Source organism: Natribaculum luteum, from assembly GCF_023008545.1.
Classification (GTDB): domain Archaea; phylum Halobacteriota; class Halobacteria; order Halobacteriales; family Natrialbaceae; genus Natribaculum; species Natribaculum luteum.
In genome coordinates this window covers 2353740-2408691 of record NZ_CP095397.1, presented here as the reverse complement: position 1 = coordinate 2408691, position 54952 = coordinate 2353740, and the positions used below count along the sequence as shown (strand labels likewise).

The window sequence follows — 54952 nt, the reverse complement described above, 5'->3', positions numbered from 1 at the left end:
CCCTGCTGGGAGATCCACGGGTGGAAGTGATCCGAGATCGATACGAAGTCGAATCCGACCGCTTCGGCGCGGCGAGCGTTGTCGACGAGGTCGTTCGGGCCGTGTTCTTCACTCGAGAGCGTGTAACCGAGCTTCGCCATGTTCGCAAGCGTACCACGATCGACGGTCTAACGGTTGGCCCTGCGAGGGCAACGGAACGAGAGGTCGACACGAACTGGGCCCCTCTCCGGGACGAAGCGGCGACCGAATCGAACATCTTACCCGCGACGGGTGGATACCCGCAGACATGGAAGCCGTAGTCGGCGCAGAGGACGTACGCAAGACCTACGGCGACGTCGTCGCGCTCTCGAGCGTGTCGCTGTCGGTCGGCCGCGGTGAAGTGTTCGCGCTCATCGGCCCGAACGGGGCCGGCAAGACGACGCTCGTCCGCGCGCTCACCGGGACGACGGAACCGGACTCGGGGACGACGCAGATCCTGGGCGAGCATCCGACGACCGTCGATCGCGGTCGCCTCGGCGTGTTGCCCCAGAACTTTACGCCCCCGGACCGGTTGACCGCCCGCGAACTGCTCGCCTACTACGCCGGCCTCTACGACGAGGCGCGCGACCCCGAGACGGTGCTCGCTGACGTCGGCCTCGCCGACGCCGGCGAGACGTGGTACGAGAACCTCTCGGGCGGACAACAGCGCCGCGTCTGCGTCGGGAGCGCACTGGTCAACGACCCCGACGTGCTCTTTCTCGACGAGCCGACGACCGGCATCGACCCCGCCGGTCGGCGAACCGTCTGGCGGCTGATCGAGGACCTCGCCGCCACCGGGACGACCGTCTTCCTGACCACCCACGACATGGCCGAGGCCGAACGCCTCGCAGACCGCGTCGGCCTGCTCGCTGGCGGCGAACTCGTGGCCGTCGGCACGTCCGAGGCGCTCGTCGCCGAACACGGCGGGTCGAGCCACCTCACCGTCGACACCGAGGCAGACCCGACCGCGTTCGCCGACCTCGAGTATCCGACAGAGGTGCGAAACGGTAGCACCGTCGTCGACGACGTCTCGCCAGCCGAGATCGGGACCGTGGTCGCCTACCTCGAGGAGCGCGACCTCGAGTACACCGGCCTGACGTGGGCCGAACCCGACCTCGAGGACGTCTACCTGGAACTCGCAGACGACGCGGAGATCGCGCGGACGACGCGGGATGAGGGGACGGTACTCGCCACGGCAGGGGGTGAGCCGGGTCGATGACCCGTCTCGCACGGATCCACGCGGAGGCAGACGCCGACTGGCGGTCGTTCGTCCGCCGGCGAACGGCGGTCTTCTTTACGTTCCTGTTTCCAGTCATCCTGATCGTCATCTTCGGTGCGCTCGTCCGCACGGACCCGACGGGTGGCGGTCTCTTCGCCGAACCGCCGGCCTACTACGTGCCGGGCTATCTCGCCACCGTCGTCCTCTTTACGCCGCTGTCGCGGCTGGGCAGCGAAGTCGCGCGCCACCGCGAGGGGAGCCGCTTCGAGAAGCTCGTGACGACGCCGCTGACCCGGGGCGAGTGGCTGCTCGCCCAGACGGTCGTCAACGCCGCGATCATCGGGCTGGCGGCACTGCTCATCCTCGGGCTGGTGATCGCGCTGACGGGCGCGAATATCGTCTTCTCCCCGCTGCTCGTCCCGTACGTCCTGGTCGGCGTCGTCTGTTTCTGTGGCATCGGCGCGATGCTCGGCAGCTACACCGACTCGCGAGACGGGGCGGTCGCCGCCAGCAACACCATCGGGCTGCCGTTGCTCTTTCTCTCCGATACGTTCGTCACGCTCGAGCAGCTACCCGGCTGGTTCGAACCGCTGGTGAACCTCTCGCCACTGACGTACTTCGCCCGCGGCGTCCGAGCGGTCACCTTCCCGCAGGCAGAGGTCGCCACCGTCGGCAGCCTCGAGCCCGCGATCGCGAACCTCGCCGTCCTCGCCGTCCTCGCCGTCCTCGCGTTCGGCCTGGGTGCGCGATCGATCCCGCAGACCGACTGATCGCGTCGTCCGGGACGGAGAACGGGCGCAGTCGCCGCCCCGAGCGTTAATCCCCCTGCCGTCGTTCGTTCGATCGCGATGGCGCGACACCCCCACTCGGGACAGTTGCTGGCCCGACTCGAGCGACCGACGGCGACGGAGCCGACGCGACTCGCCGTCCTCGCGGACGTCCACCTCTCGGCAGAGGAGACCGGCACGTGGAAGGTCTTCCACCGGACCGAGGCCCACCTCCGGGCGGCCGTCGACTGCGTGAACGACCGGGACGTCGACGGTGTGGTCGTCGCCGGCGACCTGACGCGAAACGGCGTTCCTGCGGAGTTCGACCGATTCGACGAACTCTCGGCGTTCGACCCGCCAGCCGTCGCGATTCCTGGCAACCACGACCTGCCGACGTCGTTCGACGAACGCGAGTCACTCTCCGTTCCCGAGTTCGAGCGGCGATACACGCCGGGCGGTCTGCCGTTTCGAACCCGACTGGGCGACCTCGAGGTGATCGGCCTCAACAGCCACGCGGCGACGCCGGAACGGCCGGCAGAGACCTGGGACGGCCGGATCACGTCGGAGCAACTGATGTGGCTCGACGAGACGCTTTCGGAGACCGACGTCGACTCGTCGCTCGTGGTCGTCCACCACAACCTCCCCGCGACGGGCGATCGCTACGACCGCTACAGCGCCGAGTTGCCGATGGCAGGAGAGGTCCCCGGATTCTCGAATCCCGGGCCGCTCGTCGACGTGCTCGACGCCGCCGACGTGCCGCTGGTCGTCACCGGCCACCTCCACTTTCCGGCGATCGCCCGAACGAAAGGCGTTCGCGAGCTGACCGTCCCGGCCGTCTCGTCGTTTCCGCACGCCTTGCTCTTGCTCGAGATCGACGATCGGGGAACGACCGTGCGACTGCTCCCGCTGACCGACGCCGACGGAATGGTCGAGTCGCTCGCCCACGGCTACGAGAAAGACCGCGTGTTACTCTCGGCGGCACAGCTCGCGACGTTCCCGCTGGTCGACGAAGGTGGAACCGAGCGCGAGGGTTGATCACTACCGGAACGAAACCGACTGGCCGACCGGTTCGCTAGAAACCGACGCCGTCGAGAGTGTCGAAGACGACCACGAGGTAGTACGCCGAGACGGCGAGGACGATCACCCCGGTGAGGCGATTGATCGGACCGCTGTAACGAGCGAGCGTCCGCGTCGCGCGACGACCAAGCGATTCGGAGACGAGCGCGAACGCGAGCAGCGGCGCGCCCATCCCGAGTCCGAACGCCAGAAATCCCAGCAGACTCCCGAGTTGCGAATCGAACAGGATCGGAACGCGGGCGAAAAACAGCGCGATGAAGCCAGGATTACACGGCAGGACGATCGCACCGAAAAAGAAGCCGTACCCGAACGCCGTCGCTGTCGGATACTGCGACTGTGGCGGTTCGACCGTCGGCAGGCGAGCGAAGACGTCGAGATCCACGAGCAGTGCGAGACCGACGCCGGCGAGCACGACGAACGCCACCGGCGACACGGCCTCGACGACTCGGGTCAGCGACGTCTCGAGTAGCGTCGTAAACACGAGTCCCACGATCGCCATAAACGAGAGAACGCCGGCAACGACCAGCACGCCGAGAACGGCTGGCGACGGACTGGATTCGTCCCGGTCGGTCGACTCGCTCGTCGCCAGGTACGAGACGAACGCCGGATACAGTGGCAGGACACAGACGGCGGTAAGCGGGGTCGCGACGCCGATGAAGAACAACTCGAGGAGGCGTGGAGCGAGCGCCATCTCAGCAGCCGGCGTCGACCTCGGCCGCGAGCGTGTCCGCGGACTTGACACCGCCCTCGAGCCGACGAGCGCCGCCGTCGGTACATCGCAGGACGACCGGCGCAGACGGGGGGTTCGCCATCGTCTGGCCGAACTGGTCGGTGAGACTACGGGTCACGGCTGGTGGCAAGACGGCCCAGTACCAGTCGAAGCCGTGTTCCTCGGCGTGGGTGCGAACCGCCTCGGCGTCCTCGTTCTGGTCGACGTTCAACGCCACAGTGACGACGTCGTCACCGACGCGCTCGTGAAGTTCGTTCGCGGCTCGCTGCTGGGCGAGACAGGTCGAACACCAGACTGCGAACGTCTCGAGCAGCACTGGACGATCGAAGTCTTCGACCACGAACGTCTCGCCGGTCACGACGTCCTCGAGTGGTGTGGTCGCCCAGGCGGCAGCGTCGGCGTCGGTTTCGTCGCCGCCGTCTGTCGCGCCGACGGAATCGGCGGACGGACCATCGCCGTCCCCGTCGTCACCGAGACAGCCCGCGACGCTGACGCTTCCGAGAGCGAGAGCACCGAGCAGTGCCCGGCGCGTTGGCGGAGTCATAGCCACAACAGAAGCGTCAAGCAAGTATGTAGTGTAGGGCGGTCGTGTGTCGCTTACGCACGAGCGACGGGGCCGCGTCGAAGTACGCACGCACGACGGAACTGCATCGAAGCGACGAGGTGCCCGGTAGACGTGTCCCCTACGGAACGAGCATCGTCGCGAATTCGTAGCTGTAGACGTGGTTGAGCATCACGTACGTGATCACGCCGAGGGCGAGACTCAGGATCCACGCACTGGCGGCGATCCGACCGACCCTGGCGTGTGGCGTCGCTCGCAGTTCGGCCGGCGTGTGGGTCAGCCCGAGGATCAGCGCGTAGAGGACGACCGGCACGGAGACGACCGACAGCACGATGTGGATGGCGAGCATCAGGAGGTAGGCGTAGTAGATCGGCCCGGAGACGCCCACGATGTGTTTCTCGCCACCGCCGCCGACTTTCAACAGATAGATGACGAGAAAGACGAGGATGAGGGCGAACGCGCCGGTCATCGCGAACCGATGTCTGTCGACCTCGTCGTTGCGAATCCAGTACCAGCCGAGGACGAGCAACACCGTCGCCGTCGTGTTGATGACGGCGATGGCGTGGCTGATCAGGTTCACCTGCGCGTTCGTCAGGTCCGGGTAGATGGGCAACTCGAGGAAGAACGTCCCGGCGACGAGGGCGTATCCGACGACAGTCAGGAGGACGGTTACCTGAAGCGGGTTCTCGCGGAGCCGTCGTCTCGCGTTCGAAGTCGCCATTGGCGGACGTTAGGAAGGGAATCGTATCTGTCTTGCTCTTCAGGTCCGAACAGCCACGGGCGAGTCGGTCGACTGGTGGTCCGAGGGCCACGAGCACGTCCGGTGTGTCTCACTCGAGGGTGACCGTTCCGTCGTCGTCGACTGTCACATCGTAGCCACAGAACGTAAACGAGACCGTGCCCGAACTCCGCGGACTCCCGTCGGCTTTCGGTTCGAAGAGTGCGTCGAGCGCCTGCGGATCGATGACGACGTGTAACGGTTCGTACTCTGGGGGGCACAGCTCTTCTGGTGGAACGTCCTCTGCATCAGCGACGGCCTCTACGACTGCCTGGCTCAGCGCCGTCCGATACGACGAGTCGACACTATCGCCCCCCTCTTCCATCGTATCGTGAACGTTTCGTGGCAAGTTGAATAAACTTGTCCCTCCGATTCTGGTTCATTCATCGAAAATGGGGTCGGGATCCTTCGAAGTCGAAGGTGGGATCGAGAGAGTGGGCGTTCGTTCAATTGAGTGTCGACGCAGCCACGACCCGTCGTGGGGGCACGTCGGACCCCACTCACGCCCGATAGTATCAGCTGATGCGAATCGCAGGCTTTCCGGGGCTAGCCTTCCGTGCGAGGTCGTCGTCGTCCGTCGCCCTTCGAACCGTCACGTCGGCGCCGAACTCGTCGTCGAAGAGCCAACTCGCCCGTTCCAGGACGGCCAGTTCGCGCTCGGCGTCGAGGAGCGGGTCGAGTTCTGCCCGACGATCGGCCAGTTCCGCGGTGAACGCCGCGACGTCGTCGTCGGCCGCGTCGATCGTGCCGTCGTCCAGTACTCGGTCGACGACGTCGGCGTCGCGCTCGGTGTTTCGGACGCGATCGTAGACGCGGTGTTTCCACGTCTCTGCGGCGACCAGTTCGATTCGTTCCGGATCGTCGATGTCGACGACGTCGACGATGTCCCGGACGTCCTCGAGGGTCGTCTCGACGAGGCGGCGCTCGAGCCGGTACGCCGACGCGTCACGACGCGGCTCCGGCCACGCCGCCTCGACAACGAGGCCGTCGCCCCGGAGCCTGTTCCACAGTTCCTCGCCGAGGTGGGGTGCCATCGGCGAGACGAGCGCCGCGAGGGTCAACAGTCCACGACGGTAGACGTCTCCGTGTGGCGTCCCGTGCTCCCGGTACCGACGGAGCAACTGCGCGAGGCCTCGAATCTCGGCGACGGCCCGGTGGAACCGGAACCGCTCGTACTCCTCGGTCACGGCGGCGATCGTTCGGTCGATCTCACCGTCGACGTACGCGTCCCGGGGCGCACGTTCGCTCCGGCTGACGCCCTCGTCGACGAACGACATGACCATCGCGTAGAGCGTCTGCTGGAGGTCGTAGGCACCGCGGACGTTGTTCGCCGTCCACTCGAAGTCCTGTTCGGGGTGGGCCGCCGAGAGGACGAACAGCCGTGTCGTCTCCGCGCCGTACTCCTGTGGAGCGACGACGTTGCCCTTCGAGGCCGACATCTTCTCGCCGTCGTACAGCACCGTCCCCTGACTGACGAGTCGCTCGACCGGTTCGCGGACCTCGAGCAGACCGAGATCCGCGAGCGCCTTCGTGAAAAAGCGGACGTACAGCAGGTGCAACGTGGCGTGTTCGTCGCCGCCGACGTAGACGTCGACCGGCAGCCAGTCGTCGGCGAGACCGGCGTCGAACGGCGCGTCCTCGAGGTCCGGCGAGAGGTATCGCAGGAAGTACCACGAGGAGTCGACGAACGTGTCCATCGTGTCCGTCTCCCGGCGCGCGGGGCCGCCACACTCGGGACAGGTCGTCTCGACGAACGACTCCTGTTCCGCGAGCGGATTCCCCGTCGTGTGGACGAACTCCGGCAGTTCGACCGGGAGGTCGTCGTCGGGAACCGGAACGTGGCCACAGTCCTCGCAGTGGACGATCGGGATCGGCGTCCCCCAGTAGCGCTGCCGGGAGATGAGCCAGTCGCGCAGGCGATAGGTCGTCGCGGGTTCGATCGCGTCGACCTCCTCGAGCATGCGCCGTCCGGCGACGGCACTCTCGAGGCCGTCGTACTCGCCGCTTCCCTCGAGGATGCCCTCACCGGTGTAGGGTTCGTCCGGCAGGTCCGTCTCGCCGTCGTCGGGGACGATCACGCCACTGATCGGGAGGTCGTGCTCGCGTGCGAACGCGTGGTCGCGCTCGTTGTGTGCCGGAACGCCCATCACGGCACCGGTGCCGACGTCCTCCAGGACGTAGGGGGCGACGTAGACCGGCAGCTCGTCACCGGTCAGAGGATGGGTCGCCCGGATACCAGTGTCGACGCCGTCGTAGCCAGCCTCGCCCGGCGTCTGCTCGCGGACGGCGTCGACGGCGTCGGCGAGGTCGTCGTCGGTAGCGACGAGGTCGGAGACCAGGTCGTGGCCGGGCGAGAGCGCGAGGAAGGTCGCGCCGTAGACGGTCTCCGGGCGGGTGCTGAACACGTTGACCTCGTCGCCGTCGGGGAGCGAGAACGTAATCTCGGCACCCTCGCGACGACCGATCCAGTTGCGCTGGATCTCCCGGACGCCCTCGGGCCACTCCTCGAGGTCCTCGAGCCCCTCGTACAGTTCGTCGGCGTAGTCGGTGATCGTGAAGAACCACTGGTCGAGTTCGCGCCGCTCGACGGGCGTCTCACACCGCCAGCAGACCTGCTGGGTGTCGTCGGTCTCGACCTGCGCGTCGGCCAGCACCGTCTCGCAGTCGGGACACCAGTTGACCATCGCCGCCTCGTACTCGACGAGCCCCGCCTCGTAGAACCGGGTGAACAGCCACTGGTTCCAGCGGTAGTACTCCGGTTCGCAGGTCGTAATCTCGCGAGACCAGTCGTAGCCGAAGCCGAGTTCCTCGAGCTGTTCGCGCATCCGAGAGATACACGCCTGGGTCCAGGACTCGGGGTCTGTGTACCGCTCGAGGGCGGCGTTCTCCGCCGGGAGGCCGAACGCGTCCCACCCCATCGGGTGGAGGACGTCGTCGCCCTGCATCCGTCGATACCGGGCGTATGCGTCCGTGATCGCGTAGTTTCTGACGTGGCCCATGTGCACGTCACCCGACGTGTACGGGAACATTCCCAGCACGTACGTCGGATCGTCGGCGTCTTCCGGCAGCGCGAAGACGTCGTCACGATCCCAGACGTACTGCCAGAACTCTCTCACTTCCTCGTGGTCGTAGTGTCTCGTCATCGTTCGGTACGCTCGTGGCTGACCCTGCGGGTGGAGGCTATATCATTGTTCGCCAGCGACTCCGTCTCGAGTCCCACCTCGAGGTGCTCGAGCCGCGCGTTTCCGACCGAGACCGTCACTCGTTCTGCTCGGGGAACTCGCCAGCCGGGACGACCGTACACTCCGGCATCTCCGCCAGCACGTCCTCTGGTCCCGGCGGTGCGTAGACCGCGAGCAGTTTCAGCGTCTCCCAGCCGGTGTTTTGCGTCCCGTGTTCGACGTCCGCGGGGATGTAGATCATCTCGCCCGCAGCGACCTCGCGCGTCTCGCCCGCGACCGTCTGCTCGCCCTCGCCGGAGACGACGTAGAGGACCTCGTCGCTGTCGGGATGAGTGTGCAGTTCGTGGCCTCTCCCGGGCTCGAGCTGGACGACCCCGGCGCTCAACCGCTCGGAGTCGTTCACGTCGGGCGTCGCCATCCACTTGAGCGTCCCCCAGTCGAACACCTGCGTCGATACGTCCTCGCTGCCGACGAAGTAGTCGTCCGAATTGTCTGACATTCTCACACATATTGTCACCCCACGGGCAATAAACGTACCGTCCAGTGACCTGGCGTCTCTCACAGCGATCCGCGCCGACCGTGGGATCGGTCGCGATGGGCACTGTGCGACGGCTCCACCGAACGTGCACGCGGCCGATATCTTCAAGAATCCACGTGATGCGATAGCAGTTGACTATGGAGTTTACCAGAGACGAGTCACTGTCACGACTCGAGGCGACGGTCGAGGATGGCGAACCGATCATCGGCGCGGGTGCGGGGACCGGTATCTCGGCGAAGTTCGCCGAACGCGGCGGCGTCGACCTGCTTATCATCTACAACTCCGGGCGGTACCGGATGAACGGCCGGGGATCGCTCGCCGGCCTGCTGCCCTACGGTGACGCGAACGAGATCGTCCTCGAGATGGGCCGGGAGGTGCTCCCCGTCGTCGAGGACACCCCGGTACTCGCGGGCGTCAACGGCACCGACCCGTTCCGGCAGATGGACGTCTTCGTCGAGGACCTCAGACGGCGCGGCTTCTCGGGCGTGCAGAACTTCCCGACCGTCGGGCTCATCGACGAGGACAGCGGGTTCCGGCAGAACCTGGAGGAGACCGGCATGGGCTACGACAGGGAGGTCGACATGATCCAGGAGGCCAGCGAGCAGGGGATGCTGACCTGCCCCTACGTCTTCTCCGAGGAGCAGGCCCGCGAAATGACCGAGGCCGGTGCCGACGTCGTCGTCTCGCACATGGGGCTTACGACCTCCGGCGACATCGGCGCCGAGACGGCCCTGGACCTCGAGGCGGCGGCCGAACGGGTCCAGTCCCACCACGACGCCGCGAAGGAGGTCGACGAGGACGTGCTGGTCATCTGCCACGGCGGGCCGATCGCCTGGCCGGACGACGCCGAGTACGTCCTGCAAAACACCGAGGGCGTGGTCGGCTTCTTCGGTGCCTCGAGCGTCGAACGGCTCCCGACCGAGGAGGCCATCGAGAACCAGACGCGGGAGTTCAAGGAGATCGACTACTGACATGGCGGTCGTCATCGTCGGCACGTTCGACACGAAAGGTGAAGAGATCGGGTTCGCCCGGGACGTGATCGAAGCCGCGGGCGTGGACGTCCACGTCGTCGACGTCGGGGTGATGGGCGACCCCGAGGCCGAGTTCGAACCCGACACCGCCGCCGCCGAGGTCGCCCAGGTTGCCGGCACCAGCCTCGAGCACCTCCGCGAGGAGGCCGACCGCGGCGAGGCGATGGAAGCGATGGGTGAGGGTGCCGCCGCCGTCGCCGACCGTCTCCACGAGGAGGGCGTCCTCGAGGGTATTCTCGGTCTCGGCGGATCGGGCAACACCTCGATCGCCACGACCGCGATGCGGGCGCTTCCAGTCGGCGTCCCGAAGCTGATGGTCTCGACGATGGCCTCCGGCGACGTCGAGCCCTACGTCGGTGCCAAAGACGTCGCCATGATGTACTCGGTCGCCGACGTCGAGGGGCTCAACCAGCTCTCGCGGGAGGTCATCTCGAACGCCGCACTCGCGACCGTCGGCATGGTCTCGAGCGAACCCGACGTCGAGGTCGAAGAACGGCCGACGATCGGGATCACGATGTTCGGCGTCACGACGCCGTGCGTCCAGACCGCCCGCGAGTACCTCGAGGACCGTGGCTACGAGACGATCGTCTTCCACGCGACGGGTACCGGCGGTCGCGCGATGGAGAACCTGATCGAACAGGGCGTCATCGACGGCGTCCTCGACGTGACGACCACCGAGTGGGCCGACGAACTCGTCGGCGGCGTCCTGAGTGCCGGACCCGAGCGTCTCGAGGCGGCAGCACAGGCAGGGATTCCACAGGTCGTCTCTACTGGCGCACTCGACATGGTCAACTTCGGTCCCGAAGACTCGGTACCAGAGGAGTTTCGCGACCGGAACCTCCACGTCCACAACCCGCAGGTGACGCTGATGCGGACGACGCCCGAGGAGTGTGCCGAACTCGGCTCGATCGTCGCCGAGAAACTCTCGGCCGCGACGGGTGAGACGGCGCTCGCCTTGCCGCTCGAGGGCGTCTCGATGCTCTCGGTGGAAGGCGAGGAGTTCTACGATCCCGAGGCCGACGCGGCGCTGTTCGAGGCCCTGCGCGAGGGCGTCGACGAGAACGTGGAACTGCTCGAACTCGAGACCGACGTCAACGACGAGACCTTCGCACGGACGATCGCAGAAAAACTCGACGACTACATGCACGAGGCGGGGCTCGTCTGATCGGTCACCGTTCGTCGAACCTCGGCTACGGACTCGACGCCGGTCAGGAACGCGCCTCCTCCGACACCCGGCGGTCCCGGTCGGCCGTCACCGCGGCGACGGCCCCACCGCCGCCGGCGAAGATCGCGGGGAAGACGAGTCCCGCGAGGACGACCGCCGGCACCGCGTCGGGGGCACCGCTCGCACCGCCGACGGTGACCTCGAAGAGGAACGCACCGGCGGCCGACAGCAGGAGGTACCCCGGGACGGTCGCCAGACCCGCGAGCGCGCCGTCGCTCACCGACGCGACGCCCCGGTAGGTGGCGAGAGCCAGCCCCGCGACGAAGAGCAGCCCGGCGGGTACTGCGTGCAACAGCAGCGTGAATCCCTCTTCGCCGCCGACGTACGTGGTCGTGATGCTCCCGACCAGCGGGACGTTCCGGAACACGGTGTCGACGAAGTGGGCGTTGTAGAAGACCCACCCCACCATCTCGTAGGTGGCCGGTTCGCCGTCGAACGCTTCGACAGCACGATGGAGTCCCGACTCGCGAACGTCGGGTGCGACGATCACGTAGGTGAACGCATATCCCAGCAGCCACGTCACGATGCCGGCGACGGCGCCCGCGACGAACGGAATCGCCCGGCCGTCACTCGAGTGCGACCTCGCGCTCATCGGGTCGATCCCTCCGTGGTGGAATCGTCGTCCGCGTTCGATCTCTCCGCCGTAGAAGCGGTGGTGGCGTCGTCGGCCGCACTCGAGCCCGCGATCCGATCTGCGAACAGGTCGGCGGCCGGATCGAGCGACGCGTAGAGCTGACTCGCGACGACCGCGAGCAGCGGCAGCGAGATCAACAGGAACGTCACGTCGTAGGCCCACGTAGCGTCCTCGAGGAAGGGCGTCACGGCCGGAGCCAGCCCCCGGTGTGCGACCAGCACCGCGGCGAGGACGACGAGCAGGTGGACGACTGACGCGACGTCGTCGACGATCTCGTCGGGCCCGCCGAGAGTCGCTCGAGTGAGTCTCGCGAGTCCCGGCGCGACGTAGAGTAGCAATCCGACGACTGCGAGCGTTACGATCGCACTCGCGAGTGCGTACAGCGTGATCGGCGTGTTCGGAACGAACAGGCCGATACCCGGAAGGAGTGATACGACAGAGAGGAGAAACAGCAACGACAGCGTCGCGAACAGGAGCTTCCCGATCGACCGAACCCGCTGGTAGTCGATCGCGTCTCGCATTTCGCTTTGATTGTACGTCATGACAGCGTCGGACTCGAGTGCCGGACGTCCCAAATAACGTGACGACAGTGTCGATCGGATTTTAACGCTTCACGGACTGTTCAGTATCGTTCGATCCCGTTCACACCGACCCGTACGGCGGAGTGAAGCGACGTTCCGGACGGTCGACCGCCAGGCGATCGTTGCAGGAGTTCAACAGTGCTCCGGGACAATGCGCAGACGCGGTCCTGCTCGAGTCCCATCCAGCCACTCGACGTCGTATCTGCCGTGGTCTCGAGGCAAAGCGTCGACACGAAATACGACACTGCGTGTGGATGGTGTCGACTGCTGCAGACTTTATTTTCCACCCTAGTAAATTTTGATACAAAACTCAAACTGAGAGAACTCGAGCCGCTCGTCCGCTAGGCCCAGATCTGCACACATTCCCGCTCCCGGCGCTACACCCGCTTCTACAGTGGACTGGCCAACAAGTGGGTATGCACCTACACCAATCGAGTGATACTTCCAAAAACACTTATCAGCTGATATGAAATCCGCATGCGATGTCTATCGAGAGACGAACGTTCATCGGCGGGTTCTCGCTTGCGTTACTCGGTTTGTCCGGGTGTTCAGGTGTAAACTCTGGTGGGACGACAGACATTACTATTGCAAACGAGACGTCGAATACGGTAACAGCTGGTATTCAGGTTACACAACTGTCCGACGACGCGAAGTTGCTCGACGAAACAGTTACTATTGACGCCGGTGACACCGAGGAGTACGAGGAAGTCGTCAGTGGCACCCAGGTCGAAGTCCACCTTCGTGTAGAAGACGGTCCTGAGAATACGTATGAATGGTCTGATGGAGAGAGCGATGCGCAAGGACTTCACATCGATATCAACGACGACTCGATAACGTTCTCGTCGTTCGTTGACTAGCGTGCGAGGGTGTCGTAACGGCATATACGAGGGCGTCGTAGAACGCGTCCCACGGTGTTTTCCACCTGTGACCAGTCCTCCAGCAACGATGAGAACACCATCCGGTCGCCAGCCCCAGTATCGAGCCAGCACGACCACCGCAACGACGGTTGGAACGAGCAGGATAACGAGTGAGAATTCCTGCTGTACCTGTTTCCGAAAGCCGCCGGACTGCTCGCGGTTGCTCCGGTAGTGACGTACAGCGGTCCGTATCAGACGCAGACGACCCTCGAGGATCGGTCAGTCGCGTAACTTCGGATCGACTGCGGGATCTCTCCCCTGTTTCTTTGCCCGCCTCTTGGCCTCTCCGATCGACGACGTCCTGTTTTCTTTCTCCGTAACGGGTTCGTCGCCGATGAGATCTGTAGCGATCCGGTGTAACTCGTTTAGTTTTTCCGTCCGTTCGCGCGATTTCGTCCGCGTAGCGCTTTTGCTTCGCCTGCTGGCGTTCACCGTGGTGTGTTTCTTCCCACGTGACCGTCCTCTCGAATCGGTGGCCGAATTCGATCGGGCAGACCGAGTGGTTTCCCCGCCGTTCTGACTGTTCGCCGACAGGAAGATGGTCTCCAGGGAACCCGAGGTCGAATAGATACACGTAGTCACGGTGGCGGTGATCGATTTTGTCTCTCCGGATTCGATTTCTCCCGCCCGATCGAGGTGAACCGCCACTTCCCGGTTCGAGTCGTCGATTCGCAGGTCTCCGTCGTCGTTCGTCAGCCTGACGGTGACCTCATCACCCGAACACACACCCGTTAGATCTCCCATATGTATTCTTTAACGTCATATTTGATAGTGGTTTTGGCGACGACGTACGCGGAAGTACACGCCTGCCCTGCGCGAGCCGATTATCAGCGGTCGAGACGAACGCTCCGGGGTCGCCCGAAAATCGGAGAACCTCGAACCACTCGACCTCGAAGCGCATCACTCCGCGAGACTACCGAAGAGCGAGACAATGGCCGTCGTTGTACTCGGGGTAATAGTCCCGAGCGGATTCGAACCGCGTCGAGACCCGCTTCGCTCGTCTCGCCTGGTTCGAACCGCCGGGGATACCTGCTGCTCACGAGTTTGTTCGCAGCAGGATAGTCCCGGGCGGATTCGAACCGCCGTCAGCGGCTCCAAAGGCCGCTATGATTGGCCACTACACCACGGGACTCCGTACGTCCGGCTTGGTCCAGGGAACACAATAGTGTTACTTTTCGGACCGAGGGCGAACGGAGACCTGCCCCGCTTTGGAACGTCGACGACAGCACCTGTACAGCGTGACGCCGCCACTCGGCCAGGACGGACGACACTGTCTCACCTCACCCTCCGTTCGTCTGGCCACCAGTGTCTCGACGACCCGATCGCGACAGACGTTCGTCTGACTGACTTTCATTACCCACGACGATGTGTCTCGAGACATGCCACGGACGCCTCTCGAGCGACACCTCGGCGCGTCACCGTCGGCGTCACCGATCACCGCCGCGTTGTTCGTCGCGGGTGTACTCATGTTCGCAAGCGGGGTCGCCGCTGCACTCGTGACGGCGTCGCAGGCAGTGACGGCGCTGTACTACGCCTCGACAGCCGTTGTCGTCGCCGTGACGTGGGCGCGTGGCCTCCTCACGCTCGCCAGGCGTTCCGACGAGCGAGCGAAACTGCAACGTCGCCACGCACTCGAGTCGAGTACCCGCCGAAGCCGCTGGCGAGCACGGCTCGCGCGATTCGTCGAGCGGGCGACGGCGCCGTTCACTCGAGAGCGAGAACGGCTGTAGGTTCGGTCGTCACCTCGAGGCCCCGCTGGGTCGTCAGGAGCGTTACGCACTGAATACCGGGTGACGGGGCCGTCGTGCGGTGTTATCGCCTGTCGTGCCGAGACGACCGGTACGTACTCGATAACTATAGTTACACCACCGTATTGGCCAGGTAGAACGTGCCAATGACGATCACTCGTCGCTTACAGCGGTTGTTCGGAGGCCATACTACCGGCGAGCTCTACGAGTGTCGAAACTGTGGGAAAGGGCACGAACTGAACAGGCAGGCGTGTGTGCACTGTGGCTCCTTCCGGATCGAGCGCTCGAGCTACGACGACCTCGTGTCGGTCGATCAGTCGGCCTGATTGCCGACCTCGAGTTCGAGGTACTCACAGCAGTCGGCGTCGGCGTCGAAACAGTCCGGACACTCTGCCCGGCGGTCGATGATCGTATCGAGGCGCTCGGCGACGGTGTCGTCGATGACGCTCTCGAGTGCGCGTGCTTCCTCCCGGAACCGTTCGACCTCGAGGACGTTCGCGAGGAACCGTTCGATGATACAGTACGTCTGAAGGGCGTTGTGGGCCCGCTCGAGGCCCTCGTCGGTCAGCGTCGCGCCTTTGTACTTCTCGTGTTCGACGAGGCCGCGTTCCTCGAGTTTGCCGACCATCTCGTTGACGCTCGCCGGGCTCACCTCGAGCATGTCCGCGAGCGTGCCCGTCGACGCCGGTCCGTCTTCGATCCGCTGTGCGAGGTAGACCGCCTTGAGGTATTGATCTGCCGTATTCACGCCTGACCACCCGTACGTGTCGTCACGTCGCCGTTCGCTGCCTCGTTCATGCTCGACGCTCCATGATCTCGGTCACGTCTTCGACGCCCTCTTTTTCTTCCTCGCGGATCGCTCGAAGCGTCTCGAGGACCCGATCGCGGTCGACGGCAAACTTCCCGTCGGAGGCTTCGATCGCCTCGATCAGGTCGTCGTAGAACTTGTAGGCCGTCTCCTCGTTACAGAGCTGGTCGTAGAGGACGCCATCGGTGTCCTCCGGCGCGCCGTAGCGGGCGTCGACCAGTTCGTTGATATCCTCGTAGGAAACCGTCTCGGCGTCGAGTTCGTCGATCAGCGCCTCGAGACGCTCGCGGTGGTCGGCCGACTCGTCGGCGGCCTCGGCGAGCAGCTCTCGCACCTCCTCGTCGATCGCCTCCCGTTCGGCTGCGGGCAACGACTCGAGGTGGTGGGCGGCGCGTGACTCGACGACCTCTTCCAGCACGACTCCGATCTGGAGGAGTCGGGTGAGCTGGTGGTCGCTCGAGACGCGCTGTCCCAGACTCATATCACGTTCTCTGGGGCGACGATACTTAACGGTCCCTACTCTGTAGCCAGTCTGTGGCCACCACGGTAGTTCGGACCGACGGTCGACGACTCGTAACGGCAGGTGCGAGTCGATTCCGGGGCACCCGTGAACCGTCCTGCGGTTGTCCCGGTAACCAGCCGCAGCTATCAGTCTCACCCCTTACTCGTCGAACGTCCAGACGCGAGCGCCGTCGCCGCCGTCGATGGCGTCGACCTGCCGGAGCGCTGCTTTGATACAGCGCCACCAGCTGTCAGTGGTGTCGTACCCCGCTGGATACTCCTCGTAGAGCGCGTCGACGACCTGGGACTTGCGGGCCCGCCCGCAGTCGCGAAGGTACGCAATCGCGTGTCCGGCGGCCTCTCGGCGCCGCTCGACGACGTCTTTCGAGCGGCCGGGGATCGACAGCGAATCGAGGTCGACAACGTCCTCACCGAGGCGAACGTCGGAGGCCGCGAGATCCGTCGCAGAGCTGTACTCGAGGCCCGTCTGGACGTCGCGGTCGAGCCGTTTTCGCGTCTTCGCGACGGCACGTCGGGACAGCTCGTCGAGGCGGTCGACCTCGACGGTTCCGAGGACGCCGGCGTCCTCGGCGATGGGGTCGTTCTGGATACGCGCGATGCGCTCCGGAGAGAGGTTCGATTCGATCTCTTCAGTGGGCCGGTCGCTCGCTGGCTCGTCCTGGTCGGTTCGGCCGCTCGCTGGCTCGTTCTGGTTGCGTCGGTCACCTGCTGACTCCGCTCCGTCGTCCGGGGACTCCGCTCCGTCGTCCGGGTTCGTTCGATCGCTCTCGCTGTGCTCGTCGGCGGTCGAACGGGCCGTCGGACCCTGTCGGACCGTCGTCTGGGGTGAGCCGCGGACCTGGACAGTCGGGTCGCTTCGAGACTGCCGCCAGCCGCCATCCGAATTCGCCACGACACCGGAGCCGGTCACACCGCGGCCCGATGGCGAGCACGGATCCGCGTGAGTCTCCGTCGGCGAATCGTCCGACCGATCCAGTTCGGACGCCGCCGACGGAGGGGCGTCTTCGTCTTCCGTCTGGGCCTCGTCGTCGAATTCGCCGACCGCCGCGAGGCGAGCCTCGAGTTGCGCGATCCGCTCGCGGTAGGCGGCGAGAAGACCGTCCAGGTCACTGCCTTCGTCGATCGATGCGCGGTGCTCGACGATCCAGCTGACGTAGGCGGACCGACTCTCGAAGCCGAGCAGCGCGCGCTCGCGTTCTAACTCCTCGACCGTCTCGTCGTCAAGTTCGACGGGGAACGCCCGCATCGATACGTCGTACCGCGTCCCCCTACAAAAAACGACAGCAGACGCGCGGCAGACGAGACGTGGGCGAAGTGCTCGTCGCTCGAGTCGCAGTCGAAGAGAAACGAAGAGAAGAACCGAGTTCCGAAACGGTCCGGAAGGGCGAAGTCGTTACTCGCGCAGCCGGGCCTGGATCAGCTCCTCGAGGTCGTCGCGGAGTTCCTCGACTTCGATCTCCTCCAGGACGGGAACGAAGAAGCCTTCGACGAGCATGTTTTGCGCCAGTTCGGGCGTGAGACCGCGGGAGGTCATATACAGCAGGTCCTCCTGGTCGATCTGCCCGACGGTCGCCGAGTGACTGGCCTCGGTGTCGTGGTTGTTGATGATGAGCTTCGGCGAGGCGTCGGCTTCAGACTCGTCGGAGAGCATCAGCGTGTTCTCGCGCTGGTAGGAGCTCGTGTCCCAGGCGTCTTGCCCGACGTCCTGGACGCCCTCGTAGACCGAGCGGGCGGTGTCGTCGGTGACGCCGCGAGTGACGAGGTCGGCCGTCGTGTGCTCGGCGCGATGCCAGACCTTCACGTCGAGGTCGAAGTGCTGGTCGTCGTGACCGAAGAACGCACCGACGATCTGGGTCTCCGAGCCGTCGCCGGCGAGTTCGGTCGAGGTCTCGGTCTTCGTCAGACGCGAGCCGATGTTGCCCTCGACGAAGTTGACGGTCGCGTACGTGTCGGCGACGCCGCGTTTGACGGTGAAGTCGTAGGTCTCCTCCGAGAGGTTCTGGAGGCTCCCGTACTGGACGTAGCTGTTCTCTCCGGCGACGATCTCGACGACGCCGCTGTAGTAGCGTTCGCCTTCCACGTCTTCGGAGCCGGTCGCCTGGCGCTCCAGGATCGTCACCGAACTCGACTCCTCGGTGACGACGAGCGTGTAGTTGAACAGCGACCGGGAGTTCATCTCCGTACGAATCGTCACGTCCTCGGCGTCGACGCCCTCGGGGACGTAGATCACGGTCCCGGTGCTAAACAGCGCCGTCGAGAGCGCCGTGAGGTAGTTCTCCTGGGGGTCGACCGTCGAGCCGAAGTGCTCGCGAACGAGGTCTTCGTGTTCGGCGATCGCCTCGCTCCACGGGAGGACCTCGACCTCGTCGGGACCGACCTGGTCTTTCTCTTCGGCGGCGTCGAGCGGGTCGACCAGCGTCTCGAAGTCGAGGTCGTGAAGGTTCGTCCAGTCGCGACCCGGCGTCCGGATGACGTCGGGCATGTCGAGCTCGGCGAGCGCCTCGAGCGCCTCGAGACGGGTCTCTAGGAGCCACTCGGGCTCGTCGAGACCACTGCTGATCTCGCGTACCTGTTCGTCCGTCAGATTTGCGTGTACCTGCGTGCTCATGTGTCGTCTCGGGATTATCCGAGGCTTCCCTCCATCTCGAGTTCGATGAGGCGGTTGAGTTCGACCGCGTACTCGATGGGCAGTTCCTCCGTGATCGGCTCGATGAAGCCGGCGACGATCATCTTCTTGGCGTCGTCGTCGTCCAGTCCACGCGACTGGAGGTAGAAGATGTCCTCGTCGCCGATCTTGCCGACGGTCGCCTCGTGGGCGACGTCGACTTTCGACTCCTCGATCTCCATGTACGGCATGGTGTCCGACGTGGATTCGTTGTCGAACATCAGCGCGTCACACTCGACGGCAGTCGAGGAGTCCTCGGCACCGTCGGCGATGTGGACGAGGCCGCGGTAGTTGGTGCGGCCGCCGTCTTTGGAGATCGACTTGGACTCGATCGTCGACTTCGTGTTCGGCGCGTTGTGGTAGACCTTCGCACCGGTGTCGATGTCCTGACCTTCGCCAGCGAAGGCGATCGTGATGTGGGTGTCGGTCGCGCCGCGACCCTTGAGGATCGAGCACGGGTAGAGCATGGTCGCCTTCGAGCCCATCGAGCCCGAGACCCACTCCATCGTCCCGTTCTCCTCGACGATGGCGCGTTTGGTGTTGAGGTTGAACGTGTTCTTCGACCAGTTTTGCACCGTCGAGTACTGGACGTGAGCGTCTTCCTTGACGAAGACCTCGACGCCACCGCTGTGGAGGTTGTGGGTTCCGTACCGGGGCGCAGAACAGCCCTCGATGTAGTGAACCTCGGAGCCAGGTTCGGCGACGATGAGCGTGTGCTCGAACTGGCCCATCCCCTCGGAGTTCATCCGGAAGTACGCCTGGACCGGCATCTCGACGGTCACGTCCTCGGGGACGTAGACGAACGAACCGCCGGACCAGACCGCGCCGTGGAGCGCCGCGAACTTGTTGTCGCTCGGGGGGACGCAGGTCGTCATGAAGTGTTCCTTGACGATCTCGGGGTGCTCCTTGACCGCCTGGTCCATGTTCATGAAGATGACGCCCTTCTCCTCCCACTGTTCTTGCATGTTCTGGTAGACGATCTCGGACTCGTACTGGGCGCCAACGCCCGAGAGCGCGTTCTTCTCCGCCTCGGGAATGCCGAGTTTGTCGAACGTGTCTTTGATCTCGTCGGGCAGCTCCGTCCAGTCGTCGACGCCTTCGCGCTTGTCGACGTCCGGACGGATGTAGGGGACGATCTCCTCGATATCGAGTTCGGAGAGATCCGGCTGGCCCGGCCAGCCCGTCGGCATCGGCATATTCTGGTACTGCTTGAGCGCGCGGAGCCGGCGCTCGAGCATCCACTCGGGCTCGTCTTTGTCCTCGGAGATCATGCGGATGACCTCCTCGGTCAGTCCCTTCTCGGACTTGACCGCGGCGCGCTCTTCTTTCTTGAACTCGAAGCGGGCCTCGGTGTCGGTTTCCTTGAGGTGGTCTTGTTCGGAACTCATAATGTTTCGTAGTTCTGGTTTACGTCTGTAGGGTCTTTAGGGTTTGTCTAGCTAGATCCGGTTACGCGGCCTCGTAGACCTCTTCGCGCACCCAGTCGTACCCCTTGTCCTCGAGCTTCTCGGCCAGTTCGGCGTCGCCGCTCATGACGACTTCACCGTCGAGCATGATGTGGACGCGGTCGGGCTCGACGTAGTCGAGGATGCGCTGGTAGTGGGTGATCTGCAGGATGCCCGTCCCCTGCTCGTCGCGCAGGGCGTTGATGCCAGTCGAGACGTCCTGGAGGCGGTCGATGTCGAGCCCGGAGTCGATCTCGTCCAGGACGGCGATCGACGGCTCGAGGATCGCAGCCTGGAGCACCTCGTTTTGCTTCTTCTCGCCGCCCGAGAAGCCGGCGTTGAGGTAGCGCTGGGCGAACTTCTCGTCCATGTCCAGTTGCTCCATCTTCTCGCGGAGGATCTCCTGGAACTCGGCGACGCCGATCTCGCCCTCGTCGGCGGGGCCTTCCATCGGCGAGGTTTCGTAGCCTTCGTCCTCTTCGTCTTCGGCTGCTTCCTCCTCGTCTTCCTCGAAGAGTTCTTCGCGCTCTTCGATCTTCGCGTTCAGCGCCGTCCGGAGGAAGTTCGTCATCGTGACGCCCTCGATCTCGACGGGGTACTGGAATCCGAGGAAGATCCCGAGTGCGGCGCGCTCGTTGGGCTCGAGGTCGAGCACGCTCCAGGTCCGCATGTCCTCGGGAATCTCGGCGTCCTCGCCGAACTCGTCTTCCTCGAGGTGGATCAGGACCTCGCCGTCGGTTACGTCGTAGGCGGGGTGGCCGGCGATGACCTTCGCCGTCGTCGACTTACCCGAGCCGTTCGGACCCATCAGGGCGTGGATCTCGCCCGACTCGACCTCGAGGTCGACGCCACGAAGGATCTTCTCTCCACCGTCCTCTGCGACTTCCGCGTGCAGGTTCTTGAGTTCGAGACGTGCCATAGTACTCTGTCGTCTAAACGGTGGGTCGTATGACTGATAACGGTTTCGTATCCGGATGTATCCAGTGCTGAATGGAGAAGGATATTTTTCTAAATAGAAAATCCGTTATAGGGTTCTTCGAACTATCGATCGTCGATCCGTCACAGATACACGACGTGACGTCCGACCGATATTGCCAGTATGTCGGGTTTGAGGGCCTGGCGGGTGAAAACGCGGGAAAGAAAACCGTCGTATCACGAAGCGAAAACGAGTTCGAATGCGATGACGTAACCGAATTCAGTTCCGGGCTCGACGACTGATACGGACCGCTGTACGTCCTTCCTGCAGCGATCGCGTCCCGTCGGACGGTCGCTGCGGAAAATAGGTACAGCAGACCGTACGGCACGAGACCGTCGTAACGCCGATTGGACGGCAGTCCCGGCACGTCCGCGAACTGTCCGCGGTTACGCCGGAAATCGGGACGACCGGCAGTGTTACATGAAGCTATCGAGGCCAGTCTGCTCCTGGCCCGCCTTGACTTCCTCCCAGGAGATGTCCAGTGCCTCGAGGATGCGAGAGATCGGTCCCTTCAGGGTCTTCTCGAGCATCTCGTCGTAGTCCACTTCGAACTCCTCGGGGATCTGGTCTTCGTACTCGAAGCAGATGACGTCCGGGTTGCGCTTGAACGCGCCGTAGAGGGGGTCACGCTGGGGATCGAATCCCTCCTCGTCTTCCATCCGGCGGAAGAACGCCGGGTCGACCCGCTCGAGGTAGAGCCGTTTGGGCTTGCTGCCACGCTGGAAGTTGGTCCCCAGCAGGAGGTTCGCGTACTTCGCACCGCGGACCTGGGCCGTGTCGGTGTCGTAGTTGTCCAGCCGTTTGCCGATCCCGCCAGGGATGGCGATCTCCTCGTAGCTCGCGTTGCCCGTACGAACGTCCTCGATGATCTCGTTGACGTACTCTTTGACGCCCTCGACGTCGCCCTCCCTGACGATCATCTCGATGACGCGGTGTTGGACTTCCTTCGTGATCGGGGCGATGTCCGAGCGCTTGTACTCGAAGCCCGTGATGTCGACGTCGTCGACGTCCTTGCCTTCCTTCCAGACGATGTGGCCCGCGTAGCGTTTCTTGGTCCCCGCCTGGAAGAAGCGCCGGTAGAGTTTCTCGAACTCGATCTGGAAGCGGTGTTCCTCGGCGTGCAGATCCTCGCGTGCGAAGTCGTCGTATCGTCCGTTTATGTGATCCTCGATCTCGAACGATCGCTCGATGGCTTCTTCTTTCGAGACCTCGGGGCCGAGTGACAACATGACAGAATCTGTATCACCGTACGCGACCTGATAGCCCTGTTCGCTCGCGGCGGTCTCGGTGAATTCGATGACTTCTCTCCCTGTTGCGGTTATTGCGGCTGCAGCCTCCTTGTCGTACAGCCGAAACCGATCCCACCCCGAAACGCCGTAGAGCGAATTCATAATAACCTTGACAGCTCCTTGCTGACGGTCGTATTGCTCGTACTCCGGCGTGCCGGGGTCGTGTCCGTCTCGGAGGGATTTCTTTTCTTCGCGCTCGGCGAGCAACTCCTTGATCATCTCCCGCATCACGCCGTCGGGCTCTTTGCGGAAGTGGGTCTCGGGCTCCGTAGGAGCGACGAACGTCTCACCGTCGTAGGTCTCGGGATCGACTTTCGTCTCCGGCGAGGCGTTGACCGTCACCATACACATCGGATACAGACTCTTCAGGTCGAGCACGGTGACGTTCTCGCGGACGCCGGTGATCGGGTCGAACACCGCACCACCCTCGTACTCCTCGCCCGCTTCCTGCTGGCCCTTCGAAGGGAGCGCGAACCGACCGTGAGCCTCGTGGAGGACGTACATGTCCACCGTATCGCCCGGCGTGGGGGCGTCCTCGAGTCGACAGCCGACGAAAGAGCGCACCTCGTCCCAGAACGCGATGATCTCCTGCTGGCGGTCGAGTTCGACGCAGAGTTCGACGTCCCGGAGGTTGTACTCGAGCAGCCTGGTGGGGTCGTCCTCCCAGAGGTCGCCGATGTCGCCCGGGTAGCGTTCCTTGCCGACGCCGAGTTCCTCCTCGCCGACGGCGTCGAGTCGGTAGGAGTCGAGTTCGGAGAAGACCATCCGCTGGTAGCCGTACAGCAAGTCGAAGACGACCCGTCCCTTGATGTCCGGGCCACCCCAGTTACTACGCCAGACCTCGTCGACACGAGAGAGGCGATCGATCGACAGGTCGTAGTCGTGGTGGGGGCCCTCGAGGACCTCGAGGCGGTCGAGGAAGTACGGGGCGTCGAAATCCTCGAAGTTCCACCCGGTTAGAACGTCTGCGTCGGTTTCGTCGACGTACTCGACGAAGGCCTCGAGCATGGCCTCCTCCTCGTCGAAGCGTCGCACCTCGTGGTCGATCTCGCCCTCGATCGGGTCGTAGTCTTCGAGTGCGGTCGGGATCTCGCCGTCCCCGATTGGGGCCTCGTAGAGCCACACGACGTACTCGTCGCGGTAGGAGTCGTGGCTGGTGAGACAGACGATCGGCTCCTCGCCGTCCTCGGGGAATCCCGACCGGTCGTCGACCTCGATGTCGAAGGTGAGCACGCGTGGATCGGCGTCGACGTCGACGGGTTCGACTTCCTCGTGGGAGACGTGAAGCGAGCCGTCGTCGGCGCGCCGTTCCGGTACGCGGATTCCGCTGCGGACGTCCTTGTCGATGAGAAGTCGGTCCGGAAACAGGATGTCGGCCTCGTAGTGGTCGAAGTCGTCGCGGACCTGCCCGACGTCGCGGGGCGTCTGGCCGAAGATCTTCGTCAGGCGCTCACCCCGGATGCTCTCGTAAGGGTCGCCGTTCCGGTCCGTCTCCCGGCTTCCCGTCAGTCGGTCGTACTCCTCTTCGGGTGGGCGCTCGAGCGACGCCGTCGGTGCGTAAAAGTACGGACGAAAGTCGACGATCTGGACGTGCTCGAGCTCGTTGTCGGCCGTCCGTCCGAAGACGTGCAAGATCGGTCGTTCGCTGTCGCCGTGGCCGACGATCGTGTAGTCGACCTGCATCACGGCGAGGTCGACCTCGCCGTCGGCGTCGGGGAGCGTTTCCTCGGTCGGATCGATCACGTCGGCGGTCGGCTGCCCGCCGTTACCCGCGACGTGGGCGGCCTCTTCCTCCGGCCGCCGTTCGGACTCGCTCGAGAAGTCCGCGAGTCCCGTCTGCCCCTCCTCGGTCATGGTTCTGGCGTTGGCAGCCACCGGATAAAAACCTCCGCAATCGAGTGCCCGAGCCGATCGCAACGGGGGGTTGCCGTCGGGCCAAATGTAATTGTACCGGCAACAAGACATATAACGTGGTAACACATAGCATGGAACGAGGTGAACGATGTGGCTACTCGTGTGAACGACGACGGGACGAACGACGAGAACCAGGCACGTGACGGCACCGGACTCGAGACGGTCGAGTCGTACGAGACCGACGACGGCGTCGTGTTCTACGACGCCGAGAATCCGCTCGCGTGGGTCGAAACCACTCGGACGCTCTCGCTCGAGGAGCTCGCTTGAGCGACGAACACTAACCCTTTTCCTCCCTTCACGTCGTGTAGTCGACCGTGGTATTCGAACCGACCGAGCACGAACCGGAGGAGTACGACCCCGAGGAGGACCTCCACGATCCGGAGACGGACTCGCTGACGATTCCGAAGGTTGACCCGGTCGAGCCTCCCGAGGTGTCGACGGCCGAAACCGACGTTCCGAGTGACGTCCTCCAGACGTTCTGGGCCCTCGTGCTCGTGCTCAACGCGGCGATACTCGCCGTTACGCTCGGCGCGATGTTGCTCTACTTTCGCGGCGAGACGACCGTCGGGGGGAGTCTGGTCGCCGGCGGGTGTCTACTTTTCGCCTTCTCCGTTCGGCGCTACCGGTCGTATCAGACCGCAGACGACGAAACGCCGACCGTATCGACCGCGTCCGACGCGACCGAAACGGATTCAGGCGCGCAGTCAGGAGAGGACGCTACACCCGACGAGACGACCGACGCATGAAAACCGTACGAGACGACGACGGCAGACAGTATCTCTTGCTCAAACGATCGTCGAACGCCAGCCTCGTTCGCGATCCATCGACCGGCAACGAGTGTTACATCAGCAACGACCGCCTCGAGCCCGTCGACGAGTGCTCGCCGCTCGAGATGGCTGCAACGGGCATCGACGAATCGCTTCGAAAACTCGTCCGGGGCGTCCACGACGACCGGACGCTCGGCTTCCTCCTCGAACTCGACGACCGCGGGCCGACGAGCGTCCGCGTCCTCGCCGACCGGTACGACTTCTGCGAGAGCGACCTCCACGGGCGTCTCGCGGAACTCACCGCGGCCGGACTGATCGAAGAAGCCGACGTCGCTGGCGAACGCGGCTACCGCGTCACCGACGACTGTCGGATGGCACTCGAGGTCGTTCGCAACGCGACGCGAGACGACTAGTCGGACGCGAGCAGTTCCGCCGCCAGCGGCTCGCTCCGCTCGAGTCGCGACCGGTTCGACGTCGCGTCCTTCTCGACGCGGACGAGTGCGTCAGCCGCACCCACAAGTTCTTCGTCGTGGCTGACGACGACGATCTGTTCGACGCCGAGGTCGCGCATCGACTCGATCAGCGAGACGAGTCGCGTGACGTGGCCCGAGTCGAGGAAGACCGTCGGCTCGTCCAGGATCAGCGGCGGCATCGGCGCGGCCCCCTCGACGCCCTCCGCGAGCAGCCGGTAGATCGCACACCGAAGGCTGAGGTTGAACAGTGCCCGCTCGCCGCCCGAGAGCTGTTCGGGCTCGAGCGGTTCGCCGTCTTTCTGGTAGACCGTCAACTGGTAGTCGCCGTCCAGATCGATCCCGGCGTAGGAGTCGTTCTGGTAGACCAGGTCGAACGTCTCGTTCAACAGCCGCTCGAGCGTCTCGACGTTGTGCTGGCGCAACTCGGCGCGGAGGTCGCCGTAGGTCGCCTGTAGGGTTTCGGCTTCCTCGTACAGCGACTCGAGGTCTGCACACCGCTCGTCGACCGTCTCGAGGCGGTCCCGGAGTCCCTCGAGTTCCTCGAGTTCGTTCTCGACGGCACCGATCGCGTTTTGCACCTCGTCGCGACTCTCCCGCAGTTCCGAGAGCTTCTCGTCGACCTGCGCCAGGTACTGCTCGGCGTTGCGTTTCTCCTCGCGGGCACTCTCGATCCGGTTCTCGTCGAACTCGTCTTCGAGGTCGCGCTTGCGGTCGCGTTTCGTCGAGAGCGACTCGCGGCGCTCGTCGTTCATCTCTTTCCAGTCTTCTCTGCGCTGGCGGAGCGTCTCGACGTCGTCTGCGAGACTGCTTCGCTCGTTGGCGATCTCCGAGATGCGCTCGAGCGTCGCCAGCGTCTCCTTGATCTGCCCGCGCTCGGCGTTGATCTCGCCGAGTTCGGCCCGCGCGTCGGCCACCTCGTCCTCTCGTTCGTCGGCCGCGGACCGCTTTTCCTCGGCCGCTCGCTCGTACTCCGCAGCGTCTTCGCGAAGTCGGTCGCACTGCTCGCGCCGGTTCGCGAGGGTCTCGCGCTTTTCCGCGAGCAACTGCTCGACGTTGTCGCGGTTGTCCTCGAGTCGGTCGACCTGCCGTTCGGCCTCACAGAGCGCTTCGGCGCGGTCGATCCGCTCGGCGAGTTCCTCGCGTTCGGCCTCGAGTTCCTCGCGTTCGGCCTCGAGATCGGCGAGTTCCGCCCGGCGTTCGTCGAGCACGTCGACGTGTGGCGAGTCGTCGACCGGCTGGCCACACTCGGGGCACTTGCCCTCCTCGAGCAGCCGTTCGCCCTCCTCGATCGCGTTCTCGGCGGTCCGAACGTCGGCGGTGACGTCGTTGATCTCCGCGACCAGTTCCTCGCGGTCGTCCTCGAGGGCGTCGAGGTGGTCGTCGGCCGCGCCGAACGCGACCGGCGCGTCGTCGAACGTCGCCCGCGCGGCCTCGATTTCCGACGCGAGGTCGTCGAGTTTCGCCTCGCGGTCCGCGATCACCTCCTCGTCGGTCTCGATCTGGGCTTCGAGGTCGGCGGCCTCCTCGCGAGCCGACTCGGCTCGCTCCTCGAGGTCGGCAGCCTCCGCGCGGAGCCGTTCGACCTCGTTGTTTCCCTCCGTAATCGTCACCCGGACGTCCTCGAGGTCGTCGCGCAGTTCCTCGTCGCGAGCCTCGAGTTCCTCGATCCGAGCCCGGACGACGTCGTCGTCGGGATCGGCCGTCTCGAGGTCGACGTCCGCGAGCAATTCGGCGCGTTCCGCCGCGCGCTCCTCGCGTCGCTCTCTGAGTTCGCGGATCTCGTCGGTCGCTTCCTCGCGTTTGCGCTCGGTTTCAGAAATCTTCGAGCGCAGGTCCGTGATCTCTTCGTCGAGTTCCTGGAGCTCCTCGCGGGTCTCCTCGTGGCGCTCGAGGACGTCGACCGCGGTCTCGAGCGTGCGTTCGGCCTCGTCTCGATTGGATTCGTAGCGGTCGATCTCCTCGCGCAGTTTTGCCCGGCGGGACTCGAGCCCGTTCAGCCGATCGTGGAGGTCTTTCTCTTCCTTGCGTTCGACCTGTTCCCGGAGGTTCTCGAGGACCTCGCGCTGGCCGTCGAGGACGGTCTTCACGCCGAGGCGGGCATCGCTTGCGCGCTCGCGGTACTCCTCGAGTGCGCCGAGTTGCAGGAGGTCGTCGATCATGTCCTGGCGCTCGCTCGGCGAAGCGTGGATGAGTTTGTTCACCTCGCCTTGCCGGACGTACGCGCAGTTGACGAACGCGTCGGCGTCCATCCGCAACAGCGTCGTCACCTCCCGGCGGACGTCCCGTGCCCCCTCGATCGTCCCGTCGGGCGTCTCGAGGACGCACCTGGTCGTGGCGGCCCGATCGCCCCGCAGCTTCAGGTGGCGTTCGACGCGGTAGTCGCGGCCGTCGTGGGTGAAGCCGAGTTCGACCTCGCACTCTTCTTCGCCGGTCGTGATCACGTCGTCGAGCGTGCGGTCGTCGAGGGCCTTCGAGCCGTAGAGCGCGAAGAAGACGGCCTCGAGCAGCGTCGACTTGCCGCTGCCGTTGACGCCGTGGACGACCGTGACGCCGTGGTCGAGCGAGAGGTCGGCGTCGCCGTAGCACTTGAAGTTCCGCAGGCGGATGCGTCCAACTCTCACGCGAAATCACCCATCGAGACCTGTTCGTTCCCGTCGTCGGGTTCGTCGCCGTCCGCGTCCGCGTCGGCCCCGTCGCCGTCGGAGTCGTCGACGTCTGCGTCGTTTTCGTCTCCGTCGGATGCGTCGTCGTCTGCGTCCGACTCGCTCATCGCGTCGGCGACCGTCTGTACCTCCGCAGGATCCCGATCCGGTGCCGGGTCGAACGCCGAGCGATCCTCCTCGAGTGCCTCCCGAACGCGCCGTTCGACGGCCTCGCGGACGTTCGAGTCTGCGACGTCGCCATCGCGAACGGTCCGGTCGATTTCGAGGGCGGCGTCGCTCAGTCCCAGTTCGCGAATCCGTTCCCGGACGGCCGCGTCCGGATCGGCGAAACTCACCGACACGTCCTCCTCTGTGTCGGTGATCTCGCGGCGATCGTTGACGCGAGCGACCAGCGCCCCGCGTTTGGCGGCGAACTCCTCGATCGTGGCGGGGGTGATCGGCTCGCCCTCGCCGTCGACGGTGACGACGACGACCGCGTCCTCGAGGTCGTACTCGCGGATCCGGTCGCGAACGCGGTCGATTCCCTCGCCCTCGGCGAGGTCGACGTCGACGAAGACGAACTCGCGGGTCGTCTCGAGGCCGCGTCGGGAGATGGCCACGTCGTCGTCGAACGTGAGGAGGTTGTAGCCGCGAGCCTCGCGTTCGGCCGCACTCGCCCGTTCGGTCGACCCGCAGTAGGTGACCCACGTCTCCGCGACTTCAGCGGTTCCCGGCGTGTGGTTGTCCCCGAGCAACATCGCGTCGAACTCGACGGTGGCCTCCTCGAGGACGGTCTCGGTGTCCCAGTCGGCGTGGGCGAACGGCTCGAACAGGCCGTGGCTCACCAGAACGGCGTGGTCGGCCGCCGCCGGGACCGGTTCGAACTCGTACTCGAGGTGCTCGCGCTGGGAGCGTGCGACGAAGTCGAGGCCGTAGAACGCGACGTCGTCGACCACGTGTGGCTCGGTCCCGAGTCTGGTGGCGAGTCCGAGGTCCTCGAAGAGGTCGAGCCACTGGGCGTCGCGTTTGGACTCGTGGTTGCCGACGACTGCGAGAAACGGAATCTCGGCGTCGTCGAGAACGCGGAGGACGTCGATCGTTCCCTGCAGGTCGAGCAGTCCCGGCCGGCGGTCGTGAAAGAGGTCACCGGCGTGGACCACCGCGTCGACGTCGTCGTCAGCGGCGTCTTCGGCGACCTGTCGGAAGGCCTCGAGAAAGTCCCGTCGTCGCTCGGGCGCGTTGTACTGCTGGTACCCGATATGGGTGTCGCCCGTGTGGATCACCCGGGTCATCTATCGCGTCGTTATGCATCGATGACTAAAGACGTTCCGTGACCGGGGCGAAAGTGAATCGATCGCCACTCGACGGGCGGAGAATCAGGCCGACGACTCGATATCGAGGCTGTACAGTCGCTTGCGGGCGTCGGAGAAGGAAAAGCGAGACTGGATGACGTTCTCCTCGTCGAGTCGGTTCAGCGCGTACCGAACGGTGCGGGCGGGGAGCAGCGTCTCCTCTGCGATCTGCTGTTGGGTCATCGTGTCGTTGTACTCGAGAACCTTCGCGACGAGCTTCGCACTCGGTGGCAGATCGCGCACGTCGTCCCAGGTACCGCTTGCGTCCGTCTCCTGTCCTAACGGCTCTATCGTACTCATCGTAGACCAGATTTGTACATACGGCCTAATAATATTTGCTGTTTGCTTGTATTCCTGGAGGTAATCACACTGCCGGCTGCATCTACCCGAAGCCTCTTAAGAAGCAACGACCTACGGGTTGGTGATGAGCGACACTGTGGACGACGTCGACCTCCCATACGACGAGGACGAGGCGTCCCAACAGGAGAAAATACGGGCACTCGAGGAACGGCTCGAAGTCCTCGAGTCGCAAAACGAGGAGATGCGGGACAAACTCCTCGACGCGAACGCCGAGAACAACAAGTACCAGCAGAAACTCGAACGGCTCACCCACGAGAACAAGAAGCTAAAGCAGTCGCCGCTTTTCGTCGCCACGGTCCAGGAGATGACCGACGAGGGCGTCATCATCAAACAGCACGGCAACAACCAGGAAGCGCTGACCGAGGTCACAGAGGAGATGCGCGACGAACTGGACCCCGACGCACGTGTTGCCGTCAACAACTCTCTGTCTATCGTCAAGACGCTCTCGAACGAGACGGACGTGCGCGCTCGCGTGATGGAAGTCACCGAGAGTCCCAACGTCAGCTACGAGGACATCGGCGGCTTAGAAGAGCAGATGCAGGAAGTCCGGGAGACCGTCGAGATGCCACTCGAGAAACCCCACATGTTCGAGGACGTCGGCATCGAGCCGCCGAGTGGCGTCTTGCTCTACGGTCCGCCGGGTACCGGGAAGACGATGCTCGCGAAGGCCGTCGCCAACCAGACCGACGCCACGTTCATCAAGATGGCCGGCTCGGAACTGGTCCACAAGTTCATCGGCGAGGGTGCGAAACTCGTCCGTGACCTCTTCGAGGTCGCCCGCGAACACGAACCCGCCGTCATCTTCATCGACGAGATCGACGCCATCGCCTCGAAGCGCACGGAGTCGAAGACCTCCGGCGACGCCGAGGTCCAGCGGACGATGATGCAACTGTTGAGCGAGATGGACGGCTTCGAGGAGCGCGGCGAGATCCGCATCATCGCCGCGACCAACCGCTTCGACATGCTCGACCGCGCCATCCTGCGTCCGGGTCGGTTCGACCGCCTCATCGAGGTCCCCAAGCCGAACGAGGACGGTCGCGAGATCATCTTCAAGATCCACACCCGCGACATGAACGTCGCCGACGACGTCGACTTCGAGAGCCTGGCCACCGAGACCGGCGAGGCCTCCGGGGCCGACATCAAAGCCGTCTGTACCGAAGCCGGCATGTTCGCGATCCGCGACGACCGCACCGAGATCCGTATGGAAGACTTCCTGAACGCCTGGGAGAAGGTGCAAGCGGAGAGCGACGAACGCGAGGACGTCTCCAAGACGTTCGCCTGAGGCGTTCGCTTTTTCACCCGTCTTTTCTCTCGAGCGCCACGATCCTCGAGTTTCGACGCCGTGATCTGTCGACGCTACAGCGCCGCGAAGACCAGCCACGGGACGACGAAGAACACGACGAAAAACAGCGCCAGAATCAGCAGATAGCCTGCGACCGTTCCGCCCGCCGTTTGCCACGATGGATGCTCGTACTCGCTGAAATCGACTGCCATGGGAGTGCTGTCCGCCGAGCAGAGTATAAACGTACCGGAACGACCCCTGGAACCGAACGCGTTCAGAGTTTCGCGCCGTTTCACGGCCCCGAGAGGTCGATCGAGACAGCGGTTCGGTCATTCAGACCCGAAATCATATCGTCCCGTGAACTGGGCTATAAGACTGCGGTCGTACTCGTGGCATACGAGTGCATGAGCCATGACCGGGGAACGTACGCGAACGACCGCCCTCACAGTTTCGCTGGCGACGATCGTCCTGTGTTCGATCGTCGGAACGAGTCTGGTCGCCGGGGCTGCGGGCCCGACGAGCGAGTCCGCGGATCGATCGTCGATCGACGGACTCACCACGAACGGCGACACCGAGTCCGTTGCCAACTCGTCGCTCACCACCGCCAGACAGGCCGATGCGTCGTTTACCGCCTACGGACAGGAGGGGACGATCGTACTCGGTGGCGATCGAGAGGTCGTCTTCCCTGAGAGCGACGAGGACGAACCCCTGCCCGAGAACGCCCCCGAAAACGTCGAGTGGGAGAACGAGTCGTTCGTCATCGACGCCGACGTCGATCTCGAGGAAGGAACGTGGGTCGACGACGGGAACGTCACCGTCCCGCTGATCACCTCCTACAACGTCGACGCAGAGTACGCCGACGTTCGGATGAGCGCGCCGAACGGGTTCGAGGGAACGATCGATCCCGAGACGGGCGAGATGACGGCCCGGGCCGACTTCGTAATCGAGGCGGAGGTCGTCGGCCCGCTCGGTGGACTCGCACCCGACTCGACCTGCAGGACCGAGACCGAACTCGAGTTGACGACCGGGACCAGCGACGACGGTCTCACCGGATCGCCACTCGAGATCGACGCCGAGAACGGCACCGCCACGGCGACGCTCGTCGACGACACCTTCGTCGTCCCCGGCTTCGACACCGTCGAGGGTGTGGGCCCCGTCTGTAGCTCCGCGGCCGGTTCGTTCGGCCTTCCCGCGGAGGAACCGGGTGACAACGAATTCGTGATCGAGTTCTGGTTCGACCTCGAGGACTTCGAAGCGGCGGCGACCGACGACGAGTAGCGCGGCACGCGAACCGACGAACGACGAGGTGATGCCGATCGACGGCACGAAGTCAACGGCGTCGACGCCACCGACGGGACGAATCGGCCGGCAGCGAGGCGAGATCGGTTTTCGCACCGCTTTTACCGGCTGGTTCGCTACGAACACGCAATGACGAAAATCGTCGTGGTGGACAACCACGGACAGTTCACCCATCTCGAGCGCCGGGCGCTTCGCGACCTCGGCGTCGACGTCGAACTGGTAGACAACGAAGTCCCACCCGAAGAAGTCGACGCCGACGGCGTCGTTCTCTCCGGCGGCCCCGACATGGACCAGATCGGCCAGTCGCCGGCGTACCTCGAGGCCGACGTCCCCGTCCTCGGGATCTGCCTCGGCATGCAGATCATGGCCGAGGAGTTAGACGGCCGCGTCGGCAGTGGCGAGTACGGCGGCTACGCCGACGTCACCGTCGACGTCCTCGAGGAAGACGACCCGCTGACAGGCTCGCTCTACCCCGAGACGCGCGTCTGGGCGAGTCACGCCGACGAGGTCAAAGAGCTTCCCGAGGGCTTCGAACTAACGGCGAGAAGTGACGTCTGTGACGTCGAGGCGATGAGCGACGTCGACCGCGACCTCTACGGCGTCCAGTGGCATCCCGAGGTCGCTCACACCGAGAAGGGCGACGAGATCTTCGAGAACTTCCTCGGGATCTGCGAGTCCGCGTGATCGTCCGGGACACGTGCCGGCCGTTCGGCCACCCGTCATCACCCGACGGTGTTCGTCCCAGCCCGACGTGACTCGTCTATCGTGGGATACGTAGACGTACTGTTGTCAACGGAACTCTCGGTACGTCTGCGGCCGGTTTCGTGATGACGGGTTTTATCGCCCCGGAGTGTGAGCACCCGTACGATGACCGCTACGCAGGGGAACCTCGCTGCGCTCTCACGGTTTATTTTTCGGACGCCGCGGTGGTGGACCAGTCTGGCGTTCGTGCTGGCGATCGCCGCCGTCGTCGGCGCGGGCGTCTTCGACAATCGGTTCTGGCTCGAGGACGTCTGGCAGGGCGTCTTCTTCGTCGGCGTGCCGACCGTCGTCGCGAGCGTGCTCACGAGCGTCGTCGACCGTCGCCTCGGCGGTCAGCTCACCCAGAGCCGCTCGTCGTTGCTCGCGCTGACCTGCGAACTGTTCGTCGTCAGTTGCCTCGCCGTCGCCGGCGTCGTCGTCGTTCTCACCGGCTACGGACAGCCGTTCGTCTTCGACGTCCTGCTGATCGCGCTCGCGGGCATCTTCGCGTTTCGGCTGCTGGTCGTGATGGCCGTCTCCCGCCACCGCATGCTCGTCGCCGCCGTCCCCGCGAGCGTCCAGACGCTCGCCGCCGCGCTCCTCTTGTTCGTCTACAGCGGGACGATGCGCTTTCTCGAGGTCGGCGGCCCGCTCGTCGAGCCGTACCTCTCCCGGCCGGACGAAGCGCCGCCGATGCTCCAGACCGTCGTGCCGACGGACTTTCTCGTTCTCGGGCTGTTCTGTCTCATCTACGCCGCGGGCGTCTTCGTCTTCGTCAACGTCCTCGATCGACCCTGGGAACGGAGTCTCGGCGTCAGCGTCCTCGAGTTCGTCGGCAGTTTCGTCGGCCACGTCGCCGAGGGGACGCGCGACCTCGAGCAGTTCTTCGAGCAGATCGGCGAGGACGCGATCGTTCCAGTGACGGTCTGGTCGATCCGGCAGCCGGACGGCACGGAGAAAGCTCGCTTCGTCCTGCCGATGATCCATCCCGGTCCGATGGGTGAGATCGGCGGCGGCAACCTCCCAACGCGGGTGGCGGCCAGCACGGACGGGATGGCGTTCCCGCCCCACGCCACCGCGGGCCACGACTTCAACCTCGTCACCGAACGCGAGGTCGACACGATCATCTCGGCTGCAAACTCTGCACTCGAGTCGCTGCCCACTGGCTCGACGGCCTCGGAGAGCGTCCGGGTCAGGGTCGGCGAGACGACGGTGCTCGGACAGGCGATCGACGACGACCTGGTGCTCGTCGTCACGCACTCGCCGTCGTTTGCCGACGACATCGACTACGCGGTCGGCCTCTCGACGATCGCCGAGGCGCGCACGGCGGGATTCGACGACGTCCTCCTGGTCGACGCGCACAACTGCAACGACGGCCTCGAGGGCGACGATCTGGGTCACGTCGTCCCCGGCAGCCAGCGATCGTTCGATCTCATGGAGGCCGCACGGCAGGTGGCGACCGAACTCGCCGACACACCCCAGCGCGCGGTCCGCGTCGGCACGGCGTGGGACGAAACGCCGTGGTCGCCCGAGGAGGGAATCGGCCCGCTCGGCGTCCGCGTCGCCGTCTTCGAGGTCGGCGAGCAGCGAACCGCCTACGTCCTCGTCGACGGTAACAACATGGAGCCCGGCCTCCGAGAGCGGATCGTCGACACACTCGAGTCGGTCGACGAGGCCGAGGTGATGACGACGGACACCCACCTCGTGAACAGAGTCGAGTCGGTCAACCAGGTCGGCGGCGCGATCGCCCACGACGACCTCGTCGCGCTGGTCGAGCGGCTGGTCGACGACGCGATCGCCGACCTCGAGCCGGTCGAGCTCGGACTGGCCACCGAGCGCACGGAGGTGACGGTCTTCGGTAACGACCGCACCGAGACGCTAGCCAGCCACGCGAACGCGGCCGTCTCGATGGGCGGGGCGCTCGCGGTGATCGTGACGATCGCGGCAGTCAGCGTGAGCCTGCTGGTCTACGCCGTCACGTGACCCGTATCAGGTCTGCCAGGCGACCGACAGCGTCGTGTCGGATCGGATCCAGGCGTCGTCGTTGTGGGTGTCTGCGATGGTGACGGTCCCGTCTTCGGTGGTCCGTTCGACGTATCGGCCGCGGCCGGTTCGATGCTCACTCATCGTCGCGTTGGCGAGCGTCGGGGGCCGGTCGACGTACGTTTCGCCGTTCACGAGTGAACGCTTTATATGGAAAGAATGAAAAGACACTAACACGTTCGCGAACCGGTCCGACGGCGACGGGCGGATCGATCGCCCTCACTCGGCTGGCTTCTCGCGGGCAGGTGCCGGCGGGTGGAGTTCGATGCCGACGTGGTCGGGAGTCAACACGTCGGGAAGGTCCTCCTCGCGCTCGCCGGTGATGTGATCGAGAATCTCCCGAACGTACGCGTTGAACAGCTCCGGGTGTTCGCTCATCGGGAAGTGACCGATCTCGGCCATCTCGACGGCGATCGCGCCCTCACCGATCCCGTCTGCCGTCTGCCGGCCGTCTTCGGGCGTCGTCAGGTAGTCGTACTCGCCGTTGACGGCGTACAGCGGACACTCGTCGGCGTTGACCTGGTCGAGTTTGTCACGGTAGTCGTGGTCGACCGAGTAGTAGTAGAGGTCGCCTTTGAACACGCCCGTCGCCCCCTGCTCGTAGAGGTACATCGTCTCCCGACGGGCCGCCTCGGGGCTCTGGGGAGCCATCAGCCCCCAGCAGGAGTAGGCGTTGACTTCGGTCGTGTTGACCTGCGGATGGTCGAGCCAGTCGATGTAAAATCCGGGACTGTGTGCGCCACACTCGAGGCCGATCAGCGCCTGGAACCGGTCTGGATACCAGTCGGCGAGCTCGAGGGTGATGTTCCCGCCCATACTCGAGCCCATGTAGATCGGGTCCTCGAGCTCGAGTGCGTCGGCGATGCTGACGAGCGTCTCGGCGAACCGTTTGCCGGTCATCGTGTAGTCTTCTTTCCACCACTCCTGGGTCGTCGGCGGCACCGACTTCCCGTGGTAGGGGAGGTCGTGGGCGATGACCCGGAACTCCTCCGTGATGTCGTCGTCGGTCAGCAGGTGTCGCCACTCCTGGCAGTTGTTTCCGGCGGTGTGCTGACAGAGGAGGGGGATCCCGTCTTCGGGCCCCGCCTCCTCGAAGTAGATGCGGTGGTCGACGCCCTCGATCTCCGCGTGGACGTACTTGCCGGTGATCGGTTCGATCTCGCCTTGCTGGTACGTTTCGGACATCTCAGGACCCTCCGTTGTTGTGTGCGACGCGCATCAGGTCGAGCGTCCGCTGGAACGCCCGCAGGTTCTGGAAGATCTTCTTGTTGTTTCCGGTCAGCATCAGGTGGCCGTCCTCGTTCCGCACTGCAGATCGATAGTGCGAGGCGATGATCTCGTGGTTGAACGCGGGCGGCGTCTCCTGGACGAACTCCTCCCATGCCTCGCGGTCGCCTTCGACGCCGAACGACCACTGGTGGTTCAGCGTCGGGTTCGGGACGAGATTCGCGATCCGGCCGCCGTCCATCTCGAGCAGCACGCGCTCGTCGCCGATCTCGACGTAGAAGTTCTCGGAGAACTTGTCGTGGCCCCGGACCTGCATCTCAGGGTCGCTGTTGACCGTCTCCTTGTACGATTCCCACCACTCGTGGGTTGCAAACTCTGTTTCAGTCGCCATGACGCACCCCTACTCCGCCGAGGGCGACAAAATAGCTCACACGTTCCTGTCCGACACGGTCGTTCACGAAAAAAGACGGCCTCGAGGCCGATGCCAGGTCCGGCAGTCGGACGTGACGCGGCCGTCACCCGCTTGCGTCTTCGAAGAGGTCGTCGACTGCCTGCCGAGCGGCGAGCGCGGCGTCGTCGGCGACCTGCTCGGGATCGCGCTCGTCGTCGGGCGCGTTGAGGTAGACGTCGACCTCGAGGACGCCCTCCTCGAACGAGACGGTGACGTCGAAGTCACGGACTGCTGACTGCTTGTACCGCGAGAAGATCACGCCTTCGGCGGCTTCCGCGGCGGTCTCGACGACCGTCTCGTCCGACGGTTCCTCGCTCGACATTTACGCGCCGCCAGCGCCCGGGCCGCCGGGGCCGGCCGGGCCGCCGCCCATGGCACCGCCGCCGAGCAGGTCCTGCAGTTCCTGCTGGAGCGACTCGAACTGCTGCTGGACGCGGTCTTCCTGCTTCTCGAGCGTCTCGAGGCGGATCTCGAGGCTGTCGACTTTGTCCTCGAGGTCGTCCTGTGCCTCGTCGTACTCCGTCTCGACGAGGAGTTCGCCGACCTGGCGGTACATCGTGGTCTCCTCGTCGAGTTCGTCGAGTTCGTCGAGGGCGTTCTCGGCTTCGGTGAGCGTCGACTCGGCTTCCTGCTTCTGGACGGCGACCGTCTGTGCCGTCTCCTGCAGGTCCTGTAGCTGTTCGATCTTCTCCTGTGCTTCCGGCGGCAGATTACCCTGCATACCTCGACCGAAGCCCTCCGGACTGATAAAGCCAAGCTTTGCGTCCGGACTGGTTCGCGCGTCGACGTCTCACCGAGACGCGAACACGTCCGCGGGAACGATCGCGACGAGCGGGATTCGACCGGTTTCGGGGACGACGACGACGGCCTCGCGACCGACGATCAGCCGACGCGCCCGCTCGAGGTCGGCGACCGATCCCACGTAGGTCGTCTCGAGTGCGCCGTGCCAGGTTCGGCCGGACGGCTCGCGGGGGATCGAGGTCAGCCGGAGCGTTCCGTCGGTCGCGAGCGAGCCGGCTGTCGGGAGCCACCACCGGAGGAACACCACGAGCGCGTACGCGACGAGCGCGACAGCGAGGACGACCCCGGCCGAGACGCCGACGCGGTTCGCCGCGACGATCACCCCGACGTGCCCCAGCGCGCCGACGCCGGCGAGTGCCGTCAGGGTCTCGAGGGAGGCGTACTCGACGACCGATCGAGTCGGATCGGTCGGTTCGGGAAGCCGGATCCGGAGAAACGACCGGCCACGTCGGGACGACCGCAGCCAGGCGAGCGCGCGCCAGACGCCGGCGACGGCCGCGAGGAGTCCGGCGAGTGCGAGCAGCCACGACGGCGGTGACAGCCCGACGTCGACCGCCGCCGCAGCCGTCACGGTCACGACGGCGACCGCCCCGAGAAACGTCGCGAACCCCACGGCGAGAAGCCACGAGGCGTAGAGCAACCCCCGCACGAGCGGCGAGTTCGACGGCGTCAGTTGCCACTCGCCGAACCGGCCGTGTGTCGTCCGCGTCGACCGACTCGAGTTACCCGGCATACCGATCGCCGAGCGTGGCCGTCCGTTCGGCCACGTCGAGCAGCGAAAACCAGGTGTTGAGCGCCGCCCGGAGCGCCGTCACGTCGCGGGCGTCGATCTCGAGGACGATCGTGTCGCCGTTCCGGTCGATCGTCGTCTGCGACCGGTCGTCGTCGATCTCGCCGATCTCGCGGGCGACGCTTTCGGCCACGACGCGGGCCCGGGACTCGTCGTCGTAGACGAACTCGAGCGTGGCGTCGTGAGAGAACAAGGGCTACTTGACGTCGACTTCCTTGACGTCCCGGCTGCGCTCTTTCAGGAGTACGCGGTGTCCACAGTAGGGACAGCGGACGCCGCCGTACTCGTCCAGTTCGACGTCGCGCTTGCAGCGGGAACACTTGTAGCTCATACGTTGCGTTACTCGTCTTCGGCAAGTGCAGCGCGGATCGAGCGGCGGACGGTCCGGCCAGCGGGCGTCTCGGGGCGGTAGGCACCGCCGGTGAAGACCTCGCCGGTCTCCTCGTTCTTCCAGATGCCCGTGCCGACGCGCGTGACGTCGTCGCCGTCGACCTGGGAGTTGCGCATGTCGTCTTCGATCTCGGTGACGCGGCGTCGTGCGACGCGACCGTAGCGCGCGCCAAAGCGGCCTGCACTGCCGACCTTTCCTTTCCCTTTCTCGGCCATAGTACCGCTACATACCCGTAGCGGCCCTAAAAACCTGTTGAGTTACGTCCGGTCGTCGCTCGCGTGCGCCGCGACGGGACCGAAGAGCAGTTCGCGAAGCACGAGGCCGAACGCGGCGAGAAACCCCGCTGGCGCGAGCGGGATGGAAAGCAGTCCAGTGGCGATCCCGGTCGCTGCCACTGCGGTTCGAAGGACGAGGCCACTCGCAGCGAGAACTGGGATCGCGACGAGCACGGCGTCGTAGCGCGAGAGCATCCTGTAATTACATATAATTAACCGGTCGGAAAAGGGTAGGGGATGCGACGGTTCCGGTCGTGGTCTCGGACTACTGGAACTCCGCTTCGGCGAGCACGTCGTTTAAATCCTCGCGGACGAGTTCGCCGGTTTCGCGGTCTCGAGCGGTCGTGACGATCCGGTTCTCCTGGACGCTCGAGCCGTCCCGCAGGAGAAGGCGGACGTTGCCGCCGTCGTCTGCCCGCGTGACTTTCGCCCGGAGGCCGGACTGAGAGCCTTTGCCGCCGGCGTCGATCGGCCCTGGGATCACCTTCTTGACGTGCGGGTGGCCCGCGACGGTCTGGATCACGCGCATGCCCGTTCGGCCGCCGATCAGCGTCGTGTGGCTGCCGCCGATCTTCTCCGCCGGCGGCGTCTCGACCACGTCAAGCGCACGGTCGTCGCGGCGCTCGCGGACCGTCCCGACAGGGTCGTCGCCGTCGACCCGGTAGAACGGGTAGTGGAGTTCGGCCCGAACGGCGCGAACGACCTCGCGGTCGCCTGCAGCGTAGACCTCCTCGGGACGCTTGCGCCGAATGTCGTCGGCGATCAGTCCCGCGTAGTTTCGCAACTCCACGACCTCCGCCTCGTCGCCGTCTTCCGGGACCGTCGTGATCGTCGTCTCGCCGACGACGTCCTCGTCCTCGAGCATCGTCATCGTCGTCCGATCACGGGTGACATCGAGGACGACCGCGTCGGCGTTGGCCTCGCGACAGACCAGACAGAAGTCACCAGGTTTCTCGAGCGGCGAGGCGCAGTGCCGACACTCCATAGCGGCGATTCGAACTCCGGATGTAAAACGAGCGCGTTTTCGGCAGACTGCGACGTCCCCTCGAGGGAAGCGGTGGCGCGGTCATAACGATGGCTGTGAGTCGTTCCCGCCGCAATCGCGGACCATCGTGCGGTTGCATCGGCACCCAGTCACAGCCATCATTATCAGGCAGTCTCGTCCTCGGCCATCGCGTCGGCGAGTTTCACTCCGCAGGCTCGACAGTAGCGTGCCCCCTCCGAGACGACTGCGTCACACTCGGGACAGGTGATCACCTTGCCCGTCGGCGTGCCCTCGTCGTCCCAGAGGACTCGCCGGCGCGACCGGGTGAGGTAGTTGTACAGCCCCCAGGCGACGTTGCCGAGCCCCAGCGTCCACCAGATCGTCAGCAGGGCGACGACGACGTGCGACGCGAGCGACCCGTACTCGCGATCGACCATGACGACTCGGTCTCTGGTCTCGTCTTCGATGCGCCACCCCTGCGCGACGAGATCGTCGATCTCCTGCTGCAGTCGCTTGCTTCGCATACGTGATCGGTCGATCCGAACGGAGAAAAAGCTGACAGGGAAGCCGTCGACGACCGTCCCAGCTGAGGAGCCGTTCCGGACGATCAGCCGAGGCGAACCGGGTCGACCTTGAGGTACTCTCGAGCGACGACGGTCGCGTACGACCCCTTCGGCAGCGCGAACGACAGCGTCAGCGGGTCGAACTCGAGGTCGAGCGGCGTCCGAACGAGAATCGCCCGCCGCGTACCAGTCGAGTGAAACTCGCCGGGCAGGTCGAAGTCCGCCGGCTCAAGGTCGAGGTCGTCGAGCACCGCGCGTTCGATCTCGCCTTGCTCGCCGTCGGCCAGTTCGGTCTCGGTGCCGACCAGCGGCGCGGTGACGAACGCCCGCCCGCGCTCGCAATGGCGCGTGACCGACCGCACGCGGCGCTCGTCGACGCGCTGCTCGCGATCGGTGTCGGGCAACTCGAGGCCGTCTGGTGCGTCGGTGTCGGCGAAGCAGACGACGTCGCCCTCGACCGGCCGATCGAACGGCAGTCCGCGCTCGAGGCGTTCGCTCAGCATCAGGTTGAACGCGTACGACTGGGCGGCGTGGACGAACAGCCGCTGCAAGTTCGAGGGGAGGCGCTCGAGGGCGGCACGGAACGTCTCGGGATCCGGTTCGTCGTCGGACTCGGCCAGTTCGTGCAGCATCGACCGCTCGTACCGTAGGCGATTCGGGAACTGCTCGAGGGCTTCCTGCCAATCATGGGTCTCCGCGACGAACGATCGGGCTTCCTGTGTCGACTCGGGTTCGGCGTCGGTCGGATTGCCGAGGTAGGCCATCACGGCATCCTCCCAGTCGCCGCGGACGATCGCCAGGCCGACCTCGTGGGTGATCGGCCGCCGGCTCCCGAAGCGCTGCTGGCCGAAGAAGTTGGGGACGCCGATCGTCCGCCCATCGTCTGCGTCTTCGCCCTCCTCGTCCTCGAGTCCCGCGAACGCCGCCAGTTCGTCGGTGATCGCCGCGGCGTTTTCCGGCGCGTCGGGCTCGCTGGCGACGAGTTCGAACGCGTTACCCGCGAGATCGCCGAACTCGAGCGATCGACCAGCCCGGCCGAGGACCTCGATCTCCGCGCCGCTCACGTCGGGGAGGTCGCCGGGGTCGGCTCCGTAGACCGAAAAGAGCTGCGTCGTCACGGCGTACTTGTCCTTGGTGCCCGCCCAGGAGACCCGTTCGCGGGAGACGCCGAGGGCGTCCGAGAGCCGGGCGGCGAAGTCGTTGGTGTCCCAGCCCCGGAGCGTGGCGCGGAAGACGAGGTGCGGGTAGGCGCCGGGGTCTGCATCGACTGGTTCGGTCGAGAAGCGTTCGAGTTCTCGCACCCGGAAGTGGTCGTCTCGCTCGCGCAGCCGGCCGCCGACGCCCTCGGTCTCGCTGACGTAGTAGTCGATGCCGACGGCCTGCTCTGTGGGGTGGGCTGGACGCATGCTGGCTGGCCGGGGATTCGGCCTCGGGAGCTAAAGCGGTTCGTTCTCGGAGCCGACGCCCACTCGGCTCCGACGGGACGACGATCAGGACTCCTTTCGAATGGTGAGGATGCCGTCGTTGAGCGTCACCTCGTCCGCACCCGCGGGAACATCGAACTCGAGTTGTCGTCCGTCGACGACGACGATCGCCGTCTCGCCGACGACGTCGACCGACGGTTCGCCGGCGACGGAGCCAAAGTCCACGGCGATGACGCTCTCGTCGTCGTACTCGCGGTTGGTGATCACGACGTCGCCTCGCTCGCCGGCAGCCGCTTCCAGTTCGGGCGGTGTCTCCATGGGCGATCGTTGGAGCGCGCAGACTTTGACGTCCTCCACACGGCTGAAGCCGTGGGATTCCTCCGTGGGCAATCCGGCCAGCAGATTACCCCGGCTGTGAACTTGCGGGTTCGCTGATACTGGTTTGGTCAAGCAGACTCGACTGTTCTCCAAAACTTCTGGGTGTCCAGTCGTGTCCATTCCACTCCCAGTACGCCCCATCGGTGGGTGCGTCCCTATCGCGTTCAGCAGAGAGGGCAGCGGGCCGCGCCATCGGCCCAACTTCGTCTTGCAGTAGATTCCACGCCCCAGCAATATCGCTATGCGCGTCTAACTCGCACTCGTGGCAACGGAACGAATCGCCATCACGCAACACGTCCTCACTCTCGCACTCCGGGCACGTACTACTCGAATCAAACTCGTTCACTCGCTCGACGGTGATGCCGACATCGCTGAGCGTGAGTTCAAGCCTGTCGACGAGTTGGCGATGGGACCAGAACGCGTGTGTCTTCGTGTTCACTGTCGCCGACCAATGGGTGTCCAATACGTCGGTGAGGTCGCCAACGTATACGGTGTCCACGTTCCGTTCTAAGAGCCAGTCAGCCGCGTGTTTCACCGCCGCGTCACGGCTATGGTCACGCTTCTCCCCGCGCTCGTCATACACGCGTTGAATCCGCTTGCTCGTGTACTGGTCGTCGGGAAGCGCGGATTGCAACTCGGAAATCACCTCGGACAGGACCTGGAACTGGTCGAACTCGGGTCGAGCATGATATACGGCGGTTTCGCCAGAGGTGGTGACGATGGCGAGGGTGTTGTTCGCGCCGACGTCGATGGCGGCAGTGTGCGTCGTGTTCTCGCTGTCGAGTGTATGAGTGAATGCATCCAGTCGCTGTTCTCGTAGGTTGTCTGGCCGAATGCGAACCGGATGCGTGACACGAAGCGTGTCAGCCGCCTCGTCGTAGACGAGTTCTAACCTGCTATCGTCACCGTTCCACTGTGGATTTCCGCGAACTTCGAGAGTGATTCGTTCTTGATACTCGAAGTTGTATTTGTCTTCGAGGACGTCGCCAACGCCGAATTCGAGGATGCTCTTGTCCTCGTCCCAGTCGAACGCGTACAGGTCGTTGCGGACGAGACCGTGCAACTCGTACCCGTCGTCACGATTGCCCCAGTAGCCGGGTGGAGATGGTTTCTCCGTGACTGTGGAGTCTGCGTCGTCGTGGTATTTGTCGAGGAGGCGGAAGTGGCTCCGCCATGCTTCGCTGTTCTTGCGGGCGACTTGCTGGCATGCTGCCTTGCCGAGAATGGGTGCGTACTCGTCGTACAGGTCTGTGTACTCGGCGCCCCAAACGTCACCGTCTTCTTGGAAGTATTGTTGGCGTCGTCTCCAGACGCTTTGCGTCTGGATGGCCCACCAGAACTTTGTTCTGGGGACGTCGATAGGTTATCTGGTTCCACAAGGGGGCGTGGGCGGCCAACCACTCGAACAAGCACTGCTTGTACCGTTCGGTAGCGGGGTGAGCAGTGTACTCGTTCGTGCGTTGTGGTCGGTCGCTCATGTGTTAGATGTCGGTTTCTTATGTTGTCAACGTTGGGATTGCAGGCGGGCTATGGTATCGTGGTTGTCTTCACTAGTGATGGATTCATCCCACCTGTCTCTTACCCACAAGTTGCGCTACCAGTCTACGAGCGATCCATCGGAGAGTGGCGATCGAGATACCAGTATTTAGCGCCTTTCACCGGGTGAAATCCGTAATTGTGGATCCGAACGCAGTCGACTCGAGTACTACGCTCCGTACCGAGCGTCGATCTCGTCTCTCTTCCTGTGGGTCTCAGCTCGTGCTCGCCCGCCTCGAGAGCCTCCGAAACGCCGCTTTCGCGAGACTCCGACGGATGGGTAAGAGACAGGACTACAGTCGTGGGCTTTCTCCTGTATTTCTGTAAGCGCAGTGCTTGGAATTTCGACGCTCGTGGCTCTGCGATGTCCTCGCCGGCCGACACTCAGACCTGTCGATCAGAAAAGCGAGAGGTCGCCCGTCACCCGATCGACGCGGTCGTCCGCCGCCGGGCCGACGGCCAGGGCGGTGACGGTCCCGGGCTCGAGTTGCGTGTGCCCGGCGTCGCGGACGAGGGCGTTCGGGATCCCCTCGCGGTCGGCGATCGCCGCGAGTTCGTGCAGTTCGCGCTCGCTGTCTGCTTCGAGGACGATCTTCTTCTGCCCCCCTCGCTTCCACTGGTCTCGTGCCTGACTGTCGGCTTTCTCGTAGGCCGACAGCGAGGCGTGGGCGACTTGCGCGGCGAGCTTTCCGTTCCCCATGCCGACGTCCGTGCGGGCGACGATGGCCTGTTTCATGCGTTCGACCTCGACGCGACGGCTAAAAGCGTCGGCGATGTCGTCCACCGATCCAGCCACGCTGGTCGGGGTCAGAATCGAAGGCGTTTACACCCGTCGCGTCCGTCTGCCAGCGTATGATCCTCTCGGACGCGGACATCCTCGAGCGCCTCGAGGAGGGCGACCTCGTCGTCGAACCGATCGACGACTACGACCTGCAGATCCAGCCGGCGAGCGTCGACCTCCGGCTCGGGCGGGAGTTCCTCGAGTTCCAGCGGACGAACATTCCCTGCATTCACCCGGACTCAGAACGCGAGGTCGACGAGTACGTCACGGAGACGGTCGTCGACGACGGCGACGACTTCATCCTCCACCCGGGAGACTTCGTGCTCGGGACGACCCACGAGCGCGTCGAGATCCCGCCGGACCTCATCGCGCACGTCGAGGGACGGTCGTCCCTGGGACGGCTTGCCGTGGTAGTGCATGCCACCGCCGGGCTGTGCGATCCCGGGTACAGGGGCCAGATCACCCTCGAGCTATCGAATCTCGGCACTGCCCCCGTCTCGCTCACTCCCGGGATGCGCATCTCGCAGCTGACGTTCACGGAGCTGAAGACGCCCGCAGAGCGCCCCTACGGGAGCGACCGGGGGTCGAAGTACCAGGACCAGGACGGACCACAGGCCTCGCGCATCCAGAGCGACGACGAGTTCGGCGGCGATCAGCTGAATCGGAATCGCGACGAGTGAGCGAGACGGAGCCGCAGAGTTATTTTCGAGGCGTGCGTAACGCCGCCTAACGGATGAAATTCGTCGAAGAGATCGTCGTCGAAGAGTTCCTCCCGACGGTCCGCTCGATGCTCGCCGGCGAGTTGCGCGAGCGCGGACTCACCCAGCGCGAGGTCGCCGACGTGCTTGGAATCAGCCAGAGCGCCGTCTCGAAGTACGCCCACGGCGAGGTCAGGGTCAACGACCGCATCGCCGAGGACGACCGCGTCGAGGAGCTCGTCTCCCGACTGGGCGAGGGACTCGCCACCGGTGACGTGACGCCCGTCCAGGCGCTCGTCGAGATCGAGGTCCTGATCCGCGAACTCGAGGCCGGTGGCGACCTCCTCGCGTCGATCCACGAGCAGGCGGTCCCCGAACTGGCCGACCACGACTCGAGCTTTCGCGTCCACGACCCCGAGAGCAGCCTGCGCAGCAGCGAACGCGTGCTGTCGTCGCTCCGGCGTGGCCTGCGCATCCTCGAGAACGCGAGTGGCTTCGCCGGATTGATCCCGGCCGTGGGATCGAACCTCGTCGCCTGCGTCCCCGACGCCGAAGACGTCGACGACGTCGCCGGCGTTCCAGGTCGCATCTTCGACGTGAAGGGGCAGGCGACGGTGCCGGCCGATCCGGAGTTCGGCGTCTCCGAACACGTCGCCACCGTCTTGCTCGCCGCTCGCCGTCACGGCAGCGACGCCGCGGCGGCCGGGAATATCAGGTACGATCCAAAACTGCTCGCCGAGCTGACCGAGCGCAGCCACGTCACCGCCGAGTTCGACGAGACGGGCGACGTCGCCTCGAGTGTCGGCGCGGCGATCGAAGACGAGCCGGCGGCGACGGTGCTCTACCAGACCGGCGGCGAGGGGATCGAGCCGATCACCTACGTCCTCGGCCCGGACCCGGAGTCGGTCGCCGACACGATCCGGTCGCTCGTCCAGGACTGATAATGTCTGTTGTGACTGGTTCCCGATGCAACCGCCAGACGGTTCGCGGGTGCATCGGGACTGACTCACAACAGTCGTTACGAGACGATTCGAGCCCTCGAGTTCGACGACCCCTAGATAGAACTCCGCGTCGAGGAAATCAGGTGTAATGACAGACCGCGGCTCCGAACTCGCACAGGACTTTTACGGTCGGTGGGCACGCCTTTACGATCTCCTGGCGCGTCGAACGCCCGGGATCGTAACGCTCAGACGGAAAGCGGCGGCCGCGTGTCGCCTCGAGCCGGGCGACACCGTCGTCGAGATGGGGTGCGGAACGGGCGCGAACCTGCCGTATCTCCGCGAGCGGGTCGGCTCCGACGGCACCGTCGTCGGGATCGACTTCACGAGGCCCGTCCTCGAGCGCGCTCGAGACCGCACGGCCGCGTACGACAACGTCCACGTCGTCCGGGGCGACGCGACGGCACCGCCGGTGGCCGGCGACGTCGACGCCGTCCTGGCGACGTTCGTCGTCGGTATGCTCGCCGAACCGGCTCGAGCGGTCGACGACTGGGCGGACCTCGTCGGTTCGGGCGGGCACGTCGTGCTCGTCAATGCGGCCCGCAGCAAGCGGTGGTACGCGCCGCCGGTTAACACCCTCTTTCGTGCCGTCGTCGTCCTCTCGACGCCGCCGACGACGCGGTTCCGGTACGATCCCGACCCTGTCCGGCAGCTCGACGAACGCGTCGAGTCGGCACACGAACGACTGCGCGACCGGGCGGCAGCGATCGCCGAGGAGACCCACGCGCTCGGCGTCGTTCGGCTGACCGGCGGACGGATTTCGTGATCGCCGGCCCGGCCGCTACGCCTCGAGTTCCTCGTAGGCGACGATCTGCTCGCGGACGTCGGTCGGGATGGGTGCCGGACGCTTCTCCTCGGGATCGACGAAGACGAGCGTCGTCTCGCCGGTCGCGACGGTGTCGCCGTCGACCCGGAGGTCGTAGGTCATGGTCGCGCTCGTCTCACCCACGTCGACGACCTCGGTCGCGACGACTGGGTCGTCGTCGATCGTCAGCGGCCGGCCGAACTCGATCTCGAGGTTCGCGAGGACGAAGTTGAAGTCCTCGACGCCCACGTCGAGAACGTGGTCGACGTAGGCGGTGCGCGCCTCCTCGAAGTAGGTCGCGTAGACGGCGTTGTTGACGTGGTTCATCGTGTCGAGGTCCCGATAACGGACGTCGACGTCGACGGTGAACTCCTCTCCCATGTGTGGCTCTTCGAACGCAGTTCCGGTAGAAGTGGACTGCGGTTCTGGCAGCGCGACGAGCAGAGACCCTATCGCGCTCGCGTCGTCGCGTCGCTCGCGGGCCTCGATAACGATGGCTGTGACTGGGTGCCGACGCAACCGCAAGACGGTTTGCGGTTGCGGCGGGAACGACTCACAGCCATCGTTATGAAACGGACGAAACCGGTTCAGTCACCGTACAGCGCGGCGTGCTCTTTGCAGAACTCGGGCTCCCGAAGCTGTGCCGCGATCAGGTCCTCGTGGTAGTGGGCGTCGAACAGTCGACAGCCGTCGTTCTCGCAGAAGGCTTCGCCTGTCTCGAGGTAGTGGTACGCCGCCAGGACGTAGCCTTTCAGTGCGTCGGTCGTCCGGGGGTCGGCCTCGATCAGGAACTCCCCGCCGACCTGGTTCTCGAGCACTTCTCGCGGCGGCACGTCGCCCGACAACAGGGCGTGTGTCTGTTTCTCACGGTAGTAGGCCTCCGGCTTCGCCGGAGCCTCGTAGAGTCCGGGAACCGAGACGATCGCTGGCTGTCCGAGGACTGCCACGCGCTTGTGCCAGCGGCCGTCGTGTTCGCCCCACGTGCCGATCGCCCGGTCGAGAAGGACGACGTGGGCGTGCTCGAGCTCGCTCTCCGTCTCGGGGAGCGCTGCGTTCAACGCCTGCTGGATCTGGTGGCCGTCGTAGAGAACGCCGCCCTCTCGTTCGGGATGCTCGAGGGCGCGCTCTTCGTAGCGGATCGTCCCGAGCATGGTGGTGCCCGTCGCCCGTTCGTAGGGCGAGCGGACCCGGGCCTCGGCGAACCACTCGGGGAGGCCCTCGATGCGGTAGCACTCGAGAAATCGGTCGCGAACCGCAACTGAAGCGTCGATCCGCTCGTGGAGCCAGTCGGCGACGGCGTCGCCGTCCGCGACGGTCGTCGGCGCGCGATACAGTGACACGTGGTCGACCATGACGGGTCAGTCGTCGGCTGGCGTCGCACGACTCGTCAGCTCGACCGGTTCGGCGTCGACCTCGAGTTCGTCTAAGGCGACCTGGGCGGCGCGCTTGCCGGAGACGAGCATGGCGCCGAAGGTGGGCCCCATCCGCGGGAGGCCGTAGGCGGTGGCGACGGCCATACCGGTGGCGATCAGGCCGTCGTGGACGAGGCCGGTGTGTTCGACGACGGCGTCCTCGGACTTGCCGACCCACATGGAGTCGTGGCCCGGCGAGTCGTGACCCGGTGCCCCGTACGTATCGTCGCCGGTCTGGTCCATCACCTGTCCGCGCTCGCGGGCGTCCTGGATGCCCGGTGCGTCGAGGACGCCGCGCTCGTCGAGTTTCGTGACCGCCATCGCGTCGTGACCCGTCGCGTCGATCACCAGGTCGCCCTCGACAGCGATCGGGTCGACGCAGGTGATCTCGCGTGGGAGCGCGTGGACCGGCGTCCAGTTCATCACGATCCCCGAGACGCGGTGGTCCTCGCGGATGACGATATCCGTAAACTCGGTCATGTTCTGCATCTTCGCGCCCGCGTCACAGGCGGCTTTGATCAGGCCGGAACAGGCCTCCGGCCCGTTCGCGACGTACAGGCCCTCGCTGTCGGTGGCCTGCTTGTAGTCGACCTCGAGGTCAGCCAGGATCTGCTCGGCCGGCGACCGGACCGTCACCTTGTTCATCAGGAAGCCGCCGAGCCAGAAGCCGCCGCCGAGGTAGTTGTTCTTCTCGACGACCATCGTCTTGACGCCCCGTTCCGAGAGCTCTTTGGCGGCCATCAGCCCCGACGGCCCCCCGCCGACGACGATGACGTCGCTGTCCGAGAAGTCCATGAACTCCTCGGTCCACTCCTGGCCGATCGCACGCGTTACGTCTGCCTCGCCGACGTCGCTGAACTGGTCGAATTCGCTCATACCACCTGGTGGTATCAGTGGGTAGTGAGAAAAGTGTTGTGATACGTTACGATCGAGCCACAGGTCAGAAACGCCGAAATTCGGGCGTTATGGTCGATCTGCGAGGGGAAAAGTAGATGTAGGGAACCACCATGCACTCGAACGATGTGTCCCCGCCCTCGAGGCGATGCGCAGCTGGCGACGAACGTCTCCCCGTCGTCTTCCCTCCACACTCGTTCGTCGACGCTGTGGTCGCCGTCACCGACAGGCTGGCAGGACGTCAGCCCGCCAGAACGCTCAAGGCTCGGCCACTCCAACTTCGTAGAACGGATGAAACGTCGTGCGTTCCTCGTCGTCGTCGCCGCGACCTCGGGCTGTCTCGACTATCTCGAGGAAAACGGCAACGAGCTCTCCGATCCGGAGGACGTCGTGATCGTCTACGACACTCTCGGACGGGACGATCCAGGGACCGACGAGGAGCGCGTGTACGTCTGGGGCGTCGTCAGAAACGACGGCGATCGAGAGATCAACTACCTCGAGATCCAGGCGACGTTCTTCGACGAGAACGGCGACGCCATAGACAGCGTCATCGAACACGCCGAGGACGTCACCTCCGGCGAGGAGTGGACCTTCGAGATCGAGTTCCCCCAATTCGGCGAGGCCGCCGCTCGCGTGGCCGACTACGAACTCGAGCCGGCTACGAGCGTGTGAGCGTTCGCTCGATCCGACGTATGCCCTCGAAACCGCCGATCGACCGTCCCGAAACCGCCAGGAACCTGCGTCGTGAGCCGCAGGCGACGCGCCACTCGAGAGTCCCATGAGCGATCGCGACGACGGCGTCTCGGTCCTCGCCAAACAGGGCGGTATCACCTTCGTCGGGAACCTCGCCAAGAGCGTCTCCGGATTCGCCCTCGTGATGCTGATGACCCGGTTTGTGAGCCCGTCGGTCTACGGGCTGTTCATCCTGGCCGTCTCCGTCGTCCTGTTCCTGCAGGTGTTCGCCAACCTCGGGTTCCCGCTCGCGATCGACTACTTCGTCCCCCAGTTCCTCGCCGACGACGAACCCGGGAAAGCGAAGGGCGTGATCGTTCAGGTCACGGCTGCCGTCCTCGTGACGTCGTCGTCGATCGCGCTCGCGCTCGCGCTCGGTGCATCCGCCGTCAGCGAGTTCTTCGGCGAACCGTCGCTGCGGATCGCCCTGCTCCTGTTGAGCGTCTCCGTGCCGATGCTCGCGATCTACAAGGTGTTGCTCACCTCCTACTACAGCATCAAGCGGCTCCAGTATCGCGTCGTGATGCGGGATCTCGTCCGACCGATCGTTCGCTTCGGCGCGACGCTCGGCCTGCTGGTTGCCGGGTTCGGCCTGCTCGGTCTCATCGGCGGCTACGTCGTCGGCCTTCTCGTCGCGATCACCGTCGGCGCGATCCTCTTTACCTACCGCGCCTGGGAGATCGTCTCGGCCGACCTCGAGTTCGTCGCGCCCGGCCCGATCGCGACCTACGCCGTCCCGCTCGCGATGACCAGCGTCGTCTCCGTGCTGATGGGTCGCATCGACTACTTCCTGCTCGGCTTTTACCTCACGTCCGAAGACGTCGGGATCTATCGCGTCGGCTACATGCTCGGAACGGCGCTGTTGATCATCTTCAGTTCGCTCGCGCCCGTGTTCAAGCCGCTGATCGCCGAGCGAAAGGACGACACCGAACTCGTCCAGCGACGGTTTCGCGTCGCCGCGCGGTGGATCGCCGGTCTCAGCCTGCCGATCGCGATCACGCTCTCGCTGGGTGCCACCGCCTACCTCTCGGTGCTGTACACGCCACAGTACGCGGAGGCCAGCGCCGTCGTCGCGCTCCTCTCGAGTGCGTTCCTGTTCAACGCGACCTTCGGCGGACCCAGCGGCAAGCTGTTGCAGGGGCTTGGCTACTCGAGGGTCGTCTTCGGGAACACGCTGGCCTTGCTCGGCACGAACGCCGTCGTCTCGCTCGCGCTGGTGCCGTTTCTCGGCATCGAGGGGGCCGCAATCGGGTCGGCGACTGCCCTCGTACTCGTCGGGTTGCTGACGATCGCAGAACTGTACTATCTCGACGGCGTCCACACCTTCACTCGCGACTTCGCCAAGATCATCCTCTCGGGCGTCCCAGCGACGATCGCGGGCGTCCCCGTCGTCGTCTTACTCCCGGAGACGGCCGTCGTCGTCGTCCTCCCGGTCGTCGTCCTCGTCGTCTACGCGCTCTCGCTGGTCGTCACCGACGCGTTCACCGACAACGACGTTCAGATGCTCGCCGAGTTCGGCCCCGGCCTCTCGCGCCTCGTAAACAGGTTGCCGACGAACCTCCTGAACCGCTGATCGAATCGGACGATCAGCCGTCGACCGCACCCGTCCGAATCCGCTCTTCTGCGGCCTCGAGCGCCGCCTCGGGATCGAACGCCTCGACGATCGCCTCGAGTTCGGCCTCCTCTCGGTCCGCGAGCTTTCGGGCGTGCTCGGTCACGTTCGGGATCGCCCGGATGATGTTGTCGACGATCGGCACGTCGGCGACGCGCGGCGACCGCGACATCGGGTTGAGATCGACGACGATCTCGGTCTTGCCCATCGCGTCGAGCGCCTCCGCGCGGTCGCCGTCCTCGAGCGGAACCAGTACGACGTCGGCGTCGAAGATCCCGTCGCCGTCGACTTTCGCGCGTTCGTGCTCCAGGTTCGGGATGCGAGCGTCGGCCTCGATCCCTTTGACTTCCTCGGCACCGTGGTCGCGCAGGTGGTCGGCGATAGCCTCGATGCGTTCCGGGGTCCGGTTGAAGAGGTTGACCTCGAGGTCGGCGTCGACGACTGCGGCGAGTTCGACCATCTCGCCGGGCACGAGCGCGGCGACGTTGCCGTTGATCGAGAGCACCGGGTGCTCGGCGAGCAACAGCACTGCGGCGGCGGCCCGTTCGGCCTCGTTGGCGCTCGGCGTCGTCTCCTCGCCGAGCAGGTAGTCGAAGGCGCTCCCCCGCCCTTCGGCGTGCATCCCCTGCAAGTGCGTGATCCCCTTCTCGACGCCCCGTTCGATCCGATGACGCGTGAGGAGGTCCTGGTACCGGGGGTGATCCTCGGGAATCTCCTCTTCGTGTTCGACGTCGGCCGGGACGGTGTCGTGGTCGCTCACGAGGGACACCTCGAGACGACCGATAAAAAGCAGACCGAATCGCCTGCGCAGCTACTCGGTGAACGTGATCCAGCCGTCTGGCGCGTGGGCTTTGACTGCGTTCATCGCCTCTCTCGCGTCCGTCCGGCTCTCGTACGGTCTGGTGCTCTCGGCCATCGTCACGCCGTGTTCGTCGACTAACTTCCAGATCCAGCCTTCCTCGTCGTCCGCGGCGTGCAACTCGAAGGACGCACCCTCGATCTCGAGGATGCTCGCGCTGCCGATCAGGTCCCGGATGCTCGCGAGTGCCTCGCGTGCGGCCTCGCTCGTCTCGTACTGCTCGGCACTGGTCGTGACGGTCGTCCCGTCCTCGTCGATGAGTTGCCACCGCCAGGCGTCCTCGCCCTCGGTGAACAGTTCGAACGACGCCACGTCGAAGTCGACCCGTCCTGCGGCGGGAGCGAGCCGGCGGATGCGGTCGATCTCGTCGACTGCCGCCTGCCGAGACGACGCGGATTCGCCGCCGACGCCGACGACGTCGCGGTCTTTTTCCACCAGCTCCCACTGCCAGCCGGCGGCCGCGCTGAGACGGATCGCCGCCGACTCGATGGTGAAAATCGGTGCGTCGGCGGCATGTCGCTTGATCGCCTCGACGGCGTTGCCGACGGCGGACTGGTCGTCGTAGGAGTCGCTCGACTCCGCGATGACGGACCGATCGCGGTCGAGGAGTCTAAAGCGCCACTCGTCGTCGCCGTACAGCTGGAACGAGACCTCGCCGACGGCGTGTGTGCTCCCGCTTGCTGCGGTCTCGCGGACGCGCTCGAGACTCTCGAGAAGTTCGTCCCGGGTCGGGTGTGCCGTCTCGCCCTCGGCGACGGTGACGTTCGACGGGATGACGAACCGCCAGTGCCAGTCGTTGTCGGCGGCGTACGTCTGGAAGATCGCCTCCTCCATCGTCCGCACGTCTGTCTCGAGGTGCTCGAGGAGCTGGTCCATCGCCTGCTTCGCGGCGCTGCGCGTCGGGTGGGTGGCGGGATCGTCGGCGACCATCTTGCCGCCCTCGTCGATGAGCCGCCAGCCCCACCGGCCGTCCTCGTTTTCGAACAGTTCGAACGCGGCGGTGTCGATCTCGAGTAACTCGGCGTCTGGCGCCTGCTCTTTGAGCGTCATCATCGCCTCGGCGGCCTCGCCGCGCGAGGTGTGTTCCTCCCCGCTGTCGGCGAGGACGTTCCCGTCCTCGTCGATGAGCCGCCAGCGCCACTCGCCGCTGTCGGCCTCGTAGACCTGGAAGGCGGCGTTCTCGAACTCGATGAGATCCGCCTCGCTCGCCTGGCTGCGCACGCGCTCGATCGCTTCGACGGCGGCGTCCGGGTCCTCGTGCGGTTCGGTGCTGTCTGCGACGACGTCACGTTCCTCGGTGACCAGCCGCCAGTGCCACGACTCACCGTCGGGGTAGACCTCGTACTCTGCGTCGTCGATCCCGACGACTGCCGCGTCGCGAACGTTCGATCCGAACTGCTCGACCTGGGTCTCGCCCTGTGGTCGTGACTCGAGTACCGACGGGGACCGGGCGACGACCTGGTCGCCAGCGTCGACGAGCCGCCAGCGCCACCCCTCGCCGTGCTCGTAGAGTTCGAACGTCGGTTCACCTGCGACCGTGACCGACGCCGACTCGAGTTCGCCGAGCAACGCTTCCGTTGCTTCCTCGGCGTCCCGGCGAGAGTCGAACGTCGCGGTGCTCTCGGCTAACTGTTCGTCTTCCTCGTCGACGAACCGCCAGAACCACTCGTCGCCTCGTTCGCGAAGTTCGACGCCGAGGCGTTCGATCGTGAGCAGTCTGGCGTCGGCAAAGCGCTCGGCGAACGTCGTCGCGGC

At 65.0% G+C, this 54952-nt stretch carries 60 protein-coding genes, 1 tRNA gene and 1 pseudogene (2 of these 62 only partly in view); 20 read left to right on the top strand and 42 right to left on the bottom strand.

The genetic code is table 11. The features are described 5' to 3' along the window. Positions 1-140, bottom strand: the beginning of a protein-coding gene (locus tag MU558_RS12390) for a TIGR03557 family F420-dependent LLM class oxidoreductase (RefSeq protein WP_246966584.1). 817 nt of this gene lie to the left of the window's left edge; 140 of the gene's 957 nt are visible here — the first part of the coding sequence; it begins with the start codon at positions 138-140; its stop codon lies beyond the left edge, outside the window. Between the two features lie 146 nt (positions 141-286). On the opposite strand from MU558_RS12390, the gene MU558_RS12385 reads away from it, so the two are divergent. The 3 genes from MU558_RS12385 (at position 287) to MU558_RS12375 (ending at position 3039) form a co-directional block, all read left to right on the top strand. After that, the gene (locus MU558_RS12385) at positions 287-1237 is read left to right on the top strand and encodes an ABC transporter ATP-binding protein (RefSeq protein ID WP_246966583.1); all 951 of its coding nucleotides are present in this window, start codon (positions 287-289) and stop codon (positions 1235-1237) included. Next, the gene (locus tag MU558_RS12380) at positions 1234-2007 is read left to right on the top strand and encodes an ABC transporter permease (protein ID WP_246966582.1); all 774 of its coding nucleotides are present in this window, start codon (positions 1234-1236) and stop codon (positions 2005-2007) included. Before MU558_RS12385 ends, MU558_RS12380 begins: the two co-directional genes overlap by 4 nt. A 78-nt stretch (positions 2008-2085) precedes the next feature. Beyond that, positions 2086-3039: a metallophosphoesterase family protein gene (locus MU558_RS12375; RefSeq protein ID WP_246966581.1), complete on the top strand. Its 954-nt coding sequence runs from the start codon at positions 2086-2088 to the stop codon at positions 3037-3039. Positions 3040-3076: 37 nt separating this feature from the next. On the opposite strand, the gene MU558_RS12370 is transcribed toward MU558_RS12375, so the two are convergent. From MU558_RS12370 to MU558_RS12345, 6 genes are all read right to left on the bottom strand, one after another. Beyond that, complete coding sequence (locus MU558_RS12370; RefSeq protein WP_246966580.1) at positions 3077-3772, bottom strand: cytochrome c biogenesis protein CcdA; 696 nt, start codon at positions 3770-3772, stop codon at positions 3077-3079. A 1-nt stretch (position 3773) separates the two neighbouring features. After that, the gene (locus tag MU558_RS12365; RefSeq protein WP_246966579.1) at positions 3774-4355 is read right to left on the bottom strand and encodes a TlpA family protein disulfide reductase; all 582 of its coding nucleotides are present in this window, start codon (positions 4353-4355) and stop codon (positions 3774-3776) included. 139 nt (positions 4356-4494) lie between these two features. Continuing rightward, a complete protein-coding gene (locus tag MU558_RS12360) occupies positions 4495-5094 on the bottom strand; it encodes a DUF420 domain-containing protein (RefSeq protein WP_246966578.1) in 600 nt (199 codons plus the stop codon). A 109-nt stretch (positions 5095-5203) separates the two neighbouring features. Continuing rightward, complete coding sequence (gene ddfA / locus MU558_RS12355) at positions 5204-5476, bottom strand: DdfA family disk-determining factor (protein ID WP_246966577.1); 273 nt, start codon at positions 5474-5476, stop codon at positions 5204-5206. A 190-nt stretch (positions 5477-5666) separates the two neighbouring features. After that, complete coding sequence (gene leuS / locus MU558_RS12350; protein WP_246966576.1) at positions 5667-8294, bottom strand: leucine--tRNA ligase; 2628 nt, start codon at positions 8292-8294, stop codon at positions 5667-5669. A 115-nt stretch (positions 8295-8409) separates the two neighbouring features. Beyond that, entirely contained in the window at positions 8410-8832 is a 423-nt protein-coding gene (locus tag MU558_RS12345) for a cupin domain-containing protein (RefSeq protein ID WP_246966575.1), read from the bottom strand. A 176-nt stretch (positions 8833-9008) separates the two neighbouring features. Between MU558_RS12345 and MU558_RS12340 the strand changes: the two genes are divergently transcribed. Beyond that, a complete protein-coding gene (locus MU558_RS12340) occupies positions 9009-9842 on the top strand; it encodes a phosphoenolpyruvate hydrolase family protein (RefSeq protein WP_246966574.1) in 834 nt (277 codons plus the stop codon). Between the two features lies 1 nt (position 9843). Continuing rightward, the gene (locus tag MU558_RS12335) at positions 9844-11067 is read left to right on the top strand and encodes a Tm-1-like ATP-binding domain-containing protein (protein ID WP_246966573.1); all 1224 of its coding nucleotides are present in this window, start codon (positions 9844-9846) and stop codon (positions 11065-11067) included. Positions 11068-11110: 43 nt separating this feature from the next. Here MU558_RS12335 and MU558_RS12330 read toward each other — a convergent pair whose 3' ends face one another. Together MU558_RS12330 and MU558_RS12325 are read right to left on the bottom strand one after the other, a co-directional pair. Beyond that, positions 11111-11719, bottom strand: a complete 609-nt coding sequence (locus MU558_RS12330; protein ID WP_246966572.1) for a DUF7978 family protein — start codon at positions 11717-11719, stop codon at positions 11111-11113. Further along, entirely contained in the window at positions 11716-12303 is a 588-nt protein-coding gene (locus MU558_RS12325; RefSeq protein WP_246966571.1) for a hypothetical protein, read from the bottom strand. Before MU558_RS12325 ends, MU558_RS12330 begins: the two co-directional genes overlap by 4 nt. A gap of 521 nt (positions 12304-12824) precedes the next feature. Between MU558_RS12325 and MU558_RS12320 the strand changes: the two genes are divergently transcribed. Then, positions 12825-13199 carry a hypothetical protein gene (locus MU558_RS12320; protein WP_246966570.1) on the top strand — a complete coding sequence of 125 codons (375 nt, stop codon included), beginning with the start codon at positions 12825-12827 and terminating at the stop codon, positions 13197-13199. A gap of 1119 nt (positions 13200-14318) precedes the next feature. Here MU558_RS12320 and MU558_RS12315 read toward each other — a convergent pair. Further along, positions 14319-14391: transfer RNA gene (locus MU558_RS12315), tRNA-Gln, on the bottom strand. 247 nt (positions 14392-14638) lie between these two features. On the opposite strand from MU558_RS12315, the gene MU558_RS12310 reads away from it, so the two are divergent. Further along, on the top strand, positions 14639-14989 hold the full coding sequence (locus MU558_RS12310) for a hypothetical protein (protein ID WP_246966569.1): 351 nt from the start codon (positions 14639-14641) through the stop codon (positions 14987-14989). A 331-nt stretch (positions 14990-15320) separates the two neighbouring features. Here MU558_RS12310 and MU558_RS12305 read toward each other — a convergent pair whose 3' ends face one another. The 6 genes from MU558_RS12305 to MU558_RS12280 all read right to left on the bottom strand — a co-directional run bounded on the left by MU558_RS12305 (position 15321) and on the right by MU558_RS12280 (position 21366). Then, positions 15321-15755: a metal-dependent transcriptional regulator gene (locus MU558_RS12305; RefSeq protein ID WP_246966568.1), complete on the bottom strand. Its 435-nt coding sequence runs from the start codon at positions 15753-15755 to the stop codon at positions 15321-15323. Between the two features lie 46 nt (positions 15756-15801). After that, on the bottom strand, positions 15802-16296 hold the full coding sequence (locus MU558_RS12300; protein ID WP_246966567.1) for a M41 family metallopeptidase: 495 nt from the start codon (positions 16294-16296) through the stop codon (positions 15802-15804). Between the two features lie 180 nt (positions 16297-16476). Continuing rightward, positions 16477-17583: a hypothetical protein gene (locus MU558_RS12295; RefSeq protein WP_246966566.1), complete on the bottom strand. Its 1107-nt coding sequence runs from the start codon at positions 17581-17583 to the stop codon at positions 16477-16479. A 147-nt stretch (positions 17584-17730) separates the two neighbouring features. After that, a complete protein-coding gene (gene sufD, locus MU558_RS12290; protein ID WP_246966565.1) occupies positions 17731-18945 on the bottom strand; it encodes a Fe-S cluster assembly protein SufD in 1215 nt (404 codons plus the stop codon). 14 nt (positions 18946-18959) lie between these two features. Further along, a complete protein-coding gene (gene sufB, locus MU558_RS12285) occupies positions 18960-20390 on the bottom strand; it encodes a Fe-S cluster assembly protein SufB (protein WP_246966564.1) in 1431 nt (476 codons plus the stop codon). Positions 20391-20451: 61 nt separating this feature from the next. Next, positions 20452-21366, bottom strand: coding sequence for an ABC transporter ATP-binding protein (locus tag MU558_RS12280; RefSeq protein WP_246966563.1), 915 nt, complete (start codon positions 21364-21366; stop codon positions 20452-20454). A 71-nt stretch (positions 21367-21437) separates the two neighbouring features. Between MU558_RS12280 and MU558_RS12275 the strand changes: the two genes are divergently transcribed. Beyond that, positions 21438-21665, top strand: coding sequence for a hypothetical protein (locus MU558_RS12275; protein WP_246966562.1), 228 nt, complete (start codon positions 21438-21440; stop codon positions 21663-21665). Positions 21666-21839: 174 nt separating this feature from the next. Here MU558_RS12275 and MU558_RS12270 read toward each other — a convergent pair whose 3' ends face one another. Then, complete coding sequence (locus MU558_RS12270; RefSeq protein WP_246966561.1) at positions 21840-24566, bottom strand: DNA-directed DNA polymerase; 2727 nt, start codon at positions 24564-24566, stop codon at positions 21840-21842. A 141-nt stretch (positions 24567-24707) separates the two neighbouring features. On the opposite strand from MU558_RS12270, the gene MU558_RS12265 reads away from it, so the two are divergent. From MU558_RS12265 to MU558_RS12255, 3 genes are read left to right on the top strand one after another with little or no spacing between them, the layout of a single operon-like run. Then, on the top strand, positions 24708-24893 hold the full coding sequence (locus MU558_RS12265; protein ID WP_246966560.1) for a DUF7331 family protein: 186 nt from the start codon (positions 24708-24710) through the stop codon (positions 24891-24893). Between the two features lie 47 nt (positions 24894-24940). Then, positions 24941-25372, top strand: a complete 432-nt coding sequence (locus MU558_RS12260) for a DUF7322 domain-containing protein (RefSeq protein ID WP_246966559.1) — start codon at positions 24941-24943, stop codon at positions 25370-25372. Further along, positions 25369-25806: a DUF7346 family protein gene (locus MU558_RS12255; RefSeq protein ID WP_246966558.1), complete on the top strand. Its 438-nt coding sequence runs from the start codon at positions 25369-25371 to the stop codon at positions 25804-25806. Before MU558_RS12260 ends, MU558_RS12255 begins: the two co-directional genes overlap by 4 nt. On the opposite strand, the gene rad50 is transcribed toward MU558_RS12255, so the two are convergent. The 3 genes from rad50 to MU558_RS12240 all read right to left on the bottom strand — a co-directional run bounded on the left by rad50 (position 25803) and on the right by MU558_RS12240 (position 30160). After that, on the bottom strand, positions 25803-28487 hold the full coding sequence (rad50, locus tag MU558_RS12250) for a DNA double-strand break repair ATPase Rad50 (protein ID WP_246966557.1): 2685 nt from the start codon (positions 28485-28487) through the stop codon (positions 25803-25805). The genes MU558_RS12255 and rad50 overlap by 4 nt on opposite strands. Further along, positions 28484-29800, bottom strand: a complete 1317-nt coding sequence (mre11, locus tag MU558_RS12245) for a DNA double-strand break repair protein Mre11 (protein WP_246966556.1) — start codon at positions 29798-29800, stop codon at positions 28484-28486. Before mre11 ends, rad50 begins: the two co-directional genes overlap by 4 nt. An 84-nt stretch (positions 29801-29884) precedes the next feature. Continuing rightward, on the bottom strand, positions 29885-30160 hold the full coding sequence (locus MU558_RS12240; protein ID WP_246966555.1) for a MarR family transcriptional regulator: 276 nt from the start codon (positions 30158-30160) through the stop codon (positions 29885-29887). 124 nt (positions 30161-30284) lie between these two features. On the opposite strand from MU558_RS12240, the gene pan1 reads away from it, so the two are divergent. After that, the gene (gene pan1 / locus MU558_RS12235) at positions 30285-31502 is read left to right on the top strand and encodes a proteasome-activating nucleotidase Pan1 (protein ID WP_246966554.1); all 1218 of its coding nucleotides are present in this window, start codon (positions 30285-30287) and stop codon (positions 31500-31502) included. Between the two features lie 74 nt (positions 31503-31576). On the opposite strand, the gene MU558_RS12230 is transcribed toward pan1, so the two are convergent. After that, positions 31577-31714 (bottom strand): hypothetical protein, encoded by a 138-nt coding sequence (locus MU558_RS12230; protein WP_246966553.1) that lies wholly within the window; start codon positions 31712-31714, stop codon positions 31577-31579. Positions 31715-31913: 199 nt separating this feature from the next. On the opposite strand from MU558_RS12230, the gene MU558_RS12225 reads away from it, so the two are divergent. From MU558_RS12225 to MU558_RS12215, 3 genes are all read left to right on the top strand, one after another. Next, the gene (locus MU558_RS12225; RefSeq protein WP_246966552.1) at positions 31914-32780 is read left to right on the top strand and encodes a cell surface glycoprotein; all 867 of its coding nucleotides are present in this window, start codon (positions 31914-31916) and stop codon (positions 32778-32780) included. Positions 32781-32930: 150 nt separating this feature from the next. Next, positions 32931-33485, top strand: coding sequence for a GMP synthase subunit A (locus tag MU558_RS12220; RefSeq protein WP_246966551.1), 555 nt, complete (start codon positions 32931-32933; stop codon positions 33483-33485). A gap of 183 nt (positions 33486-33668) precedes the next feature. After that, positions 33669-35525 carry a DUF2070 family protein gene (locus MU558_RS12215; protein WP_246966550.1) on the top strand — a complete coding sequence of 619 codons (1857 nt, stop codon included), beginning with the start codon at positions 33669-33671 and terminating at the stop codon, positions 35523-35525. Between the two features lie 6 nt (positions 35526-35531). Here the strand turns inward: MU558_RS12215 and MU558_RS12210 are convergent, their stop codons facing one another. The 16 genes and pseudogenes from MU558_RS12210 to pth2 all read right to left on the bottom strand — a co-directional run bounded on the left by MU558_RS12210 (position 35532) and on the right by pth2 (position 45142). After that, positions 35532-35720 carry a hypothetical protein gene (locus MU558_RS12210; RefSeq protein ID WP_246966549.1) on the bottom strand — a complete coding sequence of 63 codons (189 nt, stop codon included), beginning with the start codon at positions 35718-35720 and terminating at the stop codon, positions 35532-35534. An 84-nt stretch (positions 35721-35804) separates the two neighbouring features. Next, positions 35805-36770: an alpha/beta fold hydrolase gene (locus tag MU558_RS12205; RefSeq protein ID WP_246966548.1), complete on the bottom strand. Its 966-nt coding sequence runs from the start codon at positions 36768-36770 to the stop codon at positions 35805-35807. Position 36771: 1 nt separating this feature from the next. Then, the gene (locus MU558_RS12200; RefSeq protein WP_246966547.1) at positions 36772-37203 is read right to left on the bottom strand and encodes a hypothetical protein; all 432 of its coding nucleotides are present in this window, start codon (positions 37201-37203) and stop codon (positions 36772-36774) included. 124 nt (positions 37204-37327) lie between these two features. Further along, complete coding sequence (locus MU558_RS12195; RefSeq protein ID WP_246966546.1) at positions 37328-37585, bottom strand: DUF3194 domain-containing protein; 258 nt, start codon at positions 37583-37585, stop codon at positions 37328-37330. Beyond that, positions 37586-37984: a prefoldin subunit beta gene (locus MU558_RS12190; protein WP_246966545.1), complete on the bottom strand. Its 399-nt coding sequence runs from the start codon at positions 37982-37984 to the stop codon at positions 37586-37588. It lies immediately after the preceding gene. A gap of 69 nt (positions 37985-38053) precedes the next feature. After that, the gene (locus MU558_RS12185) at positions 38054-38797 is read right to left on the bottom strand and encodes a hypothetical protein (RefSeq protein ID WP_246966544.1); all 744 of its coding nucleotides are present in this window, start codon (positions 38795-38797) and stop codon (positions 38054-38056) included. After that, on the bottom strand, positions 38787-39047 hold the full coding sequence (locus MU558_RS12180; protein WP_246966543.1) for a KEOPS complex subunit Pcc1: 261 nt from the start codon (positions 39045-39047) through the stop codon (positions 38787-38789). The genes MU558_RS12185 and MU558_RS12180 overlap by 11 nt, the downstream gene beginning before the upstream one ends. Before the next feature lie 3 nt (positions 39048-39050). Then, positions 39051-39185 carry a DNA-directed RNA polymerase subunit P gene (locus MU558_RS12175; RefSeq protein ID WP_246966542.1) on the bottom strand — a complete coding sequence of 45 codons (135 nt, stop codon included), beginning with the start codon at positions 39183-39185 and terminating at the stop codon, positions 39051-39053. A gap of 8 nt (positions 39186-39193) precedes the next feature. Then, positions 39194-39460 carry an eL43 family ribosomal protein gene (locus tag MU558_RS12170; protein WP_246966541.1) on the bottom strand — a complete coding sequence of 89 codons (267 nt, stop codon included), beginning with the start codon at positions 39458-39460 and terminating at the stop codon, positions 39194-39196. A 42-nt stretch (positions 39461-39502) separates the two neighbouring features. Further along, a complete protein-coding gene (locus tag MU558_RS12165) occupies positions 39503-39715 on the bottom strand; it encodes a hypothetical protein (protein ID WP_246966540.1) in 213 nt (70 codons plus the stop codon). Between the two features lie 70 nt (positions 39716-39785). Further along, positions 39786-40505: a DUF2103 domain-containing protein gene (locus MU558_RS12160; RefSeq protein WP_246966539.1), complete on the bottom strand. Its 720-nt coding sequence runs from the start codon at positions 40503-40505 to the stop codon at positions 39786-39788. Positions 40506-40669: 164 nt separating this feature from the next. Continuing rightward, positions 40670-41029, bottom strand: a complete 360-nt coding sequence (locus MU558_RS12155) for a zinc ribbon domain-containing protein (RefSeq protein WP_246966538.1) — start codon at positions 41027-41029, stop codon at positions 40670-40672. Positions 41030-41112: 83 nt separating this feature from the next. Further along, positions 41113-42474 carry a tRNA pseudouridine(13) synthase TruD gene (truD, locus tag MU558_RS12150; protein ID WP_246966537.1) on the bottom strand — a complete coding sequence of 454 codons (1362 nt, stop codon included), beginning with the start codon at positions 42472-42474 and terminating at the stop codon, positions 41113-41115. 84 nt (positions 42475-42558) lie between these two features. Continuing rightward, positions 42559-42810 (bottom strand): DUF7127 family protein, encoded by a 252-nt coding sequence (locus MU558_RS12145; RefSeq protein WP_246966536.1) that lies wholly within the window; start codon positions 42808-42810, stop codon positions 42559-42561. 85 nt (positions 42811-42895) lie between these two features. Continuing rightward, positions 42896-44348: pseudogene (locus MU558_RS12140) on the bottom strand (transposase). A gap of 455 nt (positions 44349-44803) precedes the next feature. Further along, positions 44804-45142 (bottom strand): peptidyl-tRNA hydrolase Pth2, encoded by a 339-nt coding sequence (pth2, locus tag MU558_RS12135; protein ID WP_246974978.1) that lies wholly within the window; start codon positions 45140-45142, stop codon positions 44804-44806. 116 nt (positions 45143-45258) lie between these two features. On the opposite strand from pth2, the gene dcd reads away from it, so the two are divergent. From dcd to MU558_RS12120, 3 genes are all read left to right on the top strand, one after another. Then, complete coding sequence (gene dcd / locus MU558_RS12130; protein WP_246966534.1) at positions 45259-45867, top strand: dCTP deaminase; 609 nt, start codon at positions 45259-45261, stop codon at positions 45865-45867. 53 nt (positions 45868-45920) lie between these two features. After that, on the top strand, positions 45921-46826 hold the full coding sequence (locus tag MU558_RS12125; protein ID WP_246966533.1) for a thiamine-phosphate synthase family protein: 906 nt from the start codon (positions 45921-45923) through the stop codon (positions 46824-46826). Between the two features lie 148 nt (positions 46827-46974). Continuing rightward, positions 46975-47649: a class I SAM-dependent methyltransferase gene (locus MU558_RS12120; RefSeq protein ID WP_246966532.1), complete on the top strand. Its 675-nt coding sequence runs from the start codon at positions 46975-46977 to the stop codon at positions 47647-47649. 15 nt (positions 47650-47664) lie between these two features. Here MU558_RS12120 and MU558_RS12115 read toward each other — a convergent pair whose 3' ends face one another. The 3 genes from MU558_RS12115 to MU558_RS12105 form a co-directional block, all read right to left on the bottom strand. Then, entirely contained in the window at positions 47665-48069 is a 405-nt protein-coding gene (locus MU558_RS12115) for an acyl-CoA thioesterase (protein WP_246966531.1), read from the bottom strand. 206 nt (positions 48070-48275) lie between these two features. Next, positions 48276-49040, bottom strand: coding sequence for a DUF7001 family protein (locus tag MU558_RS12110; RefSeq protein WP_246966530.1), 765 nt, complete (start codon positions 49038-49040; stop codon positions 48276-48278). A 6-nt stretch (positions 49041-49046) separates the two neighbouring features. Further along, positions 49047-49976: a sulfide-dependent adenosine diphosphate thiazole synthase gene (locus MU558_RS12105; RefSeq protein ID WP_246966529.1), complete on the bottom strand. Its 930-nt coding sequence runs from the start codon at positions 49974-49976 to the stop codon at positions 49047-49049. Positions 49977-50285: 309 nt separating this feature from the next. Between MU558_RS12105 and MU558_RS12100 the strand changes: the two genes are divergently transcribed. Beyond that, positions 50286-50666: an FxLYD domain-containing protein gene (locus MU558_RS12100; RefSeq protein WP_246966528.1), complete on the top strand. Its 381-nt coding sequence runs from the start codon at positions 50286-50288 to the stop codon at positions 50664-50666. Positions 50667-50772: 106 nt separating this feature from the next. Further along, complete coding sequence (locus MU558_RS12095) at positions 50773-52299, top strand: flippase (RefSeq protein ID WP_246966527.1); 1527 nt, start codon at positions 50773-50775, stop codon at positions 52297-52299. Between the two features lie 13 nt (positions 52300-52312). Here MU558_RS12095 and MU558_RS12090 read toward each other — a convergent pair whose 3' ends face one another. Together MU558_RS12090 and MU558_RS12085 are read right to left on the bottom strand one after the other, a co-directional pair. Then, entirely contained in the window at positions 52313-53098 is a 786-nt protein-coding gene (locus tag MU558_RS12090) for a 4-phosphopantoate--beta-alanine ligase (RefSeq protein ID WP_246966526.1), read from the bottom strand. Between the two features lie 51 nt (positions 53099-53149). Continuing rightward, on the bottom strand, positions 53150-54952 hold the 3' portion of the coding sequence (locus tag MU558_RS12085; protein ID WP_246966525.1) for a DUF1508 domain-containing protein. Its footprint extends 990 nt past the window's final position; only the last 1803 of its 2793 coding nucleotides appear in the window; its start codon lies beyond the right edge, outside the window; its stop codon occupies positions 53150-53152.

Coding starts and splice junctions, on each gene's coding strand:
- ddfA (WP_246966577.1), bottom strand. CDS start 5,476: ATGGAAGAGGGGGGCGATAGTGTCGACTCGTCGTATCGGACGGCGCTG.
- MU558_RS12165 (WP_246966540.1), bottom strand. CDS start 39,715: ATGCTCTCGCGCTACGACGCCGTGCTCGTCGCGATCCCAGTTCTCGCT.
- leuS (WP_246966576.1), bottom strand. CDS start 8,294: ATGACGAGACACTACGACCACGAGGAAGTGAGAGAGTTCTGGCAGTAC.
- MU558_RS12095 (WP_246966527.1), top strand. CDS start 50,773: ATGAGCGATCGCGACGACGGCGTCTCGGTCCTCGCCAAACAGGGCGGT.
- MU558_RS12185 (WP_246966544.1), bottom strand. CDS start 38,797: ATGCCGGGTAACTCGAGTCGGTCGACGCGGACGACACACGGCCGGTTC.
- MU558_RS12335 (WP_246966573.1), top strand. CDS start 9,844: ATGGCGGTCGTCATCGTCGGCACGTTCGACACGAAAGGTGAAGAGATC.
- MU558_RS12205 (WP_246966548.1), bottom strand. CDS start 36,770: ATGTCCGAAACGTACCAGCAAGGCGAGATCGAACCGATCACCGGCAAG.
- MU558_RS12240 (WP_246966555.1), bottom strand. CDS start 30,160: ATGAGTACGATAGAGCCGTTAGGACAGGAGACGGACGCAAGCGGTACC.
- mre11 (WP_246966556.1), bottom strand. CDS start 29,800: ATGACCCGGGTGATCCACACGGGCGACACCCATATCGGGTACCAGCAG.
- MU558_RS12370 (WP_246966580.1), bottom strand. CDS start 3,772: ATGGCGCTCGCTCCACGCCTCCTCGAGTTGTTCTTCATCGGCGTCGCG.
- MU558_RS12155 (WP_246966538.1), bottom strand. CDS start 41,029: ATGCGAAGCAAGCGACTGCAGCAGGAGATCGACGATCTCGTCGCGCAG.
- MU558_RS12230 (WP_246966553.1), bottom strand. CDS start 31,714: ATGGCAGTCGATTTCAGCGAGTACGAGCATCCATCGTGGCAAACGGCG.
- MU558_RS12270 (WP_246966561.1), bottom strand. CDS start 24,566: ATGACCGAGGAGGGGCAGACGGGACTCGCGGACTTCTCGAGCGAGTCC.
- MU558_RS12375 (WP_246966581.1), top strand. CDS start 2,086: ATGGCGCGACACCCCCACTCGGGACAGTTGCTGGCCCGACTCGAGCGA.
- MU558_RS12175 (WP_246966542.1), bottom strand. CDS start 39,185: ATGAGCTACAAGTGTTCCCGCTGCAAGCGCGACGTCGAACTGGACGAG.
- MU558_RS12145 (WP_246966536.1), bottom strand. CDS start 42,810: ATGGAGACACCGCCCGAACTGGAAGCGGCTGCCGGCGAGCGAGGCGAC.
- MU558_RS12325 (WP_246966571.1), bottom strand. CDS start 12,303: ATGACGTACAATCAAAGCGAAATGCGAGACGCGATCGACTACCAGCGG.
- truD (WP_246966537.1), bottom strand. CDS start 42,474: ATGCGTCCAGCCCACCCCACAGAGCAGGCCGTCGGCATCGACTACTAC.
- MU558_RS12280 (WP_246966563.1), bottom strand. CDS start 21,366: ATGGCACGTCTCGAACTCAAGAACCTGCACGCGGAAGTCGCAGAGGAC.
- MU558_RS12120 (WP_246966532.1), top strand. CDS start 46,975: ATGACAGACCGCGGCTCCGAACTCGCACAGGACTTTTACGGTCGGTGG.
- MU558_RS12380 (WP_246966582.1), top strand. CDS start 1,234: ATGACCCGTCTCGCACGGATCCACGCGGAGGCAGACGCCGACTGGCGG.
- MU558_RS12160 (WP_246966539.1), bottom strand. CDS start 40,505: ATGGAGTGTCGGCACTGCGCCTCGCCGCTCGAGAAACCTGGTGACTTC.
- MU558_RS12100 (WP_246966528.1), top strand. CDS start 50,286: ATGAAACGTCGTGCGTTCCTCGTCGTCGTCGCCGCGACCTCGGGCTGT.
- MU558_RS12340 (WP_246966574.1), top strand. CDS start 9,009: ATGGAGTTTACCAGAGACGAGTCACTGTCACGACTCGAGGCGACGGTC.
- MU558_RS12275 (WP_246966562.1), top strand. CDS start 21,438: ATGGAGAAGGATATTTTTCTAAATAGAAAATCCGTTATAGGGTTCTTC.
- sufB (WP_246966564.1), bottom strand. CDS start 20,390: ATGAGTTCCGAACAAGACCACCTCAAGGAAACCGACACCGAGGCCCGC.
- dcd (WP_246966534.1), top strand. CDS start 45,259: ATGATCCTCTCGGACGCGGACATCCTCGAGCGCCTCGAGGAGGGCGAC.
- MU558_RS12105 (WP_246966529.1), bottom strand. CDS start 49,976: ATGAGCGAATTCGACCAGTTCAGCGACGTCGGCGAGGCAGACGTAACG.
- MU558_RS12190 (WP_246966545.1), bottom strand. CDS start 37,984: ATGCAGGGTAATCTGCCGCCGGAAGCACAGGAGAAGATCGAACAGCTA.
- MU558_RS12200 (WP_246966547.1), bottom strand. CDS start 37,203: ATGGCGACTGAAACAGAGTTTGCAACCCACGAGTGGTGGGAATCGTAC.
- MU558_RS12330 (WP_246966572.1), bottom strand. CDS start 11,719: ATGAGCGCGAGGTCGCACTCGAGTGACGGCCGGGCGATTCCGTTCGTC.
- pth2 (WP_246974978.1), bottom strand. CDS start 45,142: ATGAAACAGGCCATCGTCGCCCGCACGGACGTCGGCATGGGGAACGGA.
- MU558_RS12345 (WP_246966575.1), bottom strand. CDS start 8,832: ATGTCAGACAATTCGGACGACTACTTCGTCGGCAGCGAGGACGTATCG.
- MU558_RS12170 (WP_246966541.1), bottom strand. CDS start 39,460: ATGGCCGAGAAAGGGAAAGGAAAGGTCGGCAGTGCAGGCCGCTTTGGC.
- MU558_RS12295 (WP_246966566.1), bottom strand. CDS start 17,583: ATGCGGGCGTTCCCCGTCGAACTTGACGACGAGACGGTCGAGGAGTTA.
- MU558_RS12300 (WP_246966567.1), bottom strand. CDS start 16,296: ATGAGTCTGGGACAGCGCGTCTCGAGCGACCACCAGCTCACCCGACTC.
- pan1 (WP_246966554.1), top strand. CDS start 30,285: ATGAGCGACACTGTGGACGACGTCGACCTCCCATACGACGAGGACGAG.
- MU558_RS12225 (WP_246966552.1), top strand. CDS start 31,914: ATGACCGGGGAACGTACGCGAACGACCGCCCTCACAGTTTCGCTGGCG.
- MU558_RS12110 (WP_246966530.1), bottom strand. CDS start 49,040: ATGGTCGACCACGTGTCACTGTATCGCGCGCCGACGACCGTCGCGGAC.
- MU558_RS12310 (WP_246966569.1), top strand. CDS start 14,639: ATGCCACGGACGCCTCTCGAGCGACACCTCGGCGCGTCACCGTCGGCG.
- MU558_RS12365 (WP_246966579.1), bottom strand. CDS start 4,355: ATGACTCCGCCAACGCGCCGGGCACTGCTCGGTGCTCTCGCTCTCGGA.
- MU558_RS12195 (WP_246966546.1), bottom strand. CDS start 37,585: ATGTCGAGCGAGGAACCGTCGGACGAGACGGTCGTCGAGACCGCCGCG.
- MU558_RS12255 (WP_246966558.1), top strand. CDS start 25,369: ATGAAAACCGTACGAGACGACGACGGCAGACAGTATCTCTTGCTCAAA.
- MU558_RS12220 (WP_246966551.1), top strand. CDS start 32,931: ATGACGAAAATCGTCGTGGTGGACAACCACGGACAGTTCACCCATCTC.
- MU558_RS12385 (WP_246966583.1), top strand. CDS start 287: ATGGAAGCCGTAGTCGGCGCAGAGGACGTACGCAAGACCTACGGCGAC.
- sufD (WP_246966565.1), bottom strand. CDS start 18,945: ATGAGCACGCAGGTACACGCAAATCTGACGGACGAACAGGTACGCGAG.
- MU558_RS12125 (WP_246966533.1), top strand. CDS start 45,921: ATGAAATTCGTCGAAGAGATCGTCGTCGAAGAGTTCCTCCCGACGGTC.
- MU558_RS12360 (WP_246966578.1), bottom strand. CDS start 5,094: ATGGCGACTTCGAACGCGAGACGACGGCTCCGCGAGAACCCGCTTCAG.
- MU558_RS12215 (WP_246966550.1), top strand. CDS start 33,669: ATGACCGCTACGCAGGGGAACCTCGCTGCGCTCTCACGGTTTATTTTT.
- MU558_RS12115 (WP_246966531.1), bottom strand. CDS start 48,069: ATGGGAGAGGAGTTCACCGTCGACGTCGACGTCCGTTATCGGGACCTC.
- MU558_RS12320 (WP_246966570.1), top strand. CDS start 12,825: ATGTCTATCGAGAGACGAACGTTCATCGGCGGGTTCTCGCTTGCGTTA.